The 57,671-nt window shown below is 39.2% G+C and carries 56 protein-coding genes (2 of these 56 running past the window's edge); 36 read left to right on the forward strand and 20 right to left on the reverse strand.

Features of this window, described 5'->3' with window-relative positions; all coding sequences use genetic code 11:
- A protein-coding gene (locus tag AC1RJ8_RS11185) for a glycosyl hydrolase family 18 protein (protein ID WP_492953879.1) crosses the window boundary here: on the reverse strand, positions 1–183 show its start. The gene continues 843 nt to the left of window position 1, outside the view; the window shows 183 of its 1,026 coding nt (coding positions 1–183); its start codon is at positions 181–183; its stop codon lies off the left edge, out of view.
- A gap of 30 nt (positions 184–213) precedes the next feature.
- The gene (locus AC1RJ8_RS11190; RefSeq protein WP_492953880.1) at positions 214–1,542 is read right to left on the reverse strand and encodes a D-alanyl-D-alanine carboxypeptidase; all 1,329 of its coding nucleotides are present in this window, start codon (positions 1,540–1,542) and stop codon (positions 214–216) included.
- Positions 1,543–1,752: 210 nt separating this feature from the next.
- Here AC1RJ8_RS11190 and AC1RJ8_RS11195 point away from each other — a divergent pair, with 210 nt between their 5' ends.
- The 6 genes from AC1RJ8_RS11195 to AC1RJ8_RS11220 all read left to right on the forward strand — a co-directional run bounded on the left by AC1RJ8_RS11195 (position 1,753) and on the right by AC1RJ8_RS11220 (position 8,593).
- Positions 1,753–2,841, forward strand: coding sequence for an aspartyl protease family protein (locus AC1RJ8_RS11195; protein WP_492953881.1), 1,089 nt, complete (start codon positions 1,753–1,755; stop codon positions 2,839–2,841).
- Positions 2,842–2,932: 91 nt separating this feature from the next.
- Entirely contained in the window at positions 2,933–5,449 is a 2,517-nt protein-coding gene (locus AC1RJ8_RS11200) for a zinc-dependent metalloprotease (protein ID WP_492953882.1), read from the forward strand.
- Positions 5,450–5,793: 344 nt separating this feature from the next.
- Positions 5,794–6,669 carry a phosphodiester glycosidase family protein gene (locus AC1RJ8_RS11205; RefSeq protein WP_492953883.1) on the forward strand — a complete coding sequence of 292 codons (876 nt, stop codon included), beginning with the start codon at positions 5,794–5,796 and terminating at the stop codon, positions 6,667–6,669.
- A gap of 69 nt (positions 6,670–6,738) precedes the next feature.
- On the forward strand, positions 6,739–7,665 hold the full coding sequence (locus tag AC1RJ8_RS11210) for a hypothetical protein (RefSeq protein WP_492953884.1): 927 nt from the start codon (positions 6,739–6,741) through the stop codon (positions 7,663–7,665).
- A 104-nt stretch (positions 7,666–7,769) separates the two neighbouring features.
- On the forward strand, positions 7,770–7,961 hold the full coding sequence (locus tag AC1RJ8_RS11215; RefSeq protein WP_025141747.1) for a cold-shock protein: 192 nt from the start codon (positions 7,770–7,772) through the stop codon (positions 7,959–7,961).
- A 104-nt stretch (positions 7,962–8,065) separates the two neighbouring features.
- The gene (locus AC1RJ8_RS11220; RefSeq protein WP_492953885.1) at positions 8,066–8,593 is read left to right on the forward strand and encodes an RBBP9/YdeN family alpha/beta hydrolase; all 528 of its coding nucleotides are present in this window, start codon (positions 8,066–8,068) and stop codon (positions 8,591–8,593) included.
- A gap of 97 nt (positions 8,594–8,690) precedes the next feature.
- Here AC1RJ8_RS11220 and AC1RJ8_RS11225 read toward each other — a convergent pair whose 3' ends face one another.
- The gene (locus AC1RJ8_RS11225; protein ID WP_492953886.1) at positions 8,691–9,173 is read right to left on the reverse strand and encodes an anti-sigma factor family protein; all 483 of its coding nucleotides are present in this window, start codon (positions 9,171–9,173) and stop codon (positions 8,691–8,693) included.
- Positions 9,170–9,751, reverse strand: a complete 582-nt coding sequence (locus AC1RJ8_RS11230; RefSeq protein ID WP_492953887.1) for an RNA polymerase sigma factor — start codon at positions 9,749–9,751, stop codon at positions 9,170–9,172. Before AC1RJ8_RS11230 ends, AC1RJ8_RS11225 begins: the two co-directional genes overlap by 4 nt.
- Positions 9,752–9,982: 231 nt before the next feature.
- On the opposite strand from AC1RJ8_RS11230, the gene AC1RJ8_RS11235 reads away from it, so the two are divergent.
- On the forward strand, positions 9,983–10,156 hold the full coding sequence (locus AC1RJ8_RS11235; protein ID WP_492953888.1) for a hypothetical protein: 174 nt from the start codon (positions 9,983–9,985) through the stop codon (positions 10,154–10,156).
- A 306-nt stretch (positions 10,157–10,462) separates the two neighbouring features.
- Here the strand turns inward: AC1RJ8_RS11235 and AC1RJ8_RS11240 are convergent, their stop codons facing one another.
- Together AC1RJ8_RS11240 and AC1RJ8_RS11245 are read right to left on the reverse strand one after the other, a co-directional pair.
- Positions 10,463–10,783 (reverse strand): DMT family transporter, encoded by a 321-nt coding sequence (locus AC1RJ8_RS11240; protein WP_057931064.1) that lies wholly within the window; start codon positions 10,781–10,783, stop codon positions 10,463–10,465.
- 69 nt (positions 10,784–10,852) lie between these two features.
- Complete coding sequence (locus AC1RJ8_RS11245; protein ID WP_492953889.1) at positions 10,853–11,419, reverse strand: Crp/Fnr family transcriptional regulator; 567 nt, start codon at positions 11,417–11,419, stop codon at positions 10,853–10,855.
- Between the two features lie 140 nt (positions 11,420–11,559).
- Here AC1RJ8_RS11245 and AC1RJ8_RS11250 point away from each other — a divergent pair, with 140 nt between their 5' ends.
- The gene (locus AC1RJ8_RS11250; RefSeq protein WP_492953890.1) at positions 11,560–11,922 is read left to right on the forward strand and encodes a DUF6249 domain-containing protein; all 363 of its coding nucleotides are present in this window, start codon (positions 11,560–11,562) and stop codon (positions 11,920–11,922) included.
- 221 nt (positions 11,923–12,143) lie between these two features.
- On the opposite strand, the gene AC1RJ8_RS11255 is transcribed toward AC1RJ8_RS11250, so the two are convergent.
- The 3 genes from AC1RJ8_RS11255 to AC1RJ8_RS11265 are packed head-to-tail and all read right to left on the reverse strand — an operon-like array spanning position 12,144 to position 14,254.
- Positions 12,144–12,566: a hotdog fold thioesterase gene (locus AC1RJ8_RS11255; protein ID WP_086548540.1), complete on the reverse strand. Its 423-nt coding sequence runs from the start codon at positions 12,564–12,566 to the stop codon at positions 12,144–12,146.
- Positions 12,556–13,065, reverse strand: coding sequence for a DinB family protein (locus tag AC1RJ8_RS11260; RefSeq protein WP_029274270.1), 510 nt, complete (start codon positions 13,063–13,065; stop codon positions 12,556–12,558). Before AC1RJ8_RS11260 ends, AC1RJ8_RS11255 begins: the two co-directional genes overlap by 11 nt.
- Entirely contained in the window at positions 13,046–14,254 is a 1,209-nt protein-coding gene (locus tag AC1RJ8_RS11265; RefSeq protein WP_492953891.1) for a sensor histidine kinase, read from the reverse strand. The genes AC1RJ8_RS11260 and AC1RJ8_RS11265 overlap by 20 nt, the downstream gene beginning before the upstream one ends.
- Before the next feature lie 221 nt (positions 14,255–14,475).
- On the opposite strand from AC1RJ8_RS11265, the gene gltX reads away from it, so the two are divergent.
- The 8 genes from gltX to AC1RJ8_RS11305 all read left to right on the forward strand — a co-directional run bounded on the left by gltX (position 14,476) and on the right by AC1RJ8_RS11305 (position 23,997).
- A complete protein-coding gene (gltX, locus tag AC1RJ8_RS11270) occupies positions 14,476–15,984 on the forward strand; it encodes a glutamate--tRNA ligase (protein ID WP_492953892.1) in 1,509 nt (502 codons plus the stop codon).
- A 164-nt stretch (positions 15,985–16,148) separates the two neighbouring features.
- Entirely contained in the window at positions 16,149–16,991 is an 843-nt protein-coding gene (gene ypfJ, locus AC1RJ8_RS11275) for a KPN_02809 family neutral zinc metallopeptidase (RefSeq protein WP_492953893.1), read from the forward strand.
- Between the two features lie 105 nt (positions 16,992–17,096).
- Positions 17,097–18,230, forward strand: coding sequence for a hybrid sensor histidine kinase/response regulator (locus tag AC1RJ8_RS11280; RefSeq protein WP_492953894.1), 1,134 nt, complete (start codon positions 17,097–17,099; stop codon positions 18,228–18,230).
- A gap of 18 nt (positions 18,231–18,248) precedes the next feature.
- On the forward strand, positions 18,249–21,833 hold the full coding sequence (locus AC1RJ8_RS11285) for a response regulator (RefSeq protein ID WP_492953895.1): 3,585 nt from the start codon (positions 18,249–18,251) through the stop codon (positions 21,831–21,833).
- A 16-nt stretch (positions 21,834–21,849) separates the two neighbouring features.
- A complete protein-coding gene (locus tag AC1RJ8_RS11290; RefSeq protein ID WP_057931074.1) occupies positions 21,850–22,221 on the forward strand; it encodes a response regulator in 372 nt (123 codons plus the stop codon).
- Between the two features lie 3 nt (positions 22,222–22,224).
- On the forward strand, positions 22,225–23,043 hold the full coding sequence (locus AC1RJ8_RS11295) for a CheR family methyltransferase (RefSeq protein WP_440827765.1): 819 nt from the start codon (positions 22,225–22,227) through the stop codon (positions 23,041–23,043).
- The gene (locus tag AC1RJ8_RS11300; protein ID WP_492953896.1) at positions 23,028–23,612 is read left to right on the forward strand and encodes a chemotaxis protein CheB; all 585 of its coding nucleotides are present in this window, start codon (positions 23,028–23,030) and stop codon (positions 23,610–23,612) included. Before AC1RJ8_RS11295 ends, AC1RJ8_RS11300 begins: the two co-directional genes overlap by 16 nt.
- Positions 23,613–23,631: 19 nt before the next feature.
- Complete coding sequence (locus AC1RJ8_RS11305) at positions 23,632–23,997, forward strand: response regulator (protein WP_086549472.1); 366 nt, start codon at positions 23,632–23,634, stop codon at positions 23,995–23,997.
- 198 nt (positions 23,998–24,195) lie between these two features.
- On the opposite strand, the gene AC1RJ8_RS11310 is transcribed toward AC1RJ8_RS11305, so the two are convergent.
- From AC1RJ8_RS11310 to AC1RJ8_RS11325, 4 genes are all read right to left on the reverse strand, one after another.
- Positions 24,196–25,152 carry a DUF3137 domain-containing protein gene (locus AC1RJ8_RS11310; RefSeq protein ID WP_492953897.1) on the reverse strand — a complete coding sequence of 319 codons (957 nt, stop codon included), beginning with the start codon at positions 25,150–25,152 and terminating at the stop codon, positions 24,196–24,198.
- Positions 25,152–25,709 carry a LemA family protein gene (locus AC1RJ8_RS11315; RefSeq protein WP_492953898.1) on the reverse strand — a complete coding sequence of 186 codons (558 nt, stop codon included), beginning with the start codon at positions 25,707–25,709 and terminating at the stop codon, positions 25,152–25,154. Before AC1RJ8_RS11315 ends, AC1RJ8_RS11310 begins: the two co-directional genes overlap by 1 nt.
- Before the next feature lie 50 nt (positions 25,710–25,759).
- Positions 25,760–27,574, reverse strand: coding sequence for a hypothetical protein (locus tag AC1RJ8_RS11320; RefSeq protein ID WP_492953899.1), 1,815 nt, complete (start codon positions 27,572–27,574; stop codon positions 25,760–25,762).
- 68 nt (positions 27,575–27,642) lie between these two features.
- On the reverse strand, positions 27,643–29,430 hold the full coding sequence (locus tag AC1RJ8_RS11325) for an AsmA family protein (RefSeq protein WP_492953900.1): 1,788 nt from the start codon (positions 29,428–29,430) through the stop codon (positions 27,643–27,645).
- Between the two features lie 1,137 nt (positions 29,431–30,567).
- Between AC1RJ8_RS11325 and miaB the strand changes: the two genes are divergently transcribed.
- From miaB to AC1RJ8_RS11365, 8 genes are all read left to right on the forward strand, one after another.
- Complete coding sequence (miaB, locus tag AC1RJ8_RS11330; RefSeq protein WP_492953901.1) at positions 30,568–31,983, forward strand: tRNA (N6-isopentenyl adenosine(37)-C2)-methylthiotransferase MiaB; 1,416 nt, start codon at positions 30,568–30,570, stop codon at positions 31,981–31,983.
- A gap of 71 nt (positions 31,984–32,054) precedes the next feature.
- Positions 32,055–33,305: a sigma 54-interacting transcriptional regulator gene (locus AC1RJ8_RS11335; RefSeq protein WP_492953902.1), complete on the forward strand. Its 1,251-nt coding sequence runs from the start codon at positions 32,055–32,057 to the stop codon at positions 33,303–33,305.
- Between the two features lie 37 nt (positions 33,306–33,342).
- Positions 33,343–33,855, forward strand: coding sequence for an LptE family protein (locus AC1RJ8_RS11340; protein ID WP_492953903.1), 513 nt, complete (start codon positions 33,343–33,345; stop codon positions 33,853–33,855).
- A 74-nt stretch (positions 33,856–33,929) separates the two neighbouring features.
- Positions 33,930–34,979 (forward strand): DUF8458 domain-containing protein, encoded by a 1,050-nt coding sequence (locus tag AC1RJ8_RS11345; RefSeq protein ID WP_492953904.1) that lies wholly within the window; start codon positions 33,930–33,932, stop codon positions 34,977–34,979.
- Between the two features lie 14 nt (positions 34,980–34,993).
- The gene (gene secG, locus AC1RJ8_RS11350; RefSeq protein ID WP_108197142.1) at positions 34,994–35,356 is read left to right on the forward strand and encodes a preprotein translocase subunit SecG; all 363 of its coding nucleotides are present in this window, start codon (positions 34,994–34,996) and stop codon (positions 35,354–35,356) included.
- Between the two features lie 277 nt (positions 35,357–35,633).
- Positions 35,634–36,659: a sensor histidine kinase gene (locus AC1RJ8_RS11355; protein WP_492953905.1), complete on the forward strand. Its 1,026-nt coding sequence runs from the start codon at positions 35,634–35,636 to the stop codon at positions 36,657–36,659.
- A gap of 251 nt (positions 36,660–36,910) precedes the next feature.
- Positions 36,911–37,552: a DUF47 domain-containing protein gene (locus AC1RJ8_RS11360; RefSeq protein WP_029274248.1), complete on the forward strand. Its 642-nt coding sequence runs from the start codon at positions 36,911–36,913 to the stop codon at positions 37,550–37,552.
- Between the two features lie 12 nt (positions 37,553–37,564).
- Entirely contained in the window at positions 37,565–38,575 is a 1,011-nt protein-coding gene (locus AC1RJ8_RS11365; RefSeq protein ID WP_057933200.1) for an inorganic phosphate transporter, read from the forward strand.
- Positions 38,576–38,918: 343 nt separating this feature from the next.
- Here the strand turns inward: AC1RJ8_RS11365 and AC1RJ8_RS11370 are convergent, their stop codons facing one another.
- Both AC1RJ8_RS11370 and AC1RJ8_RS11375 read right to left on the reverse strand, forming a co-directional pair.
- Positions 38,919–40,226, reverse strand: coding sequence for a carboxypeptidase-like regulatory domain-containing protein (locus AC1RJ8_RS11370; protein ID WP_492953906.1), 1,308 nt, complete (start codon positions 40,224–40,226; stop codon positions 38,919–38,921).
- The gene (locus tag AC1RJ8_RS11375; RefSeq protein ID WP_492953907.1) at positions 40,219–40,797 is read right to left on the reverse strand and encodes an RNA polymerase sigma factor; all 579 of its coding nucleotides are present in this window, start codon (positions 40,795–40,797) and stop codon (positions 40,219–40,221) included. Before AC1RJ8_RS11375 ends, AC1RJ8_RS11370 begins: the two co-directional genes overlap by 8 nt.
- Before the next feature lie 218 nt (positions 40,798–41,015).
- Here AC1RJ8_RS11375 and AC1RJ8_RS11380 point away from each other — a divergent pair, with 218 nt between their 5' ends.
- From AC1RJ8_RS11380 to AC1RJ8_RS11430, 11 genes are all read left to right on the forward strand, one after another.
- The gene (locus tag AC1RJ8_RS11380) at positions 41,016–41,777 is read left to right on the forward strand and encodes a DUF4197 domain-containing protein (protein ID WP_492953908.1); all 762 of its coding nucleotides are present in this window, start codon (positions 41,016–41,018) and stop codon (positions 41,775–41,777) included.
- Positions 41,778–42,031: 254 nt separating this feature from the next.
- Entirely contained in the window at positions 42,032–42,967 is a 936-nt protein-coding gene (locus tag AC1RJ8_RS11385; protein ID WP_492953909.1) for a hypothetical protein, read from the forward strand.
- A gap of 24 nt (positions 42,968–42,991) precedes the next feature.
- On the forward strand, positions 42,992–43,927 hold the full coding sequence (locus AC1RJ8_RS11390; RefSeq protein WP_492953910.1) for a ketopantoate reductase family protein: 936 nt from the start codon (positions 42,992–42,994) through the stop codon (positions 43,925–43,927).
- Between the two features lie 113 nt (positions 43,928–44,040).
- Positions 44,041–44,592 carry an RNA polymerase sigma factor gene (locus tag AC1RJ8_RS11395; RefSeq protein WP_057933206.1) on the forward strand — a complete coding sequence of 184 codons (552 nt, stop codon included), beginning with the start codon at positions 44,041–44,043 and terminating at the stop codon, positions 44,590–44,592.
- A gap of 10 nt (positions 44,593–44,602) precedes the next feature.
- Complete coding sequence (locus AC1RJ8_RS11400; protein WP_492953911.1) at positions 44,603–44,956, forward strand: hypothetical protein; 354 nt, start codon at positions 44,603–44,605, stop codon at positions 44,954–44,956.
- A gap of 531 nt (positions 44,957–45,487) precedes the next feature.
- Positions 45,488–45,754 carry a hypothetical protein gene (locus tag AC1RJ8_RS11405; protein ID WP_492953912.1) on the forward strand — a complete coding sequence of 89 codons (267 nt, stop codon included), beginning with the start codon at positions 45,488–45,490 and terminating at the stop codon, positions 45,752–45,754.
- A 5-nt stretch (positions 45,755–45,759) separates the two neighbouring features.
- Positions 45,760–45,993, forward strand: a complete 234-nt coding sequence (locus AC1RJ8_RS11410) for a hypothetical protein (RefSeq protein ID WP_492953913.1) — start codon at positions 45,760–45,762, stop codon at positions 45,991–45,993.
- A 4-nt stretch (positions 45,994–45,997) separates the two neighbouring features.
- Positions 45,998–46,390, forward strand: coding sequence for a hypothetical protein (locus tag AC1RJ8_RS11415; RefSeq protein ID WP_492953914.1), 393 nt, complete (start codon positions 45,998–46,000; stop codon positions 46,388–46,390).
- Between the two features lie 54 nt (positions 46,391–46,444).
- The gene (locus AC1RJ8_RS11420; protein WP_492953915.1) at positions 46,445–46,897 is read left to right on the forward strand and encodes an Hsp20/alpha crystallin family protein; all 453 of its coding nucleotides are present in this window, start codon (positions 46,445–46,447) and stop codon (positions 46,895–46,897) included.
- A gap of 181 nt (positions 46,898–47,078) precedes the next feature.
- Positions 47,079–48,299, forward strand: coding sequence for a DEAD/DEAH box helicase (locus AC1RJ8_RS11425; RefSeq protein WP_492953916.1), 1,221 nt, complete (start codon positions 47,079–47,081; stop codon positions 48,297–48,299).
- 69 nt (positions 48,300–48,368) lie between these two features.
- Entirely contained in the window at positions 48,369–49,280 is a 912-nt protein-coding gene (locus AC1RJ8_RS11430) for an AEC family transporter (protein WP_492953917.1), read from the forward strand.
- A 280-nt stretch (positions 49,281–49,560) separates the two neighbouring features.
- On the opposite strand, the gene AC1RJ8_RS11435 is transcribed toward AC1RJ8_RS11430, so the two are convergent.
- Both AC1RJ8_RS11435 and AC1RJ8_RS11440 read right to left on the reverse strand, forming a co-directional pair.
- Complete coding sequence (locus AC1RJ8_RS11435) at positions 49,561–50,754, reverse strand: C1 family peptidase (RefSeq protein WP_492953918.1); 1,194 nt, start codon at positions 50,752–50,754, stop codon at positions 49,561–49,563.
- Positions 50,755–50,865: 111 nt separating this feature from the next.
- Entirely contained in the window at positions 50,866–52,293 is a 1,428-nt protein-coding gene (locus AC1RJ8_RS11440; RefSeq protein WP_492953919.1) for an L-serine ammonia-lyase, read from the reverse strand.
- A 110-nt stretch (positions 52,294–52,403) separates the two neighbouring features.
- On the opposite strand from AC1RJ8_RS11440, the gene AC1RJ8_RS11445 reads away from it, so the two are divergent.
- Positions 52,404–52,895 carry an RDD family protein gene (locus AC1RJ8_RS11445; protein ID WP_492953920.1) on the forward strand — a complete coding sequence of 164 codons (492 nt, stop codon included), beginning with the start codon at positions 52,404–52,406 and terminating at the stop codon, positions 52,893–52,895.
- Here the strand turns inward: AC1RJ8_RS11445 and AC1RJ8_RS11450 are convergent.
- The 3 genes in view from AC1RJ8_RS11450 to AC1RJ8_RS11460 are tightly spaced (at most 23 nt apart) and all read right to left on the reverse strand, a layout consistent with a single transcriptional unit that may run on beyond the window.
- Positions 52,876–53,535, reverse strand: coding sequence for an MgtC/SapB family protein (locus AC1RJ8_RS11450; protein WP_492953921.1), 660 nt, complete (start codon positions 53,533–53,535; stop codon positions 52,876–52,878). The genes AC1RJ8_RS11445 and AC1RJ8_RS11450 overlap by 20 nt on opposite strands.
- Positions 53,536–53,558: 23 nt before the next feature.
- Positions 53,559–54,581: a PorP/SprF family type IX secretion system membrane protein gene (locus AC1RJ8_RS11455; protein WP_492953922.1), complete on the reverse strand. Its 1,023-nt coding sequence runs from the start codon at positions 54,579–54,581 to the stop codon at positions 53,559–53,561.
- Positions 54,578–57,671 carry the 3' portion of a PKD domain-containing protein gene (locus tag AC1RJ8_RS11460; protein ID WP_493008046.1) on the reverse strand. 2,843 nt of this gene lie beyond the right edge of the window, so the window shows 3,094 of its 5,937 coding nt (coding positions 2,844–5,937); the start codon falls outside the window, past its right edge — the gene reads right to left on this strand; it ends in the stop codon at positions 54,578–54,580. Before AC1RJ8_RS11460 ends, AC1RJ8_RS11455 begins: the two co-directional genes overlap by 4 nt.

Consider the following 57,671-nt stretch of genomic DNA (forward strand, 5'->3'; position numbering starts at 1 on the left):
ATCGGCAACACTGGCTGGATCTCGGTAACTTGGAAAATAGCTAACAATTTTAAAGCTATTGTCGGGTATATATGGTGTAGTAGGGGTAGGAGGGCCAGTTGGATCGGTTATGGGGTCATTTTTCTTACAAGAGGATATGATAAGCAGGGTAGAAATGCCGATAAATAAGTTGAATTTTTTCATAGGTTAGGTATTTTTTGATGCTACATATGCTTAAAAAGTATTGTGTATATAAGTGATTATCCTCACCATTTCTGCACGTACCTCGGCAGTTGGTTTTACAAAGCTGTTGTTCATGAAAGAATAAATATACGTTTTACCCTTTTTTGTGAGTACATATCCACTTTGATTATGAACACCCCCGAGCGAACCTGTTTTTCCGAAAACAAAGGGTTTGTCGGTTTTGGGGTAAGCGTTCTTTAAAGTACCGCTTTTACCACCTGCAGGTAACAGACTAAACAGCTTTTCCGGATTGTTTACCAACCTGTAAATTGAATCAAGGAGGTATACATTATCACGCGGCGTAAATAAATTCTGACGGGACAAACCAGATCCATCAGCCCATTTTACTTTATCAGGCAGAAAAGAAAGGTAGTTTTTTGTAATGTAATCGATAGCTTTTGTTGTACTCAACGTATCGCCAATCTGGTTGGAGCAAACCAATAACAAATGTTCGGCGATAAAATTATCGCTGGGTAGCATCATGTGCTTTAAAACAGAATCACGTTTTGCGCCCCATAAAGTTTTAGCATACGATGGTATTTTTAAGTTTATAATGCTGACAGGTTTGTGCAGGGTATCTGCTAATATTTCGACAGTAGCCTGTACACTGGTTTTATATGGGTTTTGCTGATTGTAGCCTGGTTGCACTGAAACGGCGGGATAATGAAAGCGATTGCTTAAAAAATCTCTGCTTACCTGAAAGCTGCCCGTCTTTTTTGTAGAATCTATTTCGAAACAGGAGGCAAAAACCCGTGGTTCGATATTGATTTTATTTGAACTGGCATAAGTAGAAGTAACCATGTTATCCATAATTGGCATTTCGGTAATTTCTGGCTGATAATAATAATCGTAATCATCCCACGACCAGCCATCGCCAAAAAAACTGCCAGAATATCTTCCGGGAGAAAAGAATAGTTTTTTGTTCGAAGCCAAAAGAAAATTGTATGCCGATTTGTCTTTTACTGCAAACTGTAAAAAAGATGGATCGCCTGTACCCCAAAAAATCAATGAATCATTCTGTTCAATATATTTTAAAGCTGGCATCAAATCTGGCAGCATTTTTAAGCTCGCAAAAAAAGTATAAAGTTTGGTGTTAGATGCCGGGGTGAAATACTTATCGGCATCTTTCTGAAAAACCATTTTTTTATCTGCAGGATTGTAAAGGGCGAAGCCAACCTGATATTGTTTGATTACGGGCGAATTTTTAAATTCTTTAGCTACTTTTTTTGAAATGATTTTATTGGTTGAGCAACTTGTTAACAAACAAATAGATAGCGCAAATGCAAGAAAAATAAAATTATGATTTTTTAAGGGAAACATGTTCTAAATTTAAGGGACATAATTATCAACTAATTTATTAAATTTAGTTTAATGTTAACCAAATATAACCCCGATGTAATAATCTGTTTACGCAAACTAACAATTTGTGTGGGGTTGGTATTTCTTTTTTTTTCTGGGTTTGGCCAGGAATTCCTTTTTAAAAGAAACCGGCAAAAACAGTCAATTACTTTTAAGTGCATCAAAAACCTAATGGTTATCCCGGTGTATGTAAATGGTAAGGGGCCTTATGATTTTGTTCTTGATACAGGAGTTGGACCGATGATTATTACCGATCCATCGATTATCGATTCGTTAAATTTTAGTAAACTCCGTAAAATTAAAGTATCTGGTTTGGGTATTGAAACAGTTGAAGCCTATGTTTCTCAAAGTCTGGATGTTAAGGTAGGCAGTACGAGCATTAAGAATATACCAACAGCAATCTTAAAAGAAGATCTCTTTAACCTGTCGGGGCATTTGGGACTGAAAATTTACGGCTTGCTGGGCTTCAGTTTTTTTAACAGCTTTATTGTTGATATAAGATATAGTGAACATAGGCTGATTATTTATGATCACGATGCCAAAATTAAATACCGCGGCAAAAAAATACCCATTGAGATTGAGAATCAGAAACCCTATGTTTTAGGCACTGTTGATGTTCCTGGCGGTAAAACAGTTGAAGCCAGGTTTTTAATGGACACAGGCGCCAGCCATGCTTTGTCGCTCGAAATGCTCTATGGAACCGAATTCCCCCTACCTGAAAAAAAAATCAAGGCAAATTTAGGGATGAGCCTTAGCGGTCAGATTAAGGGATATGTTGGCCGTGTAGACAAGTTTAATGTAGGCGGCTATGTTTTTAAAGACGTTGTTGCAGGATTCCCTGATTTTAAGAGTATTGCAGATAAGATCGATTTATCCAAACGGAATGGTAATGTCGGAGCGGATTTGCTGCGGAAATTTAATATTCAGTTTAACTACCAGGGAGGTTTTATTTATGTTAAGCCTAATGGTTTAAGCAAAACCCCTTTCGAACACGATATGTTAGGTATGGTGCTTTACCTCGATCAGAAAGAGTATAAAAGAGTTCTGATTGGAGAAATAGACGAAAATAGTCCGGCAGAAAGAGCTGGATTATGCCCTGATGATGAAATTATTGCGGTAAATTTCAAAAGTGTAGATGCCTACTCTTTAAATGAACTTACTGAAATGTTTAAATCAAAAGCAGATAGAAATGTAATTTTTGAGATTTTTAGGGATAATCAAGTCTTTTTTAAAGTAGTTCGCCTTGAAAAGAGGATCTGAAAAGCGTAATTTTCCAGTTACAAAAGAATTGTCGTGTAACAAGGTTCTAACTTTAACCTCTTATTGCCAAGCAAACTAACTTTTTATACACATGAAGAAAAACTTTAAGATACTTGCCCTCGCAGGTATCGTAGTACTTGGTGTAGCCGGATCAGGTTCGGTATATGCCCAGAAAAAATCTAAAACGACAAAAGGGGCTACCCCTGCGGCTCCAACTGCAGCCCCGGCAGCAGCACCCAAAAAAGAAGGAATTAAACCATTTTCTGAAGTAATTACAGCAAAAGCGAGAACAACCAACGGCTTATTCAAAACACACAAGGTAGACGATAAATGGTATTTTGAGATACCAGATTCGATGATCAACCGCGAAATGCTTGTGGTTACCCGATTGGCAAAAGTACCAGCAGGAGTAAAAGTTGGCAACCAGCAATATGGAGGTGAACAATTAAATGAGCAGGTATGGAAATGGGAGCGTAGAGGTAAACAGGTTTACATCCGCGTACCAAGCTATTCAACAAAGGCCGATCCAAACAGCGATATGTACGAATCGGTACAAAATTCTAATCTTGCACAGATCTTAGCCAGCTTTGAAATTAAAGCTTATAATAAAGATACAACAGGCGTTGTAATTGATGTGACCGATTTTTATAACGGAGATGTAATGGCCATTGGCGCTACCGACCAGATCCGTAAGGCTTATAAAGTTACGATGTACGATGCAACACGTTCTTATATCGATACGGTAAAAACTTTCCCGATTAACGTTGAAGTAAAAACAGCTAAAACTTACCGCGCAGCAGAATCTCCAACCGATAACAGTAATGGAGCGGTTACTTTCGAATTTAATACATCGATGTTATTATTGCCGAAAACCCCTGTAAAAGCCAGAATAATGGATAGCAGGGTTGGTTTTTTTGGCCAATCTCAAATTGATTATGGAAGCAACGCACAAAAGGCAGAGCGTACCGCTTACATTCACCGCTGGAATTTGGTTCCAAAGGATACCAACGCTTACAAACGTGGCGAATTGGTAGAGCCGGTAAAACCGATTGTAATTTACATAGATCCTGCTACGCCTAAAAAATGGGTGCCGTTTTTAATCCAGGGGATTAACGACTGGCAGGTAGCTTTTGAGGCGGCAGGTTTCAAAAATGCCATTATAGGTAAAGAGGCGCCAACACCTCAACAAGATCCTCAATTTAGCGTAGAAGATTCGAGATATTCGGTTGTTCGTTATTTTGCCTCAGATATTGCAAATGCTTACGGGCCACACATCAGCGATCCACGTACCGGGCAGATTCTAGAAACACACATTGGGTGGTATCATAATGTGATGAACCTGTTGCGTAACTGGTATTTTGTACAAACAGCGGCGATTAATCCTGAAGTACGTAAAGCTAAATTTACGGATGCGCAAATGGGCGAATTAATCCGTTTTGTTTCTTCACACGAAATAGGCCATACTCTAGGTTTGCCACACAACTTTGGCTCGAGCTATGCTTACCCGGTTGATTCATTACGTTCAAAAGCGTTTACAGATAAACATGGAACTGCACCATCTATTATGGATTACGCGCGTTTTAACTACATCGCTCAACCTGGTGATGGCGTAACCAAGCTTCACCCGCAAATTGGAGAATACGATAAATGGGTGGTGAAATGGGGATATTCTTGGATTCCTGGAAACAAAACCGCAGAACAGGAAAAAGAAATTTTAGACCAATGGACATTGAAAAACGCAGGTAATCCTTTGTATTTTTATGGTCGTCAGGGAACTTCATTAGATCCTCGTTTGCAGAGCGAAGATTTGGGCGACAACGCAATGAAAGCAAGTACTTATGGTATTGCCAACTTAAAACGTATTTTACCTAACGTAGAAAAATGGACCTATCAAAAAGGTAAGGACTATAGCGATTTAAAAGAAATCTACACCGAAATTGTTGGCCAGTTTAACCGTTACATGGGGCATGTGGCAACAAACGTGGGTGGATTAAGTGAAAACTTTAAAACCTACGAGCAAAAAGGGCCCGTTTATGCTTATTTGCCTAAAGCAAAACAAAAAGAAGCTGTTGCTTTCTTCAATCAACAATTATTTACTACCCCACTTTGGTTAATCAGCAATGATCAACTCAGTAAATTTGATAATGGAGTGTTGTTAAACCGCATTAAAAGTGTTCAAGCGAATACTTTAGGCAATTTATTATCTGCTTCGCGTATCGCTCGTTTGTTAGATAACGAAACTAAAAACGGTGCGGCAAAAGCATACACCTTACCTGAATTATTTACGGACTTGAGATCGTCGGTTTTTGTTGCAGGAAGAGCAGATGCCTTTAAACGTAATTTACAACGTGCTTATGTAGACCGTTTACAAGATTTAATGACCAAAGAAGCAGAACTTCCGGTTGGTTTCCCTGTAGATTATGCAGCAAGTTACGGTTTAACGCCAATCAATGTGGGTTTATCTGATATCAGACCACTTGTTAGAGCAGAGTTAAAAACCTTATTGGCGACCACAAAGGCTAGAGCAGCAGCAGGTGATGCCATTACCAAAGCACATTACGAAGATTTGAATATCAGAATTAAAGATATTTTAGATCCTAAGAAATAAAATGATGGAGGGGTTGAATTAGAGGATGATAGGGCGGGTGCACTATCCAAATTCAATAACTCACTCATTCAAAATTACAAAGCGGAGCAGATCATTAAATTGATTGCTCCGCTTTTTTTGTCCAAACCTCGCAGGACTTTTAATAAAGGGACGTCATCTCGACTGCAGTGAAACGGAATGGAGAGATCTATTGCAGCAGATTTAGCTTCGCTGAGCAATCGTGGTTCTCGGCTTCGTTGCACTTCGTTCGAAATGAAGAATCTATTTAGTACCCTTTGTATAATTTTTGATGCTTTAAGCTAAACACATAGCCATTTTTTAATTTTATGATTAAAACAGCTATTATGCTTAAAAGATTATTATTTGCCCTTACCTTATTTACATACAGTTTATCTGCTTTTGGCCAAAGTGCAGATTCGTTAACGATCGTAAAAACCAAATGGCAGAAAAACAGCGTTGCCAAACAGGTGGTTTTATACCGGCATCACTTCGACCAGAAAAATCTTTTCGCTGCAAACGAAAACATTTCGTTTTTAGAAATAAAAAATACAGGCCGGAAGGCGGTTTTTGCCATTGGGGCGGAAGAGAAGGAACTGATTACCACCAGTAATTTTGGATTACGCGATACTGCAATTGCTGCGGTAAATGGTAATTTCTTTGATGTGAAAAATGGAGGTTCGGTAGATTTTGTTCGCGTTAATGGAAAAACCATTAATGCCAACCGCTTGGATAAAAATGGAAAACGGGCAAGGCATCAGGAAGCAGCGGTTGTAATTGAGAATGGAAAAATTTCGATCCAAAAGTGGGACGGAACAAGCGATTGGGAAACAGAACTGACCGCTCAGGACGTTTTGTTAAATGGCCCCTTATTAACTTTAAATTATATTGATGAAAAGCTGGATACGACCGGATTTAGCCGCTTGCGCCATCCGCGTACCTGCCTGGGGATAAAGCCAAATGGGAGGGTAATTTTGTTAACTGTTGACGGAAGAAATGAAAACTCGGCAGGCATGAGTTTGTTTGAGCTAACCAAATTAATGCGTTGGCTAGGCTGTGCCAGTGCCCTAAATTTTGATGGCGGAGGCTCTACAACTTTGTGGGTAAACAGAATGCCTGATAATGGTATTGTCAACTATCCAACTGATAATAAAAAATGGGACCATGAAGGGCAGCGCAAAGTAGCTAACGTTATTTTGGTGAAAAAACAAGCACGGAGATAAACCTGTATCTATAACAGCATGTTTAGCTCTGGTTAAAAAAACTTATTTTAGCCAAAGATTTTTGTAGAAATGATTAAACATACCATATACTTTTTCTTTTTTGTGCTGATGCTCTCTGCCTGTAAGTTTGGCTCTAAAACCAGCGACCCAACTTTAAGGGATTTTACTTTCGAGCCAGTAAAAGGCATTCGTTATCAAGAGGTAAAACGCCGGTTTAAAAGTGGACTTTCTTTTAATAAGGAAGGTTTTATGCAAAAACCATCCTGGATCATTGAAGTGGTTAAAGAAGATACCATGTCGGCCTGGAGTCCACAGAAGCAAAGAATGCAAAAATTCTACATGCAGTACGATCACGGAAATGTATATAATTTTGCTGCGGAATTTTTTAAAGTAAAACACATCAGTAAAGATAGTTTGGTTTTTCAGCGGATTCAGGTTGATGGAAAAGTAATTGTTTCAGATGTCCGCTCGGATGTAAATATGACTTTTTACGCTCAGGATTATATTAAAAACAAATTGAAGGTCAAGGCTGCCGATCTGCAAAAACCAAGCAAGGCCGATACTGCTTTTATAGAGAAGCGTGCTGCCGAAGTTAATTTGAATAGCGATAGTGCTTTTGCGGCAACAGATCCGGTTCAGTTTATACCAAAAAGTAAAATTGTAAGGGTAGAAAAAATCAGCACGGTTGATCGGGCCAATAACAGGACAGAGGCCTACGACTATATGTTTCCGCAATATATTATCCGGATAGACCGGGCTTATAAAGATTTTGCTTACCAAGTTGCAGCGGTGATAGATTTTCAGGGAAGGATACATGTAAAAACAATTTATAACGTGCTTCCCGAGAATGTTGAAGCTAAAAAAAAGGTGGCTCAGGGGATAGCAGATATCTATGTTAGAAACCTTTTTGATGTGGCGCCCGGAACAACACTCGGGATTCCGCATAACAGTGAAATTACTTTAACAATAATTGGGAAGGCAATTAAAAAGCCTTAGTAATCTGCTATTTACAAAATTTTAACGTTAAAAAAATGTTAAAATTTATTTTGATTTTAAAAATTAAAACTTACCTTGCATACTTAATTTTAATATTTAATACAATGCAAGAAGGCACAGTAAAATTCTTCAATGTAACTAAAGGTTTTGGCTTTATCGTACCTGCAAATGGAGATAGCGAAATTTTTGTTCATTCAACAGGTCTTATCGACGAAATCCGTGAAAACGACAAAGTACAGTACGAAGTTGCTAACGGTAAAAAAGGCTTAAATGCCGTTAATGTGAAAGTAATTTAATTTATTTATCATATTTACAGAGAAGGCTGCTTTCTTGCGATGGCGGCCTTTTTTTGTTTTATTTTTCGCCGCCTCAATTTATTCAAGAGCTATTCTCACTTATTATGACCTACTACTTTATTGTTCCTGGTTTGGGTAATTCAGCCGCAGATCATTGGCAAACGCATTTCGAAAAATCTGGAGATCATTTTATCCGGATTAATCAGCGGGAATGGGATACACCCGCCAGCAAAGATTGGATTGAAACAATAGATCAGGCGGTTGCTGACTATAATTTGGCTGATGTGATTTTAATTGGCCATAGTTTAGGCTGTACCGCAATTGCCAACTGGGCAAAACAATATCAAAAGAAAATTAAAGGTGCATTATTGGTAGCACCAAGCGATTTGGAAGCGCCACGTTATACTTTCGATACGGTAGGTTTTGATCATGTACCTTTAGATAAAATAAACTTTAAAACCATAGTTGTGGCCAGTTCAAATGATGAATGGGTAACACTAGAAAGGGCTAAATTTTTTGCTGAAAATTGGGGCAGTGAATTTATTAATATCGGTAGTACGGGCCATATTAATGCCGATGCTGGTTTCGGTGAGTGGCCAGAGGGGTTAAAGATTTTAAAAACTTTGGGCTAATATTTACCTTGCTGAGTTCCCGCAGATTTCGGAAAAAGTGCAGATGAGCATAAATCTGCCTAAATCAATTTGATCTGCGGGGACAATTTAAGCGTTCTTACTTCTGCGCAACTTTCTTCCTTAAAAACTGGTCGAGAAAAATTAATCCGATCACCAGATCTGCAAAAAGAAAGGCATAAATAGTCGTGGGCGTAATGTATTTCTCTAATCTGAAATCGAAATTCACCTTCAAATCGAATTGAGGCATTTCGAGGTTGGCATTATAAAGCACATAACCCAATACGGCGAGTAGCGAGATCAGGAAAAAGCCTCCAATGCTGTAAATAATCTTTTTGTCGACCTTTGTTTTCATCGCTACCGGGGCAGGAGTTAAAGCAATACTTTCCATTACATTCCTGTTGAAAGACATAGAAGGCTCATCAAGATCGAGTTCATTAAAAACTAAATTAAGCTTTAAAAGGTCTTCATACTGCGATCTAACTTCAGCATCTAATGCAATTTTTTCTTCGATGGCTTTTTTTGAAGAATCATCCAAATTCCCATCAATATAATCCCAAAGTTGTTCTTCTATTGTATTCATAGTAACTCCTTTACTTCATCTTTTAACAAATATTGTAATTTTTCTTTAAGTCTTTGTCTGGCTCTGTGCAACTTTACTTTTATCGTGTTGGGTTCCATGTGCAGTGCTTCACCAATTTCTTCCAAGCTCTGTTCGCCTTTATAAAATAGGGTAATAATAGCCGCATCGTCTGGTAAAAGCTGGGTAATGGCAATATTTAAAAAAGCATGGCTATCCTGCCGCTCATAGTCATTTGCATTAAGGCTCGAGGTATGGTTTTCGAGCTGTAAAATGGTGCTTTCATCATGTATCGACGTAGTATCTAAACGGTTTTTCCTTAAAAAAGTCATCGCCGTAGTATAGGTTATCGTGTACAGCCAAGTACTAAATTTAGCTGTTTGTTTAAAGGTACCCAATGCTTTATAAGCTTTTACGAAGCAATCTTGCGCAATTTCTTCGGCATCTTCCCTGTTTTTCGAAAACCTTAAAGCAAGCGTAAATACAAATCGCTGATGGCGTTTTACCAACAAAGCATACTGATCGGTTTCACCGTTCAATACCTGTTGGATCAGCTCTAAATCTGTAGGTTTTTGCTCCATGTTTAGCTGTAAGACTACATTAAAGATAAACAGGTTACACGTGAAACATAATTAAGGAGATTTATTATTTGTAAATAGCGAGATGAATCAGGTAAAATTGGTTATTGGAAACGAAAGGACAGTATTTCATGGCGGATTGTAGTCCTGCTGTTCGCTTTAGCCCTCATGCTTCGGGGCTGCGGCTGCCATCAGGTTTACGCACAAAGTTGTGGCGCCCTGAAAACCCTGAATATGAAATACGGTCTTGGCCATTTAGCCCTGGGTGAAGCGGTACCCTGCAGGCTGAGGAACAAAGCCAAAGCGTACAAGCGCAACACGGGAGCCAATTTGATTACCTGCACAGGCACTGCGCTCCGAAAAGGAAAAGATAAGCAGAAACATGCATTTTTTAGGTTTTGGAAATGAATGGGCAGTTTTCCATGGCGGCCTGTAGTCCTGCTGTTCGCTGTAGCCCTCATACTTCGGGGCTGCCGCTGCCATCAGGTTTAGGAACAACATGGGTGCACCCTGCAACCTTAAAAATGAAATGCTGTTTTGGCCATTTAGCCCCGGGTGAAGCGGTACCCTGCAGGCTGAGGAACGAAGCCGAAGCGTACAAGCGCAGCACGGGAGCCAATTTGATTACCTGTATAGACATTGCGCTCCAAAAAAGGAATCAACCATTTTTTTGCTCACCAGCTAATTAATATAATTAAACTTCGCAAGCGCTCGCTAATGTGAAGCAAAGAACTTCAATCCTGCAATTGATCCTATAAGCGTACAGATAAAAAATATCCGCCAAAAGGTTGCCGGTTCGTTGAAATAAAAAATTCCGATAATTACTGTTCCTACGGCACCAATACCCGTCCAAACTGCATAGGCAGTTCCCATGGGTAAAGTTTGGGTTGCTTTATTTAGTAATAAGAAACTTAAAATAATACAGACAAAAAAAGCTGTACTCCATTTTATATTCGAAAAATTGTTCGATAATTTAAGGCAGGTGGTAAAGCCAACTTCAAAAAGGCCGGCAATAATTAAGATAATCCAGTTCATGATAAATGTGTTTCTGCAAACTTAAGGCACATTTATTAGGCAACATTTTACAAATGTTAAAAAATGATTTTATTTATGAGCTGCTCTTATTCTGCTCAGGGTAACCTGGGTTACACCCAGGTATGAGGCAATATGTTTTAAGGCTACTCTTTTAATCAGCTGGGGAGATTGATCTACAAATTCATGATAACGTTCTGCCGCCCCTTTAAAAGCCCGGTCTATTAACCTTCTTTCAGTAGCAATTAACTCCTGTTCTGCAATTTTTCTGCCCCAATTGGCAATTTCTAAATGTTGACCGTATAGCGAAAAAAGATCGCTTAGCCTGATTTGAACTAAACTGCAGTTTTCCAATAGCTCAATATTTTCGTAACCGGGGCTATTATTAATATAGCTGTTAAAAGAAAAAAGAACGGCACCACTTTGTCCGAACCAAAAGGTTATCTGTTGGTTTTCTCCGTCAGAATAGGCTCTGGCGATACCACTTTCGAGGATATAGAAATAAGGCTCTGTTTTATCTGCATAGATTAAAACCGTTCCTTTTTGATGTTCTACCCGCTTAGAAACAGCAGCTAACTTTTCTAAAGCTTCATTGCTGAGTGGCTTAAAGATTTCTATATTTTTTAACTGACTGTACAAGAGAATTTTTAATGTTTGATAAAGCTATCGATTTTTTTTCACCAGGGGGTGTAACCTGATTAAAAAGTATGTAGTCATAATACACAGAACACGGTTCAATTTAAACAATAGAATATTTACAAATTAAAAAAATTATAATCATGGAAGGTATATTAGTCCCAATCTCACTTTTTTTAGGTGCATTCGCAATGGTATTCGGAATCCGCTATCTATCAAACAAAGAGAAAATGGCAATGATCGAAAGGGGAATCGATCCGGGTGTGCATAAGGCTACACCAAAACCGTTTTTAAGTTTAAAGTTCGGTTTGCTTTTGGTTGGTTTAGGAATTGGCTTACTGGTAGCGCTATTTACAGTTAGAGGAGTGTTCGGCAGCGACATGACCCACAGTGAGCAAGGACAATCGGTAGCCATTTACTTTGGTTTCGTTGGAATTTTCGGCGGACTTGGTTTAATTGTTTCCTACCTGGTAGAGAAGAAATGGCTGGATAATAATAAGTTTTAATTATTAAATAAGTCCTGCCGCCAGATGCTTTCTTCTGATGCGGATCGGAGAGGAGTCAGGTTTTAGAACAAGAGTTGTTCAAAACTTGATTTCTCTTATTTTTTTAGCGCTGTTGGATATTGTGTTGTCAGATAATTCTATCTGACAAAAAAGGCCAATCATTAATATAACTGTCAGATGGTAATATCTGACAGCACATGACTGCAATGAATGACTTCTCTTTATTGCGGTTTGTTAATAATTGCTACGGTTAAACGGCTAATGCAGTTCATCTTTCCACGTTCATCGTAAATTTTAATTTCCCAAACCTGGGTTTTGGCCCCAATATGTAAAGGTTTACAAATGCCTTTTACCAAACCACTTTTTACTGGCCGCAAATGGTTGGCGTTTACTTCTAAACCAACAGCAACATACTTCTCAGGATCTATACACATATACGATGCAATACTGCCCAAGGTTTCTGCCAAAACCACCGAGGCGCCGCCGTGCAAAATCCCTGCAGGTTGGTGCGTTCGTTCATCAACAGGCATGGTTCCAATAATAAAATCTTCGCCAATTTCGGTAAAGCGGATATCGAGCAGCGCACCTAAATGATTTTTAGGGCGGTTGTTCAGCTCATCAACCGTAAAGTTTTTAAACCACATGGTAACGTTCTTTTAAAATGTAAACATGATGGATAATATGGCCGCCCACAATAAATAAAATAGATTTTACATTAATTTCTCTGCCCGAAGCAATTCCTTTTCTGTTTAGTTCTTCTTCGTTTAAAGATTTAAAGAGGTATAAGTTGGCTTTACGAAGTGCAATAAATTCTTCGATCAGATCTTCCAGATCGCGCTCAGCAAAGCGGGCATTGGTTACATAGTCATCTTCCTCGAAACCTGGCAAAGGCTGTTGTTCTTTTCGGGCAAAACAGGTAATCCGAAAGGCAAAAACACGTTCAGCATCAATAATATGACCTAACATTTCTTTCAATGTCCATTTGCCTTCGGCATAGGCGTAATCAGCTTTATCGGCATTTGCCCTAAACAAGGCCGGCAGACTTAACATCTGATCGTTTAAAATTTCGAAAATATCTCGATCTACTTTACTGATATAGGTTTCGCCCCAAGTTGGATATTCGTTAGGCTGTGGTCGGTTCATATCTTAAACTGCTTTTTAATATTATTCTAAAAGTTGTGCCTTTACCCAGTTCAGAGTCTTTTACAAAAATTTCTCCACTGTGGTAATTTTCTACAATACGTTTGGTAAGCGATAAACCTAAACCCCAACCGCGCTTACGCGTAGTATAGCCAGGTTGAAAAACCGCATCGAACTTAGATCTTGGAATTCCCTTTCCCGTATCGCTCACATCAATAAATACCTGTTCTTTAGCTAAATTTTCTATAATGTTGATGGAGATCGACCCTTCGTTTTCGATGGCGTTTGCTGCATTTTTTAAAAGGTTTTCAATTACCCAATCAAATAATGGAACGTTTAACATCGCCCTTACCTGCTCATCGCCGGTAATGCTAAATTTAACCTTATCTGAGGTACGTACTTTAAAATAGCGGATAAAATCGCTGATTACAATGTAAACTGTATGGTCTTCTAGTATGGGTTTTGAACCGATTTTCGAGAAACGGTCGGTAATAATTTCCAGACGCTTAATATCGTTTTCCATTTCCGCAATCAGCGGATCATCTTCTGCATCAAATTTAGATTTCATCAACTCCGTCCAGGCCATGAGTGATGATATTGGCGTACCCAGCTGGTGGGCCGTTTCTTTGGCCAAACCTACCCAAACATGGTCTTGTTCATCTTTCCGCGCAGAACTAAATGCTGCATAAGCTGTTAAAAGGAAAAGGAAGATAACCCCCATTTGGATGTATGGGAAGTACCTCAGCTGTGTCAGAACGAAGGAGTCGCGATAGTAAGCCTTAAATTTTTTGCCCAAAAAATTCATTTCATCTGGTGGATGCTGTGCTTTCATCTGCCTTAACTGCCTTACAAAATATAAACTATCGTAAGTGAGTTTAGCATCTGCAACGGGATAATTGGTTTTAGTACTGTCTAAACCAAAAAAAGAAGTAATCGTTCCTGCAGAGTCGATCAAGATTACTGGTGTTTTGGTGTTTGCACGTACCGTTTCTACAATTACACGATAATCGTCATTATCGTAAAGAAACATGGCCCGTTCCTGAATTTTCACCCAAAGGTGAAACTGGTCGGCCTCTTCGCGTTCCATTTTTTTTACAAAAGAATCGGTGTAAAATACTGAAGCAATGCCAATTAATATGGCAAAAATGAGAAGGAAAAACTTCCAGCGGCGTTTCTTTTGATAAGGATTCATGCTTTAGCTAGCCAAATTACAATAACAAAACGGAAAAAACATAAAACCATTATGCTTTTTAAAAAACCTTGAGCAATCATTTCGAATACATCATAGCTTCATCATATATGAAACACTATAAAATGGATGAAAAACATATCTTTGCAACGTCTTGCGTTTTGCGCAGAGCGGCAAGCGCTAGAGCGCCCAACGCCTAACGCCAAGCGCTCAACAAACCAATTATGGATAAGAAAGTTAGAGTAAGATTTGCCCCAAGCCCAACCGGAGGTTTGCATTTAGGTGGTGTACGCACCGCTTTGTTCAATTATTTGTTCGCCAAAAAAAATAACGGAACTTTTGTACTTCGTGTAGAAGATACCGATCAAAACCGCTTTGTAGAAGGCGCTGAAGAATATATCGTTAACTGTTTAGATTGGTGCGGCATTACACCAGATGAAAGCCCCAACAAGCCAGGGGCTTATGGCCCGTACCGCCAAAGCGAACGCAAACCCAGCTACCGTAAATTTGCCGAACAGTTAATTAGCGATGGTTATGCTTATTACGCCTTTGATACACCGGAAGATTTAGATGCCAAACGTAAAGAAATTCCAAATTTCCAATACGGACAGGCCACGCGTATGCAAATGCGCAATTCTTTAACCCTTACCATTAGCGAGGTTGAAGAGTTACTGGCAGCCAAAACACCGCATGTTATCCGTATTAAAGTACCAACCGATGAAATTGTACATTTCAATGATTTAATCCGCGGTGATGTAAGCTTCGAAACCTCGCTGGTTGATGATAAAGTATTATTAAAAGCTGATGGAATGCCAACCTACCATTTAGCCGTTGTGGTTGATGACAAGGCAATGGAAATCAGTCATGCTTTTAGGGGTGAAGAATGGTTGCCTTCGGCACCGGTTCATATTTTACTTTGGAAATATTTAGGTTGGGAAGCGGAGATGCCTGCATGGGCACACCTGCCTTTAATCTTAAAGCCAGATGGACATGGAAAGTTAAGTAAACGCGATGGCGACCGATTAGGTTTCCCGGTTTACGCGATGAACTGGACCGACCCTAAAACTGGGGATGTAACCAAAGGATTTAAAGAAATGGGTTTTATGCCCGAAGCTTTTATCAATATGCTGGCACTTTTAGGCTGGAATGATGGTACCGACCAGGAGTTATTCTCGCTAAAAGAGCTGGAAGAAAAATTCTCGATAGAAAGAATCAGTAAGGCAGGGGCTAAATTCGATTTCGAAAAAGCTAAATGGTATAACCATGAGTGGATTAAACAATCTTCAGTTGGTAGTTTACATTTGGCAGTTAAAGCCGAGCTCGAAAAAGCAGGAATTGAAGTAAAAGACGGAGCTTATTTAAATACCGTTATTGATTTAATTAAAGATCGCTGTACATTATTGCCGGATTTTGTGGCACAAAGCAGTTACTTTTTTGTTTCACCCGCAGAATATGATGTAAACTCGGTAAAACCAAAATGGACAGCCGAAAAAGCTGATTTTTTTAATGCTTTTGCTGCTGGTTTAACATTAACCGATGCAGGTACTGCCGAAGTAGCTTTTAAAGCCTTGGCCGAAGAAAAAGGCTTTAAACCAGGCGAATTGATGTTGCCTTTCCGTATTATGCTGGTGGGCGGTAAATTTGGGCCTGGTGTTTTTGATATTGCTGTGCTGTTGGGCGCAACAGAAACTAAAACAAGAATAGCTAAAGCAATTGCTGTTTTTAATAATTAGCATTTATACTGTGATTGCAGGAAGATAATACGGAGAAGTCGGATTTTAAACCCGGCTTCTTTTTTTGCAATAATCCAAAAGAATAAATCAATAAAAATAATTTATACTTTAGTATAACAATTGTCCCATAATTAAGGTTATTCATTAAACTAAAGAAATAAATTATGCAATGGTTTGGTAAAGGCAGTAATAATGTAGAAGACGGAAGAAGCGGCGGCGGTGGGAAAACCATCCTCGGGGGCGGTGTAGGTATAATAATCGTGGTGCTCGGCCTAATTTTTGGAAAAGATTTAACTGGCTTAGTTAGTCAACTTCCGGCTACTACAGGTACGGAAGAAGTTAAGCAGGGCGTTCCGGCTAACGATCCACAGGCACAGTTTGTAGCGGGTGTATTAGAATCGACCGAGCAGGTATGGGATAAGGAATTTCAGGCAATGGGTAAACAATATGAGTATCCTAAGCTCAGACTATTTAGAGAAGCTGTGCAAACTGCCTGTGGCAATGCAGGAGCCAATGTAGGTCCTTTTTACTGCCCTGGCGACCATAAAGTTTATATCGATTTATCATTTTACGACGATTTAAAAGACCGTTTCGGTGCGTCCGGAGATTTTGCACAGGCTTATGTAATTGCACATGAGGTAGGCCATCATGTTCAAAATTTATTGGGAATTTCGGAAAAACTAGATCGGGCACGTGGGCAGGTGAGCGAAAAAGAATATAACCGCTTGTCGGTGAAATTAGAGCTACAAGCCGATTTTTTTGCCGGGCTTTGGGCGCACAATGCCCAAAACCTTAAGGATTTTAAATTAGATGAAGGAGATATTGAAGAAGCGTTAACTGCTGCCAATGCCATAGGCGATGATAAATTGCAGAAACAGGCTACAGGCGATGTTCAGCCAGATTCTTTTACCCATGGTACCTCTGCACAACGGATGTTCTGGTTTAAAAAAGGCTTCGAAACCGGAGATATTAGGCAGGGCGATACTTTTAATTCAAACAATTTATAAAAACTTAAAACTTTTTTTAAAGAGCATTGTTTGTTTACAGTTAATGAGTTTTTTATCTCAAAACCAAACATAATTATCCCGGCTTCTTATTTGTTTTAATAAAAGATGATCCTTATAGTTGATGACAGGCCCGAAAACCTGATCTCGTTACAGAAAGTACTACAGGCACACAGTTTTGAGGTTGATACCGCATCGTCTGGCGAAGAAGCGCTGAAAAAAGTTTTAAAAAACAACTATGTCCTGATTATTCTCGATGTACAAATGCCAGATATGGATGGCTTCGAGGTAGCCGAAACCATTTCTGGTTTTAGTAAGGCAAAAGATACCGCCATTATATTTCTTTCTGCTGTAAATACAGAGTTAAAATTTATCACCAAGGGATACTTGAGCGGTGGACTGGATTACATTACCAAACCGGTTGATATTAATGTGCTGCTCCTTAAAATAAAAACGTTTTATCGCATTTACGAGCAGAATAGAAAACTTAACGAGGTGCAGGAAAAATTGCTTGAAGAAATCGAGTTCCGGAAACAGGCCGAACATAAAAAAGACGAATTTATCAGCATTGCCAGTCATGAGCTAAAAACACCTTTAACCAGTGTAAAAGGATATATTCAGTTGCTGCAGCGCAGCCTTAACAGAGATGATAAAACCATGGCTCAGAACCATCTCGAAAAAGCGAGTACCCAGCTCGAAAAATTAAATGAATTAATTGTTGATCTGCTCGATATCTCGAAAATTGAAAGCGGAAAGATGAAGTTTAACATGAAAAGTTTTTATGCTGATAACATGGTAAACAATGCCATTGAGATGTTGCAACAATCTAATCCCGATTTTAAAATCAGCAAACTGGGCAAAACAGACGAAATGATATTTGGTGATGAAATGCGCTTGGAACAAGTAGTCATCAATTTTATTACAAATGCCATTAAATACGCTCCAGGTACCAATCAGGTTAATGTAACCACGAATATTAAAGATGAAAAACTTTATCTGGCGGTGAAAGATTTTGGTATAGGGATTTCAAAAGAGCAGCAGCACAAAATTTTTGATAAATTTTATCGGGTAGAAGATAATAGTAACCGCTTTAATGGCCTTGGAATAGGTTTGTATATCTGTTCTGAAATTATTAACCGCCATGGCGGCACAATTGGTGTAAACAGTGTGCCGGATGAAGGGTCTGAATTTTACTTTATCATCCCTACCACAGAAGAGGAAATCCTTAAAAATCAATTCTAACTATCCTTAATCCATATAATGAAAACAACGCTTAAAAATAATTTACGCTTAGGCCTTGGCTTATCGCTAATTATTCTATTTATCAGTTCGCTGGCTTCTTATGTAAGTATTAGCAACCTTATTAAAAGTACTGAACTTGTAAAACACAGTGATGAGGTTATCTTAACTACCGAAGGTGTAATTTCTACCTTAAAAGATGCCGAAACGGGACAACGCGGTTACCTTTTAACAGGAAACAAAATATTTCTGCAGCCTTACTACGGGTCTACTGATACAGCGATGGCTGCCTTAAACAGGATAGAAGTACAAACTAAAGATAATCTTGTACAACAAAAAAATGTTGCGGAGTTAAAAAACATCATGGCCCGCAGGCTCAATATCATTACCTCAACAATCGAAATTAAATCGTTGGGTGGGCAGATCGATCCAACGGTACTGTTAGAAGGCAAAACCTATATGGATCAGGCCCGTAATGTAGTTAACCGCATGGTAAAAGAAGAGCGCAGATTACTCGAAAGCCGTACTGTAGAACTGAACAAGCTCACCTCTTATACGCCAATCCTGATTTTAATTGCAGCTATTCTGGCTATACTCATCACGCTGTTTTTCTACAGAAAAGTATCAATCGATTTCGATGAACGTGTTAAACTTCAGCAAGAAATTGAAGATAAAAAATACGAGATGGAAAAACGTATTGTTGCCATTAAAGAAATTGCCTACCAAATTTCTAATGGTAATTATGGCATAAAACTCGATAGCCAAACGCAGGATGAGATTGGTGAGCTTTCCGAATCGCTAAATACAATGTCATCATCATTGAAAAAATCTTTCGATACTTTAGAAGAGAATGAGTGGTTGCAAACTGGTGTGGCTAACTTAAACGTAAAAATGGTTGGCGAAAAAGATGTTTTCCACTTAGCAGAAGACATTATAGAGTTTTTGGCCAATTATACCAAAAGCCAGATTGGTGCCATTTATTTATTTAAGGATGATGGATACCTGCATTTAAAAGGGCAATATGCTTTACAAGGACAAAATCTCACCCAAACCTTGGAACTTGGCCAGGGTTTAATTGGCCAGGCGGTTAAATCAGGTAAGCCAATATTGTTGGATGATGTTCCACAGGGCGAATTAACCATTACACATGCTACCGGGAATATCAAACCAGCACAGTTAATTGTACTTCCAATTATTAGAAATGAAATTTCAATAGGCGGTTTAGAATTAGGCAATATCGGTAAATACAGCGACCTGCAGTTACACTTTTTAAACTTGGTTTTATCTGATGTGGGTACCGCATTGTTGGGTGCACAGAACAGACAAAAGCTTCAGCAGTTATTAGAAGAGACGCAGGCACAATCAGAAGAATTGCAGGTTCAGCATAATGAGTTAGAAGGCTTAAATGCAGAGCTCGAAGCACAAGCACAGAAACTTCAGGCCAGTGAAGAAGAATTACGTGTACAGCAGGAAGAATTATTGCAAAGCAACCAGGAGCTCGAAGAAAGAAGCAGTTTACTGGAAGAAAAAAATGAACTGATTGAAGAACGCAATATAGAAATTCAGCAAAAGGCTGAAGCTTTAGAGCTGAGTACAAGGTACAAATCAGAATTTTTGGCCAATATGTCGCACGAGTTAAGAACACCACTTAATTCGATATTGTTATTATCGAGGTTAATGGCCGAAAATGAGGCTATGGATCGCGAGCATCAGGAATATGCAGAAGTTATCCAAAGTTCAGGTCAGGGTCTTTTAAGTTTAATCGATGAAATTTTAGATCTTTCTAAAATTGAAGCAGGCAAAATGGAACTCGATAGAGCAAATATAAAGGTTGATGAGATTATCCTTAACATGCGCTCGCTGTTTAATCCTTTGGCTAAAGATAAAAACCTAAACTTTGTTATCGAAAAATCGGCAGAAGTTCCTGAATTTTTTCATACTGATAAAATGCGCTTAGAGCAGATTATTAAAAACCTGCTATCGAATGCTATTAAATTTACTACCGTAGGTGCGGTAACCCTAAATATTACTAAAAATGAAAAGTTGGGCGCGCTGGTATTTAAAGTTACCGATACAGGGGTAGGTATTGCGCCCGAAAAGCAAGGCATGGTATTCGAAGCTTTTCAACAGGCCGACGGCTCTACACGGCGCAAATTTGGTGGTACAGGCCTTGGGCTTTCAATTAGTAGAGAGCTGGCTAAACTATTGGGCGGATATATTGATTTAAAAAGCACAGAAGGCGAAGGAAGTATTTTTACACTTACCTTACCCATTGATAGAAATAAAGGTTTTGATGGTGCTGTACCTCATGTGGAGAAGCCGGTAATCGCTTTAGAGGCTCCGGTAAAAAAAGTGAGCCACTTAACAGTCGAAAATATTCCGCAAGAGATTGAAGATGACCGAGATAATATTCAGCCTGATGATAAGGTAATTTTAATTGTTGAAGACGATACTCCTTTTGCCAAAACACTTTTAGATTTTACCCGAAAAAGAAATTATAAGGGTTTGGTTGCCGTTCGTGGCGATGTTGGTATTGAAATGGCGAAAACCTTTAAACCACTTGCCATTTTGCTCGATATCCAATTGCCGGTTAAAGATGGTTGGCAGGTAATGGAAGAGCTGAAATCGGATCCTTCAACACGTCCGATTCCAGTGCACATCATGTCTTCTTTACAGGTTAAGAAAGAAAGTTTGTTAAAAGGTGCAGTAGATTTTATAAATAAACCTTTTGCTTTTGAGCACATGCAAGAGATATTTTCAAAACTAGAGCATGCCTTAAGCCGTCATCCTAAAAAGGTACTTATAGTCGAAGAAAATGAACAGCATGCCAAGGCATTAAGTTATTTTTTAAGCAATTTTAATATCCAGACAGAAATTGTTAACCAGGTAAACGAAAGTGTTTCTGCCCTGCACAAGCCAGAGGTTAACTGCGTGATTTTGGATATGGGTATTCCTGATAAACATGCTTACGAAACCCTCGAAGTGGTAAAGAAAACACCTGGTTTAGAGAATTTACCGATTATCATTTTCACAGGTAAAAACCTTTCAAAAGGCGAAGAAAACCGCATCAAACAATATGCTGATTCTATCGTTGTAAAAACGGCACATTCTTATCAACGTATTTTGGATGAAGCGGGTTTGTTCCTTCATCTGGTAGAGGAAAAAAGCAAGGAGAAAAGCAAAACACCTAAAAAGTTTTCCGAATTGCAGGATGTATTGGTTGGTAAAACGGTTCTGGTAGCGGATGATGATGTGCGTAATATCTTCTCCTTAACCAAAATGTTAGAGCAGCACCAGATGAAAGTGGTAGCGGCTACCGATGGAAAGGAAGCCCTCAAGTTATTAAACGAAAACCCTCAAATTGATGTTGTTTTAATGGATATGATGATGCCGGAACTGGATGGCTACGAAACGACAACAGCCATCAGGCAGGATATCAAATACCGGAACCTGCCTATTTTGGCCGTTACGGCAAAAGCCATGATGGGCGATCGCGAAAAGTGTATTGCAGCAGGTGCATCCGATTATATCAGCAAACCGGTAGACATGGATCAGCTGATCTCGTTACTAAGGGTTTGGTTATACGAAAATCATCATAAATCATAAACCATTTTTTATTTTTATGCCTCAAAAATTAATTCTCATAATTGATGATGATAACCGAAACATTTTTGCTTTAAAAGCTGTTTTAAAGGCCAAAGGTTTCGATTGTTTATCTGCTATAAGTGCCCAGGAAGGTTTTTCTATTATGGAGAAACATGATAATGTTGCCATCGTTTTAATGGATATGATGATGCCGGATATGGACGGCTATCAGGCTATTGCAGCGATGAAAAAATCAGCTAAAATGCAGAATATACCCGTGTTAGCGGTAACTGCCCAGGCCATGGTTGGCGATAAGGAACGTTGCTTAAGTGCAGGCGCATCAGGTTATGTTTCAAAACCGATAAATGTTGACGAGTTATTAATGCAAATCGAAAATTTTACAAAATAACAGGTGATAAGTGATGCGATAGATAATGAACAGGTAGAAATCCTGTTGAATGATGTTTTGGAAAGCCATGGATATGATTTTCTGGAATATTCTCATGCATCGATAAAAAGGAGAATTATACGCCTTTACGGACTGGATAATTTTGTAAGTTTCGCCGAATTTCGTTACACGGTTAAAACAGATAAGCAATATTTTAAACGTTTTTTGGAGGAAATTACGGTTAATGTTACCGAAATGTTCCGCGATCCTTCTTTTTACAAATCTTTGCGGAACGATGTCCTCCCGGTATTGGGTACCTATCCGTTTATCCGCATTTGGGTGGCGGGTTGTTCTACCGGAGAAGAGGCTTATTCGCTTGCCATTGTTTTAAAAGAACTTAATTTGCTTAATAAATCGCTTATTTATGCCACCGACATTAATCCATCGGTTTTAGATAAAGCAAAAAAAGGGATGTTTCCCTTAAACTATTTAAAGCAGTATTCAGAAAATTACCTGCAATCGGGTGGCTTAAAAGATTTTTCTACTTATTATACGGCGAACTACTCTTTGGCAAAATTTGATGAAAGCTTAAATAGTAAGATGATCTTTTCGACGCATAATTTGGTTTCCGATCATTCTTTTAATGAATTTCAGCTAATTTTATGCAGAAACGTTTTAATTTATTTTGATAAAGACTTACAGCATAAAGTATTTAACCTTTTTGATAGTAGCATCGAGAAATTGGGGTACCTTGCTTTAGGAAGTAAAGAAAGTTTGGAGTTTTGGCCAAAAGCCAAAGAATACAAAAGGGTTAAAATGGAAAAAATATGGCGGAAACTGTAGATTCCAGGCCTTGTGCTGCATTAATTATTGGCGGCTCGGCCGGTAGTTTAGATGTAGTGCTCGAAATTTTTCCGGCCCTAAGGAAAGATATTGGTTTTCCAATTGTATTGGTGGTTCACCGTAAGGCAAGTAACGAATCTCTTTTAACTGATTTGTTAAAATCGCGCACTACACTAGTAGTTGGTGAAGCAGAAGAAAAGGAGTTTTTAAGCCCGGGCAAAGTTTTTATTGCACCTGCAGATTACCATATGCTGATAGAGGAAGACCGAAGTATATCTTTAGATTATTCGGAAAAAGTAAATTATTCCCGACCATCGATTGATGTTACCTTTCAATCAGCAGCCGAGGTTTTTAGAGAAAATCTAGTCTGTATTTTACTTTCAGGCTCTAATGCAGATGGAGTAGAAGGATTAAAAAGTGTAAACAATTTTGGCGGTAGAGTGGTTATACAGAATCCAAATACGGCCATAATGCCGTATATGCCGCAACAGGCGGTGCTGAATGTTGAGCCGCATGTGATATTGGATAGCCATGATATGGCTGATTATATAAATAAATTAAATGATTAATTGCTTTTCGGAGGTTAATATGATAGTTGCAAAAAAAGTATTTGTTTTTGATGATAATAGGGATATCCTTGATCTCTGTACATTTATTTTGGAAGATGCCGGGTATGAGATAAAAACATCTGAAAATGCCAATAACATAGAAGAACAGGTTGCAGCATATATGCCTGATTTAATTTTTATGGATAATTGGTTGCCCGATCTGGGCGGGATACAAGCTACTAAAGCATTAAAAAGCCACCCTGATTTAAAGCACATTCCGGTAATTTATTTTTCGGCCAATAATGATATATCTTCATTGGCCGATGAAGCAGGTGCCGATAGTTACCTATCGAAACCATTTGATATTGCTGCACTTGAAGAAATTGTGAAAAAACATTTGAGCTAGCCATAGACCTAGCTAAACTTTTGGTATAAAGCTCCGCTCGAATTGTCGTCATTTAGAGCGGAGCCGATGGCTATAGGGTGTAACGAAATCGAGAACCACGATTGCTCAGCGAAGCTAATCTATCGTAGCAGATCTCTCCATTCCACTGCGTTCAAGTCGAGATGACGAATTTTTTAATTCTTGTGAATAACCTATCTTTTATTCCTTGCCCCAAATCCTTGTATTCAGATCCAGCTCCTTAACAATATCATACATAAATTTTATGGTAGAGATATCTTCATTTACGGTTTCCGGACTGAGCAATGATTTAAAAACGGGGGCTTCGAAATAGTTCCGGTTCAGCGGGAAAGCGATATACATCCTCGACTCGATAAAGGATAAACTGATGTTGTATTTGGTTTGATGGTTGAGGTTTAGTATCCGTTCCATCATGGCAGGTGTAAGGATGTATCTTGATCCGACCTGATCGGAGCCATAAGTCACAAAAGTCTTATCAAAGTCTACATTTTCCAACTGAATAACATCGTTACTACCAAAAGAAAACAGGTTTTTTGAAAACCATGCGCCAAAAGCTGCTCCGAAATCTTTTGGCCTCACAATGGTTACGCCGTTAAATTTCTTGTTAAAATCGGCAGCAAAGATAATTCCTCTAAAAATGTCGTGCCACTCTGTTCGGGTTCCGTCTTTTGTTTGGGTTACTGTTTTATATTCGGCATGTACCTCAGCAAAGTAAAACCGGGTTTTATCGGCACATCCAGTTACCAGATCTTCCGTTTTATAACGATCGGGCTCATTGCTAAACAACTGTGTGTACATAAACTCTGATGCTTCAATTCCCTGGTAGGGATTAATTGATAAACTTTCGTCTAAAAATTTAAGGGCAGCACCAATTACATTAGTTTTGTAGGCATTTTGGTAAGCTGTTAAAGAATCGTTGATTTTAAATAACAAAACACCGCCGTAAATAAGAGGAATTAAGCCGCCAATTATACCTGGAACAGGGAAACCCAAGAAAAAGCCTAGAACACAGAGCAGAATGCCCGCGGCAATAAAAATATAACTTTTGGTTTGGGTGCCGGCAATTCTTTTTCGCTCTACCTCCATTGTAGCCAAAACTTGCTGTAAGGCTACATTATTTGCAATATCGAACGGCATTAATTATTGAAAAGCTCTTTTGCGCTAATATTTTTGCGCTCTTCAGCTGCGGTTTCTAAAACGGCGATTGGCTGAAAGTTTAACATTCCGGCAAATAAACTGCCGGGAAACATCATGATTGAATTATTGTAATCGGTTACCGAAGCATTATAAGTTCTTCTGGCTGCGGCAATCTGTTCTTCGCTTTCGGTCCAGGTGGTTTGCAGGTTAATAAAGTTGGTATTGGCTTTTAAATCAGGATAATTTTCTATGTTAACCATTAAACCTTTCACACTGCTGCTCAATTGGGCGTCTAAATCTACTTTTTCTGCATTGCTGATGTTTGGTGAGCCTGCTTTAGCTCTCAGTTCAACTATTTTGGTCAAGGTTCCCTGCTCGTAATTAGTGTACTGTTTTACCACTTCAACAAGATTTGGAATAAGGTCGAACCGTTTTTTAAGCATTACATCAATGGCCGAGAAAGCGTTGGTTACCTGGTTTTTCTTCCCGATAAGCGAGTTGTAAAAGAAAATCCCGATAAGGAATATAAATCCGATGATAATGAGGGCAATAATCATAATTTTAGTTTAAGGTTTAGAGAATAAAGATAAGAAAAGGTTACAAAATGTTATCGCTTTTCATTTTGTTCCCGTTCACGCTTTATCCGCCGCTCTAAGCGCTTCTGTTTTCTTTGGATATGATTGGCCCGCATGGCCTTAAACTTTGCAATATGCTCACGTACTTCATTTTGCTTTTCTTCTGTAATACCGATGCTATATTTTATGCCGGTAAAAAGGCTCTTCCAGATCATGTTGAAGAAGGAGGTATTTGCCGGCCTGCTGTAATTTACGGTTACGGGTACCAGCTTTCCATCCGCACCGGGGTTTTCTGATTTAATGATTAAAGCATTTGCTAAGAAAGAAAGGAAACCGCGGGTAACCAGGTGATCTTTTTCAGGATCGTTTTTCATCAGCGCTACAGAAAGATCGTAATAGGAGAACGCTAGCGTTCCTTTTGCACCTAAATCGTTCGCTTTAAAGTTGAACTTCAATTTATCTACACTCCCGCGGTTAATGCGGACCAAGCCTAAGGGTTTGGTAATCTGATTTAAAACCCGCGCATTAAAATTGTGTAACACCCCATTGTAAGAAAAGGAGCCGTCTTTAGCGGTAAGATCAAATATAAAGTTTACATCAAGCTTTCCCTGCCCAAATAGGTAAGTGTTTAGGTTAACCTCCATAATGGGGTTTATGGCTTTAATTTTTTCGAGATTGGTTGCGTTTTTTATAATGCCCGAGGTATGTTCAAAAGTAATCTGCCCCTTTTGGTTACTCTCATTGTTATAAACCGCGTAATTCACATTTATATCCTTTAGCTGGATTTTCTGGACCAGAATAGGCGCTTCAACAAGCTGCAAAAGCTGATGCGGAAACTTTCCGATTTTGCTTTCCTGTGGTTTTTTGGGGAGGCCATTATGGTTAAATACCGAAACGAAACCATTGGTAATGGCCATTTCCTTTGCCCAAAGTTCTTGTTTGCTAATGTATAAAGGCAAATCAATCCCATTAAGCATAATGTCGCTCATCTTGATGTTGAAACGCTCCTTCGCATATCCGGCAACTTTGCCAAAGTTCATTTCATCATGTAACGGCACTAAAGCAAAACTGTTGATCCTTAACTTACCCGTTGTTGCCCTGAAATCCAGTTTATCTAATTGGATATCGTACATCTTGTCTGGCGTATGGTATACATAGTTATTCAAGTTGATCACAATATCTTTAATCAGATAAAACCGTGTAGGATCTTCAGCAGAGGTAGAATCTACCAGCAGGTCGGTTAAGGTAATATTGAGGTCATCAATAGAGAAGGGTACTGAATTAGCTATGTTTTTATTGATGTATTTAAAACTTACATCCTTAAAGCTGATGCTTTTAATGCTAAATTCGTTCAGGTTTTTAGAAATGATATCGTAAGGCGATTTAATGGGCCTGGGTGCGCGGCCCTCATTAAAAGCAAATTGCTGGTTAACCATCGTTACCTCAGGTTTATCAAATATGATTTCTTCCAGCTGAAGTTTTTTTTCGCGGTACAAGGTTAATGGGTGAAAATGCTTCACCACGAGTTTTTTTAAAGACACCGTATATAAATTGTTTGGTGCTCTTTTTAAGGCAATGAGCTGCTTAAACCGATTGGTATCGGGTATTATTTTTACGTTCTGTAAGGTAGCATTGCCCGTAAAAACATTGGTAGAAACCTTGGTAAAACTAATGGTATATAAACTATCGGTTGATTTGTAGAGGAGTGTTTTGATCCTATCGGTTAAAATAGGGCGAGACTTAACATTTAACAGCCAGGCTATACCTGCGAGTACAATAAAAACACTGAGTAATGTACACGCAATCCATTTAAAAACTCTATAACGGTATTTTCTGGTATCAGGCATTAAAAAATGAGCGGCTGTAGTTTTATTAGCAATATACGGTTATAAACATATATTTGAAAAAAGTAAGATCAGTTTTTTTCTCTCCCGGCTTTCCGCGCTGCTTTCCTGTCTGCCCGTTTTTGTTCCCTTATTTTTTTTGCGATTACTTTTTGCTGTTTTACCGGGTTCTTTTCGGGTATCACACTAACACCTACAATATCCTTTATACCCACAAAAACGGTTTTCCACATCAGGTTAAAAAAGGAGGCCGAATTAATTCTCGTATTGGCCATGCTTGCTGTTCTTGGTGCCTCGCCTTTTTGTGGATTTTCGTTTTTAACTAGAATTGCATTGGCCAAAAACGACAAAAAACCTTTTTCCTTGGTTCCCTCTCCATCAATATTGTCTGATAAGAGCTTTATTTTCAGGTTTGTGTACAGCATATTCATCTTGCCCGATGCAGCTCTTAAATTTCCGTTTGCGCTGAAATCGATATGCTGTACATCGCCGCTTTCTATCTCTATTAACCCCAGGGCTTTCGATAGTGGGTTTAAGTTTTTCAGATCAAATTTCCCCAGATTCCCGCTGTAGGTAAATGCACCATTATTATCCGTAAGGTTAAAATCAATTTTTACATTCAGCTTTCCGGTACCCATTAAAAGAGCGTTTAAATCTGCCAGAGCATGACTTTTTTTGCGCAATTGTAAACTATCGTTGGTTACATTTAAAATATTTCCAGTTAGTGCTTTAAAATAAACCGATCCAATTTTTTTACTCGCCGGGTTAAATTCAGCATATTTAACATTAATGTTTCTGAGTTTTACTGTATCGATCAGGGTCGGTATATTTAACCTTTTTAGGGCCATATGTGGGTAGTTTCGGCCTTTATCAAAGCCGGGTGGTGGTGGCGATTCACGGCTCATAAAAACTTCTACATTGGCAGGGCCAATCCTCAACGATTTTGCATGCAGTTTCTGGTCGGTATTTAAACCAATAAAATCGACCCCGTTAAATTCTATTTTATCAAAGCTTAAGTTATACCGGTCTTTCTGGATCTTGTATTTTCTTGCAAAAGTAAGCTCGTCGTACAATGGTGTAAGTTTAAATCCTTTAACCGTTATTTTTTTTGATGCAGTAGAACCTTTAATGGTATCAACTTTCATCGAGTACATTTTATCTTTCGTTATCGATTTATAACCCGCAATCTGAAAGGATGCATCTTTTGTATAGTAAAATCTTGTTGTATCATTGCCCGAAAGTGAATCCAGCAAAAAATCATTAATGTTAATATCAAGGTGTTTGATTGAGTTTTTGGTTTTTTTTGCTGAGGTTTTATTGATGTAATCGAAATCTGCATCTATAATTTTAATGGTTTTAACATGTACCGATTTAAAAGTTTTCGAAATCTGTTCGTAAAGCGATTTTTTATCTTTTATGCTATCGGGTTTATGGCTTACTTTATTGAAAATCATATTAATAGATGGCTTTTGTAAAACGATTTCATTTACATCTATCCGCTTTTTAAAGTAAGCCGTTAATATTCCGACACGGCTAATCTGTAGTTTCTTTAATTTAAGCTCGAAAGTATGTGCAGGTGCCAATTGTTTTTTCCTTAAGCTATCAAAAACCGATGTATCGGGTATTAGTGTAACATCGCGCAGTGCCAGGCTACCTGTAATTACGTTTAAATTAATGCTTTTAAAATCTATCAGGTACAAATGGTGCGAGCTATTATAAACCCCGGCTTTAATTTTTTCGGTCAACATAGGTTTCCACCGGGCACTTAAAAACATGGCGCCAAAAGCAACAATTAAAATCAATATGCCGAATATGCTTCCTATCCAGATCCAAAATTTATTTCTATGCTGAGCTGTCATTTATTATGGCTTATCGATAGGTAACAGATAGAAGCGCGAAAGGTTTTTTCAGGGCTAAGGCAAAAGACTAAAGCCGAAAGACCAATAAGGAAGAATGATGAAATATTTTTTGGAGCGCAGGTGCAGTGCAAGAAACACCATTTGCTCCTTTGCTACGCTTGTACGCTTCAGCCGTAGTGCCTCCGGGCTTGCAAGGTACCCGCTTCGCCAAGGGCTAGATGGGTTAGGACAGTGGTATGGAAGCCCCTCATAGTAGCAGGAACAGCTGTAATCTAAACCCGACCTTAGCGAATCCCGACTTAAAGTCGGGAGAAGTGGGGCGGGGCTACAGTCTCCTACAGGCACCGAAGCCTACATTTCCAAAACCTTTTCATCCAACTTAAGAAGTATTGTTATATGCCTCTGGTTACATTATATTTTAATAAAATAGTTTTTTGGAGCGCAGGGGCAGTACAAGAAACACCGTTTGTTCCTTTGCTACGCTTGTACGCTTTGGCCGTCGTACCTCCTGCCTGCAGGGTACCGCTTCGCCAAGGGCTAGATAGGTTAGGACGGCAGCATGGAAAACCCCTCATAGTAGCAGGAACAGCTGTAATCTAAACCCGACCTTAGCGGGATGCCACAATTTTTTCAATTGGGGCTGAAGCGGGGGGCGGGGCTACAGTCTCCTACAGGCACCGAAGCCTACATTTCCAAAAACATCCTGACTCGTTTTATAACGGGGGAACTGTTAATTTTTTGGAGCGCAAGGGCATGGCAAGTAACAGCGTTTGCTCCTTTGCTGCGCTTGTACGCTTTCGGCCGTCGTGCCTCCTTGCCTGCAGGGTACCGCTTCGCCAAGGGCTAGATGGGTTAGGACGGTAGCATGGAAAACCCCTCATAGTAGCAGGAACAGCTGTAATCTAAACCCGACCTTAGCGGGATGCCACAATTTTTTCAATTGGGGCTGAAGCCCTCCACGGGAACAGAACCATACATTTCCAAAAATCTTTTTATTCTACGATATAAAATATGGATTAATTGGGGCTGCTAACTGTCTTATCATAATCGTACTGTAAACATTTAAACAAAATATGTCAATTTGTCACTTTTAATTTTATTTATGTATTTTTGCAATCCCCAAAATGTTTTTAAATAATGATTGATTTACAAGTACAGGATAAGACGCACGATGAAGCCAGGCAAGGTGAAGCTTTAATTTTAGATACACCAATTAAAGCCGATGCCCGTAAATTATACATCGAAAGTTATGGTTGTGCAATGAATTTTGCTGATAGTGAAATTGTTGCTTCTATTCTTTCTGAAACAGGATTTGAAACCACAGGGGATTATCATCAGGCCGATGTAATCTTCATCAATACCTGCTCTATCCGTGAAAACGCTGAAACCAGGGTTAGGAACCGTTTGTCGCAGTTTGGTGTCGAAAAACGCCGCAACCCGAAATTAATTGTTGGGGTTTTAGGTTGCATGGCAGAACGTTTAAAATCTAAATTTTTAGAAGAAGAGCGGTTGGTCGATGTGGTTGTAGGGCCCGATGCGTACCGCGATTTACCTAACTTAATTGAGCAGGTAGAAAGTGGACATAAAGCGGTTAACGTACTTTTATCCCGTGAAGAAACTTATGCAGATATTAGTCCGGTTCGTTTAAATAGCAACGGAATCACCGCCTTTATTTCCATTACCCGTGGTTGTAATAATATGTGTTCTTTCTGCGTGGTTCCTTTTACCCGTGGCCGCGAACGCAGTCGCGATGCCCACTCTATTATAGAAGAAGCAAAAGGTTTATTTGAAGCTGGTTACCGTGAGGTTACGCTTTTAGGCCAAAATGTAGATTCATATACCTGGACATCAGAAGATGGAACAGAAACCGTAAACTTTGCACAACTTTTGGAGCAAACAGCTTTGGTTAGCCCTGATTTAAGGGTGCGTTTTTCCACTTCGCATCCAAAAGATATTACCGACGAAGTTTTACATACCATTGCTAAGTACGATAACATCTGTAATTATATTCATTTACCTGTTCAATCGGGTAATACCCGCATATTGGAGTTAATGAACAGGACTTATACGCGCGAATGGTATATTAACCGTATTGATGCCATCCGCAACATTATCCCGGGTTGCGCAATTTCTACCGATATTATTGCCGGTTTCTGCACAGAAACAGAGGAAGAGCATCAGGAAACCCTGAGTATGATGGATTACGTGGAGTATGATTTTGCCTATAACTTCACTTATTCTGAAAGACCAGGAACTTTAGCAGCGCGTAAATTAGAAGATGATATTCCTGAAGAAGTGAAAAAACGCCGTTTAGCTGAGATTTTGGCCAAACAACAGGCACATTCATTAATGCGCTTACAAGAGTGGGTGGGTAAAACCGTTCGTGTTTTAATTGAAGGCACTTCTAAAAAATCAGATCTGGATTATTGCGGAAGAGGGGATAGCGGAGCTATGGCCATTTTTCCTGCAATTGAAGGCGTTAAACCAGGCCAATATGCAAATGTATTTATCGAAAAATGTACATCTGCTACGTTAATTGGTAAAATAGTTTAAAAAAAGGTGGAGGGTAGAAGGCAAAAGGCGTAAGGTCTAATATCTCAAATCTCAATACTCAAATCTAAAGAATGGATACACAAAATATTAAACAACGGTTCGGTATTATTGGCAATTCGCCACTGCTTAACCGTGCCATCGATATTGCAAGCCAGGTAGCACCAACTGATATGTCGGTGTTAATAACAGGCGAAAGTGGTAGTGGTAAAGAGGTGTTCTCGCAGATTATCCATCAAATGAGTGCCCGTAAACACGGTGCTTTTATTGCTGTAAACTGCGGCGCCATTCCTGAAGGAACCATTGATTCTGAATTGTTTGGTCACGAAAAAGGATCTTTTACAGGTGCACATGAAGCACGTAAAGGTTACTTTGAAGTAGCAAACGGCGGAACCATTTTTTTAGATGAGGTTGCTGAGCTGCCTTTGGGTACACAGGCACGTTTACTGCGTATTTTGGAAAGTGGCGAATACTTACGTGTAGGTTCATCTAAAGTTCAGAAAACAGACGTCCGCATTATTGCCGCAACCAATGTTGATGTGTATAACCGCGTTAAAAACGGAAAATTCCGCGAAGATTTATATTACAGGTTAAATACTGTTCCACTGCGCATACCGGCTTTGCAGGAGCGTAAAGAGGATATTTATTTATTATTCAGAAAATTCGCTGCCGATTTTAGTGATAAATACCGTAGCCCTGCATTGCATTTGGAACCAGATGCCATTCAGATCTTAACCAATTATAGCTGGCCGGGTAATGTTCGTCAGTTAAAAAATATTGCCGAGCAGATCTGTGTATTGGAAAAAGACCGGAATGTAACCGGACAAGCCATTTTAAACTATATCCCGAACGAGGCTGGAAGTAACCTGCCAATGGCGATTAATGCGCAGTCGAAAGAAGATTTTACAGAAAGAGATATTTTGTACAAGGTACTTTTCGATATGAAAAAAGATATGGTTGAGCTTAAAAAACTCGTTGCCGAAATTATTCAGCACGGCGGAAATACCGCTACCGTTTTGGCAGATAATCCGCAGTATATCAATCAGCTCTACCGCGATGTAGAACTGCCCGCAGGGCAAGAGCATGCCTTTACCATTCAGCAACCTACACCAAGCAATAATAACATCAACAACAATAATAATAATGCTGATTATTTTGCACACGAAGCCGAAGAGGTAGAAGAATCTTTATCATTAGTGGATAAAGAATCAGATCTGATTAAAAAAGCACTAAAGAAACACAAGGGTAAGCGTAAATTTGCAGCACAGGAACTGGGTATCTCTGAAAGAACATTGTACCGAAAAATTAAAGAATTAAATTTATAATTTAACGTACAATTGCTTTAAGCATCAATAATGATCTATGAAAATTAAAATATTTGCTTTAATCCTTCTTGCTTCGGTATTAAACGCTTGTTCTTATAAATTCAGTGGGGCATCAACAACAGGATTAAAAACGGTGGTTGTTCGGGTATTCGAAAATAATGCACCATTAGTGGTACCAACGCTAAGTAACCAGATCACCGAATCGTTAAAGAGCCGGATACGTAATCAGACCAAATTGATTATTTCTCCCACAGGCGAAGGCGATGCATCGTTTGAAGGCAGAATAACGGGCTATGAGATTAAACCCGTTGCGCTTCAAAATAGTCCTACACCTACTTCAGGAGCAAACAGATTAACTATAACCGTTTCTGTAAAGTATAAGAATAATATAAAAGAACACGAAAAAGAAAGTTTTGAAGAAAGCTTTACCAGATATTTCGATTTTCCGATCAATGGGGCACCAATTCAAAGCTTATTGCCTGGGGCTATCGAAAATATCAACAAACAATTATCGGAAGATATTTTTAACCGAGCATTTGCGCAGTGGTAAATAAAGCAGGATTCTAAAAGACAAAATTTTCAAAACCCGTCTACATTTTTTTAACTTAGCGGCAAACCTCAATAATGGATAACAAAAAGCTACTGGCAGATTTACTTGAGCAACCTGGAAAGGTTGGACCAGAGCATGTATCCATGTTGCAGGAAATGGTGGTGCAATTTCCATATGCTCAGCCCATTCATTTACTGTTAGCCAAAGCTAATGCATCAGCAGTGCCCAAAGCAGCACTTTATAGCCAGGGGCATGTGCTGTTCCATATATTAAATATGGTTTCAGTTCGCGAAACAACAGAAGAAGGAGTAATTAATGAGGTTGTTACTGAAAATACACAGGATGAACAGGTCGTTTTTGAAGAAATAAGAGAATTAGCTCCAGATCTTCACTCAGAAAAGCCAATAATTCCTATAGAAACGCCAAATCACCTCCCGGGTATTGATAGTCATTTAATAGACTTACCTGCAGATGATGATTCTTTTATTGAAAGTGTAGCTGCTACTGATTTTTTTGCCTTTGAACAGAAATTAAGTACTGATGTGGTTACGGCGGCACCAGAAATTGAAACGGTTGTTCCTGATGAGCCGGAGAGGAATTTTGTTTCGCAATATAACGACGATAAGCTTCCGTATACGTTTTTATGGTGGCTGGCTAAAACCCGTAAAGAGCACGAGCAGATTTTTCAGCCTTATGCGCACCCCAATGCCGGTAAGGTAAAACCACAGGCACAAAACAACCAGCAGCAAGAAAGAGCTGAGTTTCAACAGCAATATGTAGAGCATATCTTTCACATTCAAACACCTTTCGAGGTAGCCGATCATTTAGCTGAATATCCTTCTGCCGAAATTAAAGATGCAAAGGGGGCCGAAATTATCGAGCGGTTTTTGAAAGAAGATCCAACAATCAAGCCTCCGAAGCCAGAACAGATAGACAATGAAAATAAGGCAAAGAAAAGTGCAGAAGACAATTACGACCTTGTTTCGGAAACTTTAGCTAAAATTTATATCGAGCAAATGCTTTATCACAAAGCCATAGATACTTATAAAAAATTAAGTTTGAAATATCCGGAAAAAAGCCGTTACTTTGCCGACCTTATCCAATCTATAGAAAAGAAATTTTAAAATATAATATTACCATGGTAACCTTTTTAATCATTTTATTAATTATTGCGTGTGTGGCCTTAGGCTTATTTGTTTTAGTACAAAATCCTAAAGGCGGAGGTTTAGCTACAGGCGGTGGCACCAGTAACATGTTTGGTGTACAACGTACTGGCGATGTTTTAGAAAAAGGATCGTGGGTATTGTTAACCTTGATCGTAGTGTTAACCCTTGCTGTTACTACAATTGCTAAAACCAGCGGCGGTACTGCAGCAGTTGGAAACTCAGCTATTCAAGAGCGTTTAGATAAAACACCATCACCATCTCCACTTGGCGGAAATTTAAACAGCACTAAACCTGCTGCTTCTACTCCAGCTAAAACAGATTCGACAAAGAAATAAGTAATACTTAACCGTATTTTATAAAGCTTTCCTCAAAAGGGAAAGCTTTTTTGGTTTTTAACGAAGCTGTATCATAAATATAGAATTGTCATCCTGAGCCTGTCGAAGGACCTGTTGAGATGCCTCGCAAAGCGTTTCGACAAGCTCAACGTGACAAGTTCGAATGGAATCACAACTTATAATACAACCTCTTTTGTTTTTTAACATTCCGTAAAAAATGAATCAATAGCCTTGGTCTCTTAACACACATTTAACATAAAAAGCTTTAAATTGCAGCATGAAATTAAGTGTGCTGGTTTTATTTACTGCTCTCGCCGTTGGTCTTTCCATCGGGATGGTTAATTTTTATTTTCAGCATAGCCTGTATTACATGGCTATTTCTTTTGGCGTATCGTTTCTGTGCAGTTTTTTGGTTTTTTATTATTTGCTCGAGAAATATATTTACACCAAAATTAAACTTATCTACAAGCTCATCCATAACCTTAAATTAGGTAAAGATTTAAAAGATGCGCTCGGCGAGTATGTGAGTGCTGATCCGATTAATGATGTCGAGCAGGAAGTAAAGGAATGGGCTGGCGCAAAGAAAAAAGAAATAGACTTATTAAAAAAACAGGAACAGTTTAGAAGAGAGTTCCTTTCAAATGTTTCGCACGAGTTTAAAACCCCGCTTTTTGCCATTCAGGGTTATATCGAAACTTTACAGGACTGTTTGGTAGATGACCCGGATCAGGCTGTTTTATTTCTGAAAAAAGCAGAAAACAATGTAGAGCGACTGAGTTATTTAATTAATGATTTAGACGTTATTTCAAAATTAGAAACAGGCGAATCGCCAATTAACTACCAAAAGTTCGATTTTGTACAATTGGCGAAAGAGGTAATGGAAAACCTCGAAGACCGCGCTGAAGCAAAAAACATTAAACTCTTTTTTAAAGATAAATATACTGCCATTACCTTGGTTTCGGCCGATCGCGAGAAGATTAGGCAGGTGTTGATTAACTTGCTGGTAAACAGTATTAAATATGGAATTGATGGTGGCGAAACAGCTATTAAAATTTTTGAACTTCACGATCAGGTTTTGATCGAAGTTACCGATAATGGCATCGGTATAGAAGAAAAACATTTGCTACGCTTGTTCGAACGTTTTTATCGCATCGATACCCACCGGGCGAGAGAAGTTGGAGGCACGGGTTTAGGTTTAGCCATTGTAAAACACATTTTAGAGGCACATCAACAAACCATTTCGGTAAGAAGTACGCCTGGCATAGGTACTACCTTTGCTTTTACACTACAAAAAGGCGGGTAGCTTTAGTGCCTTGATCATCATTCTTCAATTTTTGCCACGGAAACACGGAACACCCGGAAAATATGGCATCTGATTTCGTTCCGAAAAGTAATTTACCACTGTTGATAACCTATTTATTTCATTGTCAGATACCTAAAACTATTGAAATAAGCCAGGCCTGATTAAATAAGGCGATAATTAGTTAATATAATTAATAAATTAACATTAACTTAACATTGGGCTTGTAGCTTTGCAACATATTAAAAATTAACATGAACAATATTTTTAAGTTCTTTACACCTCAAGACAAAAAGTTTCATCCGCTTTTCGAACAAGCAGGTAGCAATGCATTAAAAATTGCAGAAACCCTTTTAGAAATGGTTAGCACAGGTGATGCGGAAAGCAGAAAAACAATTTTTAAAGAAATTGAGCGCCTGGAGCATGTAGGTGATGATATTACCCACTCAATTTTTCTTGAACTGAGCAGGAACTTTATTACGCCATTTGATAGAGAAGACATCCATGCACTGGCTACTGCCGTTGATGATGTTGCCGATTATATTTATGGTACTGCAAACCGTATGCAGATGTATAACATGAATACCATTAACGAGCCGATTGTTAAAATTGCCGAGCTTTTGGTAGAAATGTGTACCGATATTGATAAGGCAATTAAAGAATTACGCAGTTTCAAAAACATCCGCGTAATTGCCGATGCTTGTATTCGTATTAACAGTGGCGAAAACCAGGCTGATTATGTATTTACATTAGCGGTAGCCCGTTTATTCGAATACGAAACCAATGCGATTGAATTAATTAAACAAAAAGAGGTTTTACAAACGATAGAAAAAGCGACAGATAAGTGTGAGGATGTGGCGAATGTGCTTGAAACTATCTTGGTTAAAAACGCTTAATAAAAAACAAACATGGTAACTACCTTATTGGTTGTTGTTGTAATTCTGGCTATTGCTTTCGATTACATTAACGGCTTTCACGATGCCGCTAACTCGATTGCAACAGTTGTTTCTACAAAAGTTCTTACGCCTTTTCAGGCGGTTTTGTGGGCTGCGCTGTTCAATTTCGCTGCCTACTTTTATTTTACCGACCACAAAGTAGCCAATACAGTTGCTAAAACGGTAATTGAAAATTATATCACTTTAGAGGTTATCCTTGCAGGTTTAGTTGCTGCGATTATCTGGAACCTTTTAACCTGGTGGTATGGTATCCCTTCAAGTTCATCACATACCTTAATTGGAGGTTTTGCTGGTGCAGGTATGACACATGCATTACTTATAGGCGCTAGTCCGCTTGATGCTGTAAACATGGGTTATGTAATAAAAATTGTTTCTTTCATTGTACTGGCACCAATAATCGGTATGGTGATATCAGTTGTATTAACACTGATTATTATCAATATCTGTCGTTATGCTAAGCCTGCAACTGCTGAGAAATGGTTTAAACGCCTGCAATTGCTTTCTTCTGCTGCATTAAGTTTCTTTCACGGAGGTAACGATGCCCAAAAGGTAATGGGAATCATTGCAACGGCTTTAATTGCTTCAAAAGTAATTCCTAATTTCGAAGCTATGCCTGCATGGGTGCCAATTGCCTGTTATTCGGCAATATCGCTAGGTACAATGAGTGGCGGCTGGAAAATTGTTAAAACAATGGGTTCCAAAATCACCAAAGTAACCGCGCTGGAAGGCGTTGCTGCAGAAGGTGCTGGAGCGGTAACTTTAGGTATCACAGAGCATTTCGGTATTCCGGTTTCTACAACGCATACCATTACGGGTTCGATTGTAGGTGTGGGTGTAGTAAAAAGCGTTTCTGCAGTACGTTGGGGAGTAACCATCAACTTAATCTGGGCCTGGATTTTAACCATTCCGGTTTCAGCTACATTAGCGGCCATTATTTATGCAGTGATTTATTACTTAAAATAAAAACAGAATCCTTTAATATACCTAAGAGACCAAAGCTAATTGCCTTGGTCTTTTTTGTTGGTGTTAGTTTTTTTACCACAGAGCGCATTTAGGTTTATGGTGTTTACCACAGAGGCCACGGAGTTTTTACACGGAGTAACACCGAGCTCTTGGGCCTAACTCCATGTCCTCTGCTTTTTCTCTATGTTCTCTGTGGTTTTCTTCAACTACGTCCAGACTGACATACGAAAGAATTTAAGAAATGTAGTTTCTTAGGGTCTTAGGGAAATATTAGGTGCCTGAAGTCCTTCTTTATAAGGAGAACAAGAAAGCGTTCGCTGAGCCCGTAATAAATAGCTGAAAATTAAAACTTAACGCTTATTTCTACTAAATCAGTTCCGTTTTTAGGCAATACCCAATCTGGGCCTTCTTGAATCAGTCGTTTTGCCTCCGCATCAGCTTTTTTGTTCAGTGATTTTATAACGCTGATATTGGTTGGCCGTCCGTTACTTTTAACTTTGAAACTTAAAATTACAAATTGTTCCGGGCCTTTAGGGTTATAAAGTTTGTTATTATTCTCTAAGTATTGACTATAGTTGATGGTAGACACGGGAACAGGTTTCGTAATGCTATCAGCTGATTTCCCATCCAGGTTTTGTTCTGCACGCAATGTGATTTTTGGTGCAGCAATATTTTCTTTCTTATGACCGTTCGAACCTGTAATTAATGCAATTTCATTTAGCGATTTATTCCCACTTAAAGCACTTTTAATTGCATTAGGATCTTGCAGGCCAGCTACAGGCAATTCTTTAAAACCAATGGCGTTAATCAATAAGTCTTTATCTTTTGCGTTGCTATCAGCAGGTAAATAGAAATAACCTTTAGCATCAGTTGCGGTTACATTTTTAGAACCGGCTAACTTTACCACAGCACCCTGAACAGGTTGGCCATTGCTTTGGTCTACAACATTGCCACTAAACGCGATTTTACTCGAGCCATATGCCGGAGCAGGTGTTGCAGCCACCACAGGTTCATTAAGTGCACTTTGTTCTGTCTTTGCTTTATAAGCGTAAGCGCCAAGGCTTTCTGCTTTTGCGGCTCTAGCCCGATTATAATCTGAAACAGCTTTTGCTTCGGCAATTTGTTGTTCTGCACGTTCTACAACAGGGCTCGTTTTAGTGTTTTTTGCCAAATCACCCGTTTTTGCTGCTGTAATGGCTTTATCAACTAATGCTGCTCTTGTGGTACTTTGTGCTACGGTATCTTCTTTTGGTTTCGCAGACGCAATTGCTGTTGTGCTATCCAACTGAACCATTACACCACCTTGTTTGTGTGCTGCAATTTCTGCGTTTCGGCGGTTGGTTTCGCGCATAAAGAATAAAATACTTACCGCAATAAAGGCTACTGTTGCTGTTGCTGCAATACTTAACCTTTGAGTAGTAATGCCCCAAAGTTTGCGTTTTATAGGTTTCTCCGAAACACGGTCGTAAAGTTGTTTTTGTAAAATAGAAAGTGTTTGCTTGCGTTTAGGCGATTGTTTCAGACCTTCTAATGCTTCGGCAACAAAAGGATCTTCCAAAGCCTGTCTTTCTACAAAGTGCATAGCTTTAGCATCAAGCTTACCATCCAGGTAATCTTCCAGAACATCAATATCTAACCAATCGTTATTCACTACTGTTTTTCTCTATACAAATCTTCAAATTCCGCTTACCATTCTGGATGTAACTCTTAACTTTAAGCATGTCGTAGCCCGTAATATCGGCCACTTCTTTATAACATTTCTCTTGTAAATAAAATAAATCTACGCTTTTTCGCTGTTCTTCAGGTAAAGTTTCCATACACTTTTCCATAATGGTAAGCTGCGTTTCTTTTGTGTTGTCTATATCCAGATGCACAAACTCGCTATTTTCCACAAAAGTATCGTCTAATGAGACATTATTTTGCTTGGCCGATTTCCGTAATGCCATTAAACAATGGTTCCGTGTTAAAACATGAAGCCAGCTTTTAAAGTTCTGTACCTCATGTATTTTCAGCTTCGTTACCAGTTCTTCAAAAATCTGCATTACCGCATCCTTGCTTTGCTCTTCATCTTTGAAATAGTTTAAGCAAACCCCAAACACCAAATGCATATATTTATTGTAAAGCGTACCCAACGCGTCTAAATCGCCCGTATTTTTATACTCGGCAATCAGTTTGGCGTCTTCTTGCTGGGCGTTCCCAGCTGTGTTTTTTATAAACCTCAAAAAAATGGCAGCTATTTCGAATTATCTTTCAAGTATAAAAAATATTTCTGAGTGATGGCACATAAACTAATTTTTTAGGAAGAGAAGGTCCTAAATATTTTACCTTGTTCACTATCTTTTTAAGCGGTTTAACATTGTTGCCATGTGCAAAGGCTTATCTTTGAGGGTAAATAAAAAAGTATGGCAGTTGTTTTGCTGAACATGATTAAACACACAAAATGAAAAAGATCAATATTTTATCGGCATCACTGGCCATGCTGGTATTTGCAAGCCTAAATGTTAGCGCACAGATTAAACTGAGTGATATATTTAAGAAAGTAACCGAGAAACAGGGTACTACCACAGCCGCTACCGGAACGCCATCTACTTTTGAAATAGGACAGGGGATTAAGGAAGCGCTACAAATTGGTGTTTCTGCAGGTGCCGACAGGCTTTCGCTTAAAGATGGCTTTTTAGGCAACCTGGCGGTTAAAATTTTGATGCCTCCTGAAGCACAAAAAGTGGAGAAGACATTGCGCGGCATAGGCTTGAACAAACTTTGCGATAATGTGATTGTGAGCTTAAACCGTGCCGCGGAAGATGCTGCTACCGAAGCAAAGCCTATTTTTATCTCAGCCATTAAACAAATGACATTAACCGATGCCACCAATATTCTTTTGGGAAACAAAGACGCAGCTACCGAATACTTTAAAAGGGTAACTACTTCTCAGCTGATGCAAAAATTTAGTCCAATTGTAACCACAAGTTTAAATAAGGTAAATGCCACCAAATATTATAGCGACTTAACTACACAATACAACCGTTTGCCTTTGGTAAAACCTGTAAATACCAACTTAACCGAATACGTTACCCAAAAAGCGATAGATGGTTTATTTGTTGAAGTTGCGAAGGAAGAACTCAAAATCAGGGGAAACTTAAGCTCAAGAAGTACAACCTTGTTGCAAAAAGTATTTGGTTACGCGGATAAGAAAAAGATTTAATCTGTGTAATTGTGGTTCGTGAGGACACGAACCACGGCGGAAAGAAATCAATTGCCTAGGTCTGTGTCCTTCTTCCCCGGTCTGTGTCCTCACAGACTTGAATTAGATTTAAGTGTAGGTATTGATTGTGGCTCGTGGAGACAGGAAACAGAGCGAAGGATAGAATCGACCAACACAAAGTTTGTATTAAGTAAAATATAGCTTCTGCTTCCCTTCAAAAACCGCAGACACAAAAACTATTTGTAAAATTGTACATGACGAAAATCAGCACCACATTAGTTTCTATTTTAATTCCCTGCGTTGCATTAATTATTTCCTGCAATAGCAATAAATCTGAGGCAGAAAATACTAAAGCCGTTTTAGATACTGTTTCTTTAAGCAGTAAAAATTTCGCATTGGCCTATCAGGATGGAGATAAAATTGTAGCCACGAGTATCGATACGATGAAACAGATTTCGTTCGGCGGTGCCACCGATCCGGCTATTTCTCCTGATGGAAATAAACTGGCCTATACCCTGAGCGATTCGGCCGGGAACAGATCAGTTTGGGTTGCCGACATGGAAAACAAAAGCCAGGGGAAATTGCAGGTAAATAGCAATAATTATTATCAGGCCATGTGGTCGGCTGATGGAACTGCGATTGCTTTCAATATTTTTAACAGTAAAAACCTATGGAAGATCGGTGTAATTAAAACCGATAATTCGGGATATGTGATGCTCGATAGTGCATCTAAAATAAATGTTTATGCGCCAACCTGGAAAAATGAAAAGGAAATCATCGGACAGGATCTTACCAACCTTTACACCTTTGATCGTACCGGAAAGTTAATCGATACTAAATTGATAATTGATTTGATCGGAAAAGAATTTTCCATTGCAAGTAGCAACCGTTTCTTTTATACAAAAGACGGGACAAAACTAATTTTTAATGCGGGAAATACAGATGTTTTAGACGGATTAACAGGACCGAGTGAAGCCGTTTATGTTTTAGATCTGGCCAGTAAAAAAATACAGCGGATTTCGCCTAAAGGTATAAACGTTCCTTATGTTTTTCTTACAGCCGATGATCGGATTTTTTATAGTGGAGCTGAAAAACCTTTTACGCATAGCAAAATATATGTTTCTGATTTAGACGGAAATATTAAAATGGTAGTAGATAAAGGCAACAACCCAACGGGTGCATTGAAATAATCTGTTTATCATATTTAGATTAACATGCTAAATAAAACAAGAATTGTTATTGTAGGAATTGGTGGCGTAGGTGGATATTTCGGGGGCTTACTTTCTAAGAAATACACCAGCGGAAATGATGTAGAAGTTGTTTTTGTTGCCCGTGGCGAACATTTAAAGGAGATACAAAATAAGGGCTTAACCGTTATAAAAGGAAACGATAGCTTTGTAACTGAGCCCTATTTGGCTACCGATGATTATAGTAAGATTGGCATGGCCGATTATATTATAATCTGCACGAAAAGCTACGATTTAAAACAAACCATCGAAAAGTTAAAGCCCTTAATCAACCATAGTACGATATTGTTGCCACTTTTAAACGGTGTTAGTGCAAGTGATGAAATTTTAGAAATCCTGCCCCATGCAAATGTTTTAAAAGGTTGTGCATTTATCGTTTCCAAAATTAAATCGCCAGGTATAATTGAAAATTCAGGGAACATTCAAAAATTATCTTTTGGTATGGATGGACCACTTAGTGATGAGGTTTTACAGCTAAAAGATTTAATGTTTGATGCGGGAACCGATGTAACGGTTTCGGATAAAATCTCTACCGCCATCTGGGAAAAATTTATATTTATTTCTCCTACAGCTACTTCCACATCCTATTTCGATAGCACTATCGGAAAGGTATTGGAAGAGCACCTTGAAACTGTTCTGGAGTTAATTGAAGAAGTGAAAAACCTTGCCCTGGCTAAAGGCGTAACCATTAGTGATGATATTTCGGGCAAAACATTAAATACAATGAAATCGATGCCCTACGAGGTTACCTCATCCATGCACCGCGATTATCTCAATCAGAAACAGCAAACAGAAGTGGAGTCGTTAACAGGCTACATTGTACGCGAAGCCGAAAAACTTGGTATTGTTGTACCGACTTATCAAAAACTGTACAAAGGATTGCTCAAAAAAGGATCATTATAAGTCGCTAAAAATTAGACTGTTCGAATCTAAAATGTCGGTTTTCTGAAAAAAGTAAAGAAAATTTAAAGTAATATTGAGGCTCATCCGTTTACTGGGTTATTAAGCAAAATTTAGTGCCAACAAACGAACCTCAAAATATCATTTCAACGGTTGCCAATTATGGTAAGCGCTTATTCAGTTTCATCCGTGGAAGGGTGAATACGGATGAGGATGCGGAAGATATTTTACAGGATGTATGGTTTCAGCTCAGCAATCAACCCGAAGCTGGTGCTATTGAGCAGATTAGTGGCTGGCTGTATCGGGTGGCAAGAAATAAGATCACCGATAAATACCGTAAACAAAAAGAAGAATCGTTAGAAGATTTCACTTTCGAAGGTGAAGATGGCGAAATCAATTTTAAAGAAATTTTACTTGCCGAGGCTTACTCACCAGAGGAAGAAAGTTTAAAAAAACTATTCTGGGATCAACTGTTTTTGGCCTTGGAAGAACTGCCTGAGAATCAGCGTTACGTGTTTGTTCAGAACGAATTGGAAGAACGCACTTTTCAGGAACTGGCGGATGAAAGTGGAGAGAATATCAAAACATTAATATCAAGAAAGGGTTATGCGGTAAAACACCTGCGTAACCGTTTACAAAATTTATATCAGGAATTTATTAACTATTAAATTTGCAGACATGATGAATAGAAATTTTAATCGGCGCAAGAAATTTATTTTCTTTTTACCCGTGGCGGTGCTTATTGCAGCGGTATTGGGTTATGTGGTTATGTTTTTATGGAATTGGATTTTACCTGAGGCGGCACATGCAGGCAAACTTAATTATTGGCAAGCCCTCGGTTTACTTGTGCTGTGCAGGTTGCTTTTTGGGAACTTTAATAAAGGTGGTCATGGAGGACATAATGGTTTCCGTGAGCGGGCAAGGAGCATGCGTGCTAAATGGGAGACAATGAACGATGAGGAAAGAGCGAAATTCAAAGAAGAATATAAACGGAGATGTGGCGGGTGGGGCCACCACCGCAATAAGGAATAATTAGGAAGCCTCGATTAATTCGGGGCTTTTTTGTTTTATCTATTTCTCCGTTATTCTGAACATCGTGAAAGCCTCTCCGCGAATCGTCATCTCGACCGCAGCAACGCGGAGTGGAGAGATCTATCAAGACAGATTTCTCCATTTCGCTGCGCTTCAGTCGAAATGACGGTCGATTTTTTAAACGGTCATACTAATAACGACTTTTCTACTTATTCTATCGGTTGGTGTCTCACCGACCGAAATGGTAACTACTAAAAGATCCTTCGACTCCGCTCAGGATGACATAACGAAAGGATGAACGAGTACCTATAGATCCTGTCAGTTGGTCGCTCGCCGAACAAGTGTTTAATCCATTTAAAAAGATCCTTCATTGCATTCAGGATGACAAAATTCTTTAGGAAATAAAAAATCAAAATAATTTAAAGTAAAAATAAAGTTGCTCCGTCTTCCTATATAAATAACAAAAATAACAGTGTTGGTAACTCAACTCATTTACGGTGAATTGATTACCATGCTTTAAAATTATAAGGAATGAAAAAGATATTAAAAACCATAGGATTCGGGATTGTACTTGGTGCAGTCGCTTTCTTCATACCATTTGTGTTCAAATTTATATTGGCCATCATGCTGATCGGTTTAATGCTCAGGATTTTTATCGGTAGGCGCCACCATTATTTCCATAACCGCTTTAACGGTTTCGAGAATCATTACAATCCAATTGTGCCGATAGATAACCAATGGTATAGGCCAACCGTACAAGGCAGTGGAACAGTTAACAACATTAACGTAAATGATTAACCGCTATGAGAGCATTTAGAATATTATTGGCATTGGCTGTTGCCGCAGGAACCTTTTACAGCTTAAATGTACTGGCCGTTCAGAATGGATACCGCGATCGGTTAGATTTTAAAAACAGGCATTCTCGTGATGATTGCCAGCAAGAATATCATAGGAACCATAGTTACAGTCACCACAGCAGAAAAATGGATAATATCGTGATTGGCCCTGTTGATAGTATAAACAAAGTAAATAGATAAGGTTATGTCACAGATACTTTTTTTAAGCGATCCATCTCAGGCCGATGTTAGTCCGATTTTGGGTATGGCAAACGAACTGATTACGCGAGGGGAGAAGGTAACCTTCTTTAGTTCAGATGAGTTTAAAGCCCCCATAGAACAAATCGGCGCAAACTTTAAAGCCTACAATCAGGAACTGAATATTTTTCAGGGGAAAAAGGAGATGGATGAAGAAGAGAAACCTAAATCGGGATTAATCAGCGCACTGCTTGAGCCAATGAAATTTATCGATGATATTTTGGTTCAGATAAGGGGGTTAAAATTTGATTACGCCGTTTTCTCGCCATCATATCCCTATGCAAATATCATTACACAGCTATTGGGTATCCCTAAAACGGAGCAGGCGGCTTACAACTAATATTGGCTTAAGCCAATAAATTAACACAATAAATAACAATTAAAATTAAACAAAATGTACAACGAACATAGATGCCATTCGGGCAAGATGCATAGTCGCTTTGGCGCAGGAGACGGAAGATTTGGAAGGCACTTTGGTGGTCCTTTCGGTCACCACAAACACGCCATGTTTAACCAGGGCTTTAGAAAAGTGCCCGCTAATATAGAAGAAACAGAAAGCAGCTTTATTATTGAGCTTTTTGCACCGGCTTTGGTAAAAGAAAATTTAAAGGTGGTTACTAAAGATGATGTATTAACCATTTCTTACCAAGCTAAAGAAGAAACCGATTCGGCAAAAAAGTATAGCCGGAGAGAATATAGCAACGGCACTTTCGAAAGGGCTTTTGGCTTAAACGGAAAAGTTTTAGTAGAAAATATTTCGGCCAGTTATGCTGATGGAATTTTGAAGGTTACACTACCTAAAAACCCTGAAACGAATACACCAGAGAAAGATATTCTGGTAGACTAAGTTTCGTCTATTATAATTTCCAAGCCCCGGTTGTTTATAACGACCGGGGCTTTTTTATTTTTTGCCACTTAAAGCGTTGCACATTTAGCCTTCAAAATCATTTAACACATCGATATTAAAATGCGGTTTGTTATTAGCGGTATTTTAAGGTACTTTTGCTAAAAGACATAAACACAATAGATTGAATTTTAACGATTTTAATTTTAACCCCGATTTATACGAGGGCTTAATGGCCATGGGGTATAAAAGCGCTACTCCAATACAAGAACAAGCCATCCCGGTAATTTTAGATAATCATGATCTGATTGCCTGCGCTCAAACCGGTACAGGAAAAACCGCCAGCTACCTTTTACCCGTAATGGATAAAATTAGCAAGGCCGCCGATAGGCACAACAATACCTTGATATTGGCTCCAACACGCGAACTTGCACAACAGATTGATTTACAGGTTGAAGCATTGGCTTATTTTACCAATATCAGTTCTTTGGCTGTTTACGGTGGGGGCGATGGTATCGCTTATGAACAGCAAAAACGTTCTATGCGCGATGGTGTAGATATTATTATTGCCACTCCGGGCAGGCTAATGGCACATTTATCTTCAGGCGTGTTAAAACTGGAACATTTGCAGCATTTAATTTTAGATGAAGCGGATAGGATGCTGGATATGGGTTTTTATGATGATATTATCCGCATCATCAGCTACCTGCCAAAGAAAAGGCAAACGCTTTTATTTTCAGCTACGATGGCGCCGAAAATAAGGACCATGGCGGGCAAGATTTTGCACGAACCGAAGCAGATTACCATTTCAATCGCTAAACCTGCTGAAGGGATCGATCAACAGGCCTATAATATTCACGACCAACAGAAGCAGGCCTTATTAACCGATATTTTTAAAAGCGGACAATATAAGAGTAGCATTATTTTCGTTTCGACCAAAGAAAAAGTGAAAGCTTTATATAAAACTTTTAAAGGATTGGGCATTAAAGCCGAAGCTTTTCACTCCGATTTGGGGCAGAAAGAACGCGAAGATATTTTACTGGCTTTCAAAAACAGGAGATTACCAATTTTAATCGGAACTGATGTGTTATCGCGCGGAATCGATGTAGAAGGAATCGATTTGGTAATCAATTATGATGTTCCTGGCGATCCGGCTGATTACGTACACCGTATTGGCCGTACGGCAAGAGCTGCAACCAAAGGAACGGCCATTACATTGGTTAACGGAAGAGATAAACGCAAGTTCGATAATATCGAAAAATTAATCGAGAAGGAAGTTCCCCGCGTGCCACTACCAGAAAGCATAGCTGCAATGGAAATTACCCATGTGGAAGAAAAGAGACCTCAACATAAGGGCAAGAAAAAGGTTTGGAACAAAAAGAAAAAACCAAAACCTTCTGTATAAATTATTTAAAACGCCATAAGTGCATTTCTTATTGGCGTTTTTCTTTTATAAATTATCTTTGCGCTAACAATGGCAAACTTCATTATTATAGGTTTATGCATTTTAGCCGGGATTTTTTTCAGAAAAAGCAAATCGCTACCCAAAGATGTGCACAAAGGCATTAATGCCTGGATTATCTATATCGCGCTACCAGCAGTTTCTTTTAAATATCTGCCACACATTACCTGGACTAAGGATTTATTCTTTCCTGTACTGGCACCAATTTGTGTATGGCTATTTGGTTGGTTATTTATTACCCTGTACAGTCGCATCCAGAATATTAGCAAATCTACTGCTGGCGGATTAAAACTAACCAGTTCTTTAAGTAATACTTCATTTTTAGGGTTTCCTTTAATTGTGGCTTATTTTAGCGAAAAAGAACTGGCTGTCGCGATTATCTGCGATCAGGTTACCTTTATGCTTTTATCTACCATTGGCATTATTGTAGCCATCCGATCCTCGCAGAATCAACAGTTAAGCCCGAAATTGGTGCTGAAGAAAGTAATGACCTTTCCGCCGCTTATAGGTTGTTTTTTAGCGCTGACCCTCCCTCATTTTATTGACCTTTCTTCACTGGATCCATTATTCGAAAAACTAGCGGGTACGGTTGGCCCATTGGCATTGTTTTCAATAGGTTTACAGCTAAAATTTGGCGGTTGGTTTAGCCAATTGAAACACATTAGTTTTGCTTTATTGTATAAACTGATTTTAGCGCCGTTGATAGTTTTGGTTATGGCACTTGTTTTAGGTATGGGTGGAATGATTACCAAAATAACGATTTTCGAAATGGCTATGCCAACATTGGTAACGGCTGGCGTAGTAGCCGATCAGTATAACCTTAATCCGAAGCTTTCTAATTTGGTGGTTGGAACCGGAATTTTATTGTGTTTTATCACCACGGGTTTATGGTGGTTGGTGCTGACTTATTCAGGACTGGTTTAAAATTATCTCGGTTTTTAAACACAAAGTATGCGAGCGCAGAGGAAGTCTTATGCGCTTAAGTTTGATTAACATTTATCCGCCGTGACCAGTTTTAACACAATTTCTTACCACGATCGTCATGCTGAACTCGTTTCAGCATCTTTCTTGCTAGGATAGACCCTGAAATAAATTCAGGGTGACGACCATTAGGTTTTGCGAAAACCTTGGCGCCCCTTTGCGGTTAAACTCCAACAAAAAAGCCGCAAAATTTCTTCTGCGGCTCCTTGAATGATTAGGTTAATTACAAAGCTAATTTTTTGGAAATTGCAGATGGAATACCTGCTTTGTTTAATAAAATTGCTGTTGTTTTATATTTTACGTAGTTTTTGGTTACATAAAAGTATCCTTTATAATCGTTAGTCGCACCCCAGGAGTTTTTAACGATATAATATTCTTTACCTGTTTGATCTTTGGCTAAACCAACAATGTGCATGCCATGGTCATCTGTTGTTTGATAGTTGTCGAAAGCAAGCTGACGGTTCTCCTGCGTAATTTCCATCTCTGGCTGCGGGCCGTTAAACATATCTGCTTTCTGTTTCACTGTCATGTCAGCGAAAGGTGTTTGTGGAACAAAAGCCACACCGTTTTTCCAACTGAAGTTTTTTTCGCTTACATCTGTGGCCCATGCAACAGTGTAACCGCTTTTTAAAGCGTTATCGATGATGTCTGTTAACTCGTTTACTTTAACGTTATAAACCTGATCGAAAGACCAGTTATCAGGTACTAATAAAGTAAATTTGCTATAGAAAGGATGATCGTTGAACGATGAAAGTTCTACATAGTTATCGGCATTTAAACCCACCACTTCCTGAGCGAAAGTTTTTGGCGTGTATTTTTTGCCATTATAGGTAAAGTTTTCTGGTACAGCACCTAAATAAGCATCAATTACACCAGTATAGGCTTTTAACCAGTTTGGGGTTAACTCACCATTTGCATTCTTTACAACCGCTTCTAATACACCTTTTTCGATATCGCCAAGTTCTGCAGTTTTATTGATTTTAGTACCATAATTTAATCCGGTATATACCTCTTGCGGAACTGCACCGTATTTTCTGTACATGTTGATTACATCGTGCAAAGCACCGCCATCGCCTAATGAAACCGCACCATGCATACGCACGTAATTTTTACCTTTTTCTACATAAGCGTTACGGGCCGAAAAAAGTTGAGATAACGTTACTGGCTGTTTACCCGCTTTAATCATTTCTGATTCTAAAAATGAGTTGGTAGAGTAGCTCCAGCAAGTACCTGAAGATCCTTGATTTTGAACTGGTGTATTGGCCAGGTTAATCACTTCAGTAAATTTAAAAGAAGAAGCACTGTTTTCGCTTTGGTTGTTTTTTAAAGAATTAACGAGATTGTCTTGTGCATAAGTCGCCGATATAGATAACGACAAAGCCAAACCAATCACACTGATTTTTGTGTAGTTGATCATTTTTTTATGAATAATTAATAATTCAGCGAATGTAAAAATACTTGTTGATTTGGCGCCGGAAAATTTGCAGTAAATCGATAACATCGGTCATTTTATTGCAACAATGTTGAATTAACATTCTGGCAAACTGATCGGAATATTGGTTGCCAATCCTCCGTCAGATGTTTCTTTGTATTTGGCATTCATATCTAGGGCGGTTTCCCACATGGTATTTACCACTGCATCTAAGCTTACTTTTGCCTTATCAGGATTGCTTTGTAGGGCTAGCTGACTGGCTGTAATGGCTTTAATAGCGCCCATGGTGTTTCTTTCGATACAAGGGATCTGTACCAAACCACCAATCGGATCGCAGGTTAAACCCAAGTGATGTTCCATGGCAATTTCTGCAGCCATTAAAACCTGCCTTTGTGAGCCGCCTAAACACTCCGTTAGCGCTGCTGCAGCCATGGCCGAGGAAACGCCAATTTCGGCCTGACACCCACCCATAGCGGCTGATATTGTTGCCCCTTTTTTGAAAATACTGCCTATTTCTGAAGCACAGGCAATAAACTGGATGATTTTTTCTTCACTGTAACCATCACAAAAGGTAATAAAATATTGTAATACGGCTGGAATTACGCCTGCAGCACCATTGGTAGGGGCAGTTACCACACGACCAAAAGATGCATTTTCTTCATTAACAGCCAGCGCGAAACAGCTTACCCAGTCTAAAGTATAATTAAAACCGTTTCCACCTTTTCTAATGGCTTCTACCCAGCTATTATAATCTGAATATTCACTTTTACCAATTAACCGTTTATTTAGCGGAAATGCCCTTCGCGCCACATTTAAACCGCCTGGTAAAAACCCTGTGGTATGACAGCCACGATAAATACAGTCGCGCATAACCGCAAAATGCTGCAGGATGCCTTTTTTTGTCTCTGCTTCGGTTCGCCAGGCCAGTTCGTTCTCCATTACGATTTCGCTCACCTTTAAACCTGTAGATAAACACCAGTGTAAAAGGTCTTTTGCTTTTTCTACAGGAAAGGGAAGGTCTACCTGTGGTTTTTTACTATTGTCTTCCCCTTCTTTTACCACAAAACCACCACCAATAGAGTAATAGGTTTCTGAAAATGCTCTTCCATCTTTTAAAAATGCCTGAAAAGTAACCGCATTTGGGTGAAAGGGCAAACTTTCGGCAAAAAGAAAAAGCAAGTCGTTATCGTAATCAAAATCAAGAATTAAATGATCAGCAAGATTTAATTTCTTATCTCTTTGGATGCTTTCGAAAGTAGGGGTAACGGCATCAACATCAAAAGTTACCGGATCGGCTCCTGTTAAACCGAGTAGAATAGCTACATCAGTTCCATGGCCTTTACCTGTTTTGGCAAGCGAACCATAAAGCAATATTTTTATACCCTCAATTTCATCAATCAAATTGTTTTGAGCAAGCGAAGCTGTAAACTGTTGTGCGGCCCGCCATGGGCCTAGGGTATGTGAGCTGGATGGGCCTATGCCTATTTTAAAAATATCGAAAACTGAAATCTGTTCCTTGATCATTATGAATATAGTTATACAAAGCTATGATTGTTTTATGATTTTGGATAAATTAATTTTGGCCCATGGTGAAAATATTTTACCTTAAAAAGATCTAATTTAAAAGCTCTAAAATGGACTTCAACAATAACTATCAAGAAATTGATTTACAATACTGTCGGGCAACTACGGGAAAGAGATTTACTAATTATCTTATCGATTTAGTTGTTTTTTACATCATAGCATTTGGCATTGCAATTATTCTTGGAATCGTTAAGCCGGAACTTTTAGACAGTTTTGATGGATTATCAGGCCGCTTGATTTCCTTATTACTTTATGGTATTGTAATGTTTATGACAGAAGCAATGTCTAACGGAAGATCGATTGGAAAGTTAATTACAGGAACAAGAGCTGTAAATCCTGATGGTAGCGACATTACTTTTCAAAAAGCATTTGTCCGGAATATTATAAGAGCTATCCCGTTCAATGCCTTTAGTGCATTGGGTAATCCTTGTGCACCGTGGCACGACCTTTGGTCGGATACAATAGTCATGGAAGAGAAAAAACTAGCCTTACAAGCCCAAAAAATAGATTTGTTCGACTCGGTTAAAAATCAAACTCAATAATTTCATCGTCTTTAAGCATGCGCTCTACAAATTTCTGATGATTTTTAGGCGTGCCTGTAGCCGCCCAGTTTCCGGTGATAATATTATCTACCAATTGGTGTTTTCCTCGTTGTGGTTTGAGTTTACTTTCGCGGAAAACCTCTTCATAGCTTTCTAAATTGCCATGGGTATGCTGTTTTTTAACAATGCGATAAAGCCTTTTGGTAAAACGGCGGTCGCCAATTTCTTCTAAAAAAGGGAAAATAATCAACGCCAATAAAACCACAATGGTTACCCCTATGGCCTGTTCGTAATAACCTGATCCTACGGCCATTCCAATTGCAGCAACAATCCAGATGATACAAGCGGTGGTGAGCCCTTTAACGCGGTTTTCTTCCTTAAAAATTACCCCAGCGCCTAAGAAACCGATTCCAGTAACAATGTTCGAGGCAATGCGGTCTTGACTGGTTGGGCCAATTTTAATGGACAGGATGGTAAATAAGGTAGCGCCCAAACCAATCATCATCATGGTTTTGAGTCCGGCAGATTTACTTCTGTACTCGCGTTCTGCTCCGATTAAGCCACAAAGCAGGGTAGCCAATAGAAATTTATTGATTTCACTTTGTGTAATGAAATGGTTTTGGTCTATGATCTCGTTCATCGCCTTGAATTATTAAAGGCAAATTAATAAAAATCGTAACATCTTAGGCCATTTGCTCTGCCACCACTCGAACTATTTGGAAAATATTTTTCATAACCCACACCAATTTCGGATGTTCCACCAGTGTTGCTGTAGTTGATTTTAGAGGTTGTAGCATCATGACTGATGCCTAACCTGAATTTCTCACCGTTTGTTCTGCGGTTAAAAATATCGAAGATTACAGAAAAAACAATTGCATCATTTCCATTCGAATTGCCATCGTTACGGTACCATATGCCTGCGTTTATGCCCGCATATTTATATTGCATGCCCGCACTGAACGATTTTACGTTGCCCTGTTTGTAGGCAACAATGGAGGGGATGAGGTAATTCCCATCGCGATCGTACTCATCTGGTACCAAGGTTAACTTGTAGCTTAAATTGCCTGAGATACGCATCGGCAACTTGGCCTGAAAACCCGATAAGGATTCATCCGGGCGGTTAAGGTGATGTACTGCTAATCCCATCATGAATTTCCCCACCACCAGGTTGGCCCCTGCATTGGAATCGAAATAATACCGACTATCTACACTTGGTCTTTCGGCGCCAGAAATACTACCAGGAATATAGCCCGTGTTGATATCGATCTGATCGCCAAAAACAAGTTTATCCCAGTTTAGCTTTTGGTTAGTGATGCCACCCTGTAATCCAAATGAAAGGGCAAAGTCGTCTCCCCCGATAATGTAAGCATAACTTACAGCAATATTATTCTTCACCAGATAGGCTGTGCCCTCGCTGCTGCGGTTAAAAATTAGGCCAATGCCACTGTTTAATCTCCGTAGATTGAGGTCTCCTGAAGCACTCATGTACGAAAAATCACTGGCTAAACCCGTCCATTGGTTCCGGTATAAGGCATTAAACCTAATGTCGCCCTCAAACTGACCTGTTAAAGCTGGATTTAAGTAAATCGGCGCATTGTAAAACTGCGAATAAATGTGGTCTTGCGCCGAAATCATTAACGGCAACATTAACGCAAACCAAAATAATATTATCCCTCTCCTCATCATCTTATTAAATATATTACACCCGTTTTCTTCGGAGGAGATGAATCGTAAGTCATTCCTTTCCAATCGCTGCCATTAATAAATTTTATATCTACTTTCCAGTAATAAACACCTTGTGGCTGTTCTTGTCCTTTGTAAGTCCCATCCCATCCCTCCAGTGGTGCGGCATCGTCTAGTTTGGTTGTTTCCCAAAGTAATTGGCCCCATTTGTTAAAAACCGACATTTGCCACTCTTTTATGCCGCGGCCTTTTGCTTTAAAGACTTTAATCTCGTTTTTTGCACTTGCCGGCATAAATGAATTGGGGATGTTTAGGTAACCCGGTACACCAATAATCCGCACCGATTGGAAGGTACTTGAAGAGCAGCCTTCTTTGTTCAGTACTTTCAGGGTTACAGTATAAGTGCCTTCGTTGGCATAGGTATGGTTTGGGTTTTGTAGGGTTGATCCCGATCCATCACCAAAAGTCCACTCCCAGCTTACAGCATCGGTACTGATATCCTTAAAGGCAAATGAATAGTTGGGAATGGATACTTCGTTCCCAGGACTAACAGTGAATGTGGCCACTGGTGGCGCAACAACATGGATAAAATCGGCTATGGTTGTGCTGTTTGTACAGCCGAGCGCATTGGTTGCCGTTAAGGTAACGGTATAATTTTTCCCCGAACCATTAAAAGTATGCGTAGGCTCTATAGCGTTGGATGTTGGCGAGCCATCTCCAAAATCCCAAACATAACCTATTGCACCAGTACTGGCATTTTTAAACTTTACGGTAACCCCATCACACCCACTTGTTTTATCTGCTGCAAAACTTACGCTGGGTTGTGGCAAAACTTCAACTGTTTCGGTTGTTGAAGCGTTGGAACAGTTATTTGATGCGTATAAGGTAATGGTATATTTTCCGGGTGCGGTAAAGGTATGTGATAGGGTTTCAGGTGCGGTATGGGTTACCGTAGTGCTTCCATCGCCAAAATCGTAAACAAAAGTGCCGGCCCCTTTAGTATTGTTAAAGAGATCGACTTTTAAAGGTGCGCAGCCTTTAAGTTGGTTGCTGTTTACGACCAATTCTGGCGTAATGTCGTTAGGTGAAACGCGGATAGAGTATTGAGATTCATTGCTTCCACATTCATTGGTTGCTGTCATTTTTACAACATAATCTTTAACAGCCAAAGTGGTATAGGTATGGCTTACGCTATTTTTATCGATAACGGTTAAAGGTGCTGAGCCATCACCAAAATCGTAGGTATAGCTGGTATAATTTCCAGGTGAAGTGTTGCTAAAGGTAACAGCGAGAGGAGAGCAGCCAGTTGTTTTATCAGGAGAAAAAACGGAAACCGGTTTTGCTTTTACCAATACGGTTGAGGTTTGCGTGGTGGTGCCACAGGCGGTGGTTGCCTTTAAAGTAACGGTGTAAGTGATATCTTTCCCCGCCGGGTCTGCCTGATAAGTAACCGCTGGCGGTTGAGCCAGATTTGAATTAGTACCATTTCCAAAATCCCAGTTAAAGGTAGCTGCTGTTAGCGAATTGGAAGTATTGGTAAAAACAACATTTAAAGGTCCGCAGTCAGATGTTGCACTTTGTGTATAAGCAGCGGTTACATTTTGTACTGTGCTAAAAGTATGACTGGTTTCATCACTATTACAGCCCAGGCTGCTTGTTACGACCAATTTGATAATAACGCTTTCGTTATCTGTTGCAATAGTATAGCCTGGAAAAGTAATTCCTGTACCAATCTGTACGCCATTAGCAAGCCAGGTATAAGTATTGTTGCGGTCTGTATAAGGCGTAGCCGATATATTGGTGGCTGTTAAAACAAAGGGCGAACAAGCTTTATCTGTATTAAAAACTAATTCTGCCTTAGCATGTGGATTCACCGTTATCTTAATCTGGTTGCTTAAATTGTTACTGCAAGCGCCGCTAGCTACCGATCGACGGTAATAAATGCTTACGGTTGGTGTTGGAGGTGTAAAGCTTACACTGTTTGCGCCCAATACATCGCTCCAGGCTGTTCCGTTTAAACTTGATTGCCATTGATACACGTAAGTTCCGCTGCCACCACTCGGTGTAGTACCTGTTAAAGCTGCTGCAGGTGTGCCGATACAAATGTTTTGATCGGCAGCAATGGTATTGTTGGTTAGACCTGGCAAAACGGTAATCTGTAATGAATTACTAATTGAAGTACAGATGGTGCTGTTTACCAATCTTCTGAAATAGGTTGAGGTGCTTACAATTAGACTTAAATCTTTATTAATGGCCGAAGGAACATTGCTCCAGATATTTCCATCGGTACTACTCTGCCATTGGTAGGCAAATGTTCCTGTTCCGCCAGTAGGTGTATCGCCAGTAATGGTGATGCTTTGTCCGGCACAAACTGGCGCTGTTGATGCGGTAATATTATTGGTAACAGGCGAGTAATAGGTGACGGTTACATCATCTACAGATGGAGGGCAGCCATTGAAACCAGAAATAGTCCACCTGAAGGTATAAGTTTGCCCTGGTACCAAACCGGTAACCGTGGTGTTGTACAGTGTAGGGTCGGTTATGGTAATGCCTGTTTGTGCTGATGTTAAAGTCCACGTACCGCTATTAGGTGTGGGATTATTTCCATTTAAAGTAATACCGTTTCCACTGCATAGGTTTTGATCAGCCCCTGCATTGGCCGCAACGGTACCCGGATTTACGGTGATGGTGGTTACGGTTGATAGGGCTTCTGCACAACTACCACTTTGAATTACCGCACGGTACTGCGTGCTTATGGTAAGGTTAGAAAATACATACGGATTTGCTGTTGAGATTAGGGTAGACCAGTTTGTGCCATTATCGATAGATCTTTCCCAACGGATAATATTTCCAACCTGCCCTGTTAAATTGATGTTTCCGCCATTTGCACCCGCGCATACATTCACATCGCCTGTGGTTGTGCCGCCAACACTGAGCGGGTTAACCGTGATCCTGACATCATCACCCGATGTAGCGCAGTTGGTGTCGCTTATTGTCCACCTTAAGGTATATGTATTCCCTGCCAGCAAACCAGCAATTGTTGTATTGCCCTGCGTGTCATCAGCAAAAGTTACGGCTGTAGGCGCAGTAACG

Source organism: Pedobacter sp. GW822-FHT03F06, assembly GCF_058801365.1.

Bases quoted from the DNA above. Each gene is read 5' to 3' on its own strand.
- AC1RJ8_RS11190 (WP_492953880.1), bottom strand. From the start codon at position 1,542: ATGTTTCCCTTAAAAAATCATAATTTTATTTTTCTTGCATTTGCGCTA.
- AC1RJ8_RS11195 (WP_492953881.1), top strand. From the start codon at position 1,753: ATGGTTATCCCGGTGTATGTAAATGGTAAGGGGCCTTATGATTTTGTT.
- AC1RJ8_RS11200 (WP_492953882.1), top strand. From the start codon at position 2,933: ATGAAGAAAAACTTTAAGATACTTGCCCTCGCAGGTATCGTAGTACTT.
- AC1RJ8_RS11205 (WP_492953883.1), top strand. From the start codon at position 5,794: ATGCTTAAAAGATTATTATTTGCCCTTACCTTATTTACATACAGTTTA.
- AC1RJ8_RS11210 (WP_492953884.1), top strand. From the start codon at position 6,739: ATGATTAAACATACCATATACTTTTTCTTTTTTGTGCTGATGCTCTCT.
- AC1RJ8_RS11215 (WP_025141747.1), top strand. From the start codon at position 7,770: ATGCAAGAAGGCACAGTAAAATTCTTCAATGTAACTAAAGGTTTTGGC.
- AC1RJ8_RS11220 (WP_492953885.1), top strand. From the start codon at position 8,066: ATGACCTACTACTTTATTGTTCCTGGTTTGGGTAATTCAGCCGCAGAT.
- AC1RJ8_RS11225 (WP_492953886.1), bottom strand. From the start codon at position 9,173: ATGAATACAATAGAAGAACAACTTTGGGATTATATTGATGGGAATTTG.
- AC1RJ8_RS11230 (WP_492953887.1), bottom strand. From the start codon at position 9,751: ATGGAGCAAAAACCTACAGATTTAGAGCTGATCCAACAGGTATTGAAC.
- AC1RJ8_RS11235 (WP_492953888.1), top strand. From the start codon at position 9,983: ATGAAATACGGTCTTGGCCATTTAGCCCTGGGTGAAGCGGTACCCTGC.
- AC1RJ8_RS11240 (WP_057931064.1), bottom strand. From the start codon at position 10,783: ATGAACTGGATTATCTTAATTATTGCCGGCCTTTTTGAAGTTGGCTTT.
- AC1RJ8_RS11250 (WP_492953890.1), top strand. From the start codon at position 11,560: ATGGAAGGTATATTAGTCCCAATCTCACTTTTTTTAGGTGCATTCGCA.
- AC1RJ8_RS11255 (WP_086548540.1), bottom strand. From the start codon at position 12,566: ATGTGGTTTAAAAACTTTACGGTTGATGAGCTGAACAACCGCCCTAAA.
- AC1RJ8_RS11260 (WP_029274270.1), bottom strand. From the start codon at position 13,065: ATGAACCGACCACAGCCTAACGAATATCCAACTTGGGGCGAAACCTAT.
- AC1RJ8_RS11265 (WP_492953891.1), bottom strand. From the start codon at position 14,254: ATGAATCCTTATCAAAAGAAACGCCGCTGGAAGTTTTTCCTTCTCATT.
- gltX (WP_492953892.1), top strand. From the start codon at position 14,476: ATGGATAAGAAAGTTAGAGTAAGATTTGCCCCAAGCCCAACCGGAGGT.
- ypfJ (WP_492953893.1), top strand. From the start codon at position 16,149: ATGCAATGGTTTGGTAAAGGCAGTAATAATGTAGAAGACGGAAGAAGC.
- AC1RJ8_RS11280 (WP_492953894.1), top strand. From the start codon at position 17,097: ATGATCCTTATAGTTGATGACAGGCCCGAAAACCTGATCTCGTTACAG.
- AC1RJ8_RS11285 (WP_492953895.1), top strand. From the start codon at position 18,249: ATGAAAACAACGCTTAAAAATAATTTACGCTTAGGCCTTGGCTTATCG.
- AC1RJ8_RS11290 (WP_057931074.1), top strand. From the start codon at position 21,850: ATGCCTCAAAAATTAATTCTCATAATTGATGATGATAACCGAAACATT.
- AC1RJ8_RS11300 (WP_492953896.1), top strand. From the start codon at position 23,028: ATGGCGGAAACTGTAGATTCCAGGCCTTGTGCTGCATTAATTATTGGC.
- AC1RJ8_RS11305 (WP_086549472.1), top strand. From the start codon at position 23,632: ATGATAGTTGCAAAAAAAGTATTTGTTTTTGATGATAATAGGGATATC.
- AC1RJ8_RS11310 (WP_492953897.1), bottom strand. From the start codon at position 25,152: ATGCCGTTCGATATTGCAAATAATGTAGCCTTACAGCAAGTTTTGGCT.
- AC1RJ8_RS11315 (WP_492953898.1), bottom strand. From the start codon at position 25,709: ATGATTATTGCCCTCATTATCATCGGATTTATATTCCTTATCGGGATT.
- AC1RJ8_RS11320 (WP_492953899.1), bottom strand. From the start codon at position 27,574: ATGCCTGATACCAGAAAATACCGTTATAGAGTTTTTAAATGGATTGCG.
- AC1RJ8_RS11325 (WP_492953900.1), bottom strand. From the start codon at position 29,430: ATGACAGCTCAGCATAGAAATAAATTTTGGATCTGGATAGGAAGCATA.
- miaB (WP_492953901.1), top strand. From the start codon at position 30,568: ATGATTGATTTACAAGTACAGGATAAGACGCACGATGAAGCCAGGCAA.
- AC1RJ8_RS11335 (WP_492953902.1), top strand. From the start codon at position 32,055: ATGGATACACAAAATATTAAACAACGGTTCGGTATTATTGGCAATTCG.
- AC1RJ8_RS11340 (WP_492953903.1), top strand. From the start codon at position 33,343: ATGAAAATTAAAATATTTGCTTTAATCCTTCTTGCTTCGGTATTAAAC.
- AC1RJ8_RS11345 (WP_492953904.1), top strand. From the start codon at position 33,930: ATGGATAACAAAAAGCTACTGGCAGATTTACTTGAGCAACCTGGAAAG.
- secG (WP_108197142.1), top strand. From the start codon at position 34,994: ATGGTAACCTTTTTAATCATTTTATTAATTATTGCGTGTGTGGCCTTA.
- AC1RJ8_RS11355 (WP_492953905.1), top strand. From the start codon at position 35,634: ATGAAATTAAGTGTGCTGGTTTTATTTACTGCTCTCGCCGTTGGTCTT.
- AC1RJ8_RS11360 (WP_029274248.1), top strand. From the start codon at position 36,911: ATGAACAATATTTTTAAGTTCTTTACACCTCAAGACAAAAAGTTTCAT.
- AC1RJ8_RS11365 (WP_057933200.1), top strand. From the start codon at position 37,565: ATGGTAACTACCTTATTGGTTGTTGTTGTAATTCTGGCTATTGCTTTC.
- AC1RJ8_RS11380 (WP_492953908.1), top strand. From the start codon at position 41,016: ATGAAAAAGATCAATATTTTATCGGCATCACTGGCCATGCTGGTATTT.
- AC1RJ8_RS11385 (WP_492953909.1), top strand. From the start codon at position 42,032: ATGACGAAAATCAGCACCACATTAGTTTCTATTTTAATTCCCTGCGTT.
- AC1RJ8_RS11390 (WP_492953910.1), top strand. From the start codon at position 42,992: ATGCTAAATAAAACAAGAATTGTTATTGTAGGAATTGGTGGCGTAGGT.
- AC1RJ8_RS11400 (WP_492953911.1), top strand. From the start codon at position 44,603: ATGATGAATAGAAATTTTAATCGGCGCAAGAAATTTATTTTCTTTTTA.
- AC1RJ8_RS11405 (WP_492953912.1), top strand. From the start codon at position 45,488: ATGAAAAAGATATTAAAAACCATAGGATTCGGGATTGTACTTGGTGCA.
- AC1RJ8_RS11410 (WP_492953913.1), top strand. From the start codon at position 45,760: ATGAGAGCATTTAGAATATTATTGGCATTGGCTGTTGCCGCAGGAACC.
- AC1RJ8_RS11415 (WP_492953914.1), top strand. From the start codon at position 45,998: ATGTCACAGATACTTTTTTTAAGCGATCCATCTCAGGCCGATGTTAGT.
- AC1RJ8_RS11420 (WP_492953915.1), top strand. From the start codon at position 46,445: ATGTACAACGAACATAGATGCCATTCGGGCAAGATGCATAGTCGCTTT.
- AC1RJ8_RS11430 (WP_492953917.1), top strand. From the start codon at position 48,369: ATGGCAAACTTCATTATTATAGGTTTATGCATTTTAGCCGGGATTTTT.
- AC1RJ8_RS11435 (WP_492953918.1), bottom strand. From the start codon at position 50,754: ATGATCAACTACACAAAAATCAGTGTGATTGGTTTGGCTTTGTCGTTA.
- AC1RJ8_RS11440 (WP_492953919.1), bottom strand. From the start codon at position 52,293: ATGATCAAGGAACAGATTTCAGTTTTCGATATTTTTAAAATAGGCATA.
- AC1RJ8_RS11445 (WP_492953920.1), top strand. From the start codon at position 52,404: ATGGACTTCAACAATAACTATCAAGAAATTGATTTACAATACTGTCGG.
- AC1RJ8_RS11450 (WP_492953921.1), bottom strand. From the start codon at position 53,535: ATGAACGAGATCATAGACCAAAACCATTTCATTACACAAAGTGAAATC.
- AC1RJ8_RS11455 (WP_492953922.1), bottom strand. From the start codon at position 54,581: ATGATGAGGAGAGGGATAATATTATTTTGGTTTGCGTTAATGTTGCCG.